The following is a 57,671-nucleotide window of genomic DNA, read 5'->3' as shown; positions in this document are numbered from 1 at the left end:
GCGCGCTGTGGATCGTCTTCGCCGTACACCAGCTCCTTACGATAGGCCGCTTCCACACGCTGATTACGGAACTCCAGCCCCGGCAGTTTTATCCCCACCATCGCCAGCAGCGCGGTACCAAACAGCGACCACAGCAGCGCGGCAATCACCAGCGCATAAGGAATGCTGCCGAGAATCGGCACCTCTTTCACATGATGCGACAGCGTCACCAGCACCGGCAAGAACGCCACCAGCGTCATAATCGCCTGAATAAAGTTAATGCCCCAATCCTGCAGCGTACCGGCGAAGCGCATGGTGTCTTCCTGCACACGTTGCGCTGCACCCTCAACCAGACGCAGACGCTGCCAGTTATGCATGTAGTAATTATTCATCGCGGTACGCCAGCGGAACACCCAGTGGCTGACGAAGAACGAGTTCATCACGCCAATCACCACCGCAATCAGCGCAATGCCGAGAAACGCCAACACTTGCACATAGAACTGATGGATGGCGACGGAACCGGCTTTGGTCAGCGCCTGTTGAATCATGTCGTAGAACGGGCCGTACCAGGCGTTGACGCCCACGCCAACCTGCACGCCAAACCAGGTGACAAAGATGATCAGTATCGAACCCCACACCGACCAGCGCTGCCACGGATGGTTATCAATCACGCGCCACGCAAGGCCAAAAATCCCGGCGACAATCCAGTAATAGGCATAAAACCACAGCTGGCTGGCATGAATAAAACGGCTGGCGTTGGTTGGCAAAGGTTGTTGCATCGCCGCCTGAAACGCAGGCCAGCGCGCGGGGAGATCATTGAAAAAGCCAAACCAGGCAAAAATTGCTATCAAACTCCAAATCGCAGCTGAGCTGAAAAACAGCGTTGGCCGCGGAAAAAAGGACTTAAACATAGGCACTCCGCTGTTGTGTGTACTCTTTTATACCGCTTTAGACATCTCTCTGTCTGTTGTCGGTTGTATCTGACGATGACAGCCTGGCCGCTGCGATGTAAAGCGGCAGCGACAATTGTTAAGTAATTAGTGCGAATTTGTTTCTAAGAACTAATTAATCCACAGCAATGGTGTTACAATATTTGTACTGTTACCGGTAACAGTGCTGCTGTATCCCTTAAGCTATCAATAAAAAAACAATACAACGCAACTACTTAACTTTCATGCCGCATTATATGTGGTACTGAGGCAATGTCATGTCAGAACAAAAAAATGGTCATTCTCGCCGGGATTTTCTGCTGAGAACCATCACCCTGGCGCCGGCAATGGCGGTGGGCAGTACGGCGATGGGCGCTTTGGTGGTGCCGATGGCCGCCGGGGCAGCCGAGCAACATTCATCACCGCAACAGGCGCGTAGCTACCAGCCAACCTGGTTCACCGCCGAAGAGTTTGCCTTCATTACTGCAGCGGTGGCGCGCCTGATCCCCAGCGATGATCGCGGTCCTGGCGCACTCGAAGCCGGCGTACCGGAGTTTATCGATCGCCAAATGAACACGCCTTATGCCACCGGTAACAACTGGTACATGCAAGGCCCATTCAATCCCGACCTGCCGAAAGAGCTGGGCTATCAGCTGCCGCTGGTGCCGCAGCAGATCTATCGTCTCGGCCTCGCCGATGCCGATGGCTGGAGCAAAAAACAGCACGGCAAAGTGTTCGCTGAGCTAACCGGTGAACAGCAAGATGCGCTGCTGACCGCGTTTGAAAGCGGCCACGCGGAATTCCCGCAGCTGCCCGCTAAAACCTTCTTCTCCTTCCTGCTGCAAAACACCCGCGAGGGTTACTTCAGCGATCCGATCCACGGCGGCAATCAAGGCATGGTGGGCTGGAAGCTGATTGGCTTCCCAGGCGCACGCGCTGACTTTATGGATTGGGTGGAACGCGGCGAACGTTATCCGTTCCCGTCAGTGGATATTCGCGGTGAGAGGACCTAAGCGTGGCAAATGAATTGAAAAAAGTGGATGCGGTCGTGGTCGGTTTCGGCTGGGCGGGCGCGATTATGGCGAAAGAGCTGACCGAAGCGGGCCTGAATGTGGTGGCGCTGGAGCGCGGTCCGCATCGCGATACCTACCCGGATGGATCCTATCCGCAGTCGATCGATGAATTGACCTACAACATCCGTAAAAAGCTGTTCCAGGATCTGTCGAAAAGCACCGTGACCATCCGTCACGATGCATCGCAGACTGCTGTGCCGTATCGTCAGCTGGCGGCATTTCTGCCGGGCACCGGTACCGGCGGCGCCGGCCTGCACTGGTCGGGCGTGCATTTCCGCGTCGATCCGGTCGAGCTCAACCTGCGCAGCCACTATGAGCAGCGCTATGGTAAAAAATTCATCCCGGAAGGCATGACGATTCAGGATTTCGGCGTCAATTATGACGAACTGGAACCCTTCTTCGATCAGGCTGAGAAAGTGTTCGGCACCTCGGGCAGCGCCTGGTCGATCAAAGGCAAGCTGCTGGGCAAAGAGAAGGGCGGCAACCCGTATGCGCCCGATCGCTCCAGCGACTTCCCGCTGCCAGCGCAGAAGCGCACCTACTCGGCGCAGCTGTTTGCGCAGGCGGCGGAATCGGTGGGATATCATCCGTATGATATGCCGTCGGCCAACACCTCTGGCCCGTACACCAACACCTACGGCGCACAGATGGGCCCGTGCAACTTCTGCGGTTTCTGCAGCGGTTACGCCTGCTATATGTATTCCAAAGCGTCGCCAAACGTTAACATCCTGCCGGCGCTGCGTCAGGAGCCGAAATTCGAGCTGCGCAACAACGCTTACGTGCTGCGCGTTAATCTGACTGACGATAAAAAGCGCGCCACCGGCGTGACTTATCTCGATGGTCAGGGCCGCGAAGTGGTGCAGCCGGCGGATCTGGTGATCCTGTCTGCATTCCAGTTCCACAACGTGCACCTGATGCTGCTCTCCGGCATCGGTCAGCCGTATAACCCGATTTCCAACGAAGGTGTGGTGGGCCGTAACTTTGCCTACCAGAACATCTCGACGCTGAAAGCGCTGTTCGACAAAAACACCACCACCAACCCGTTTATCGGTGCCGGTGGCGCGGGTGTGGCGGTGGATGATTTCAACGCCGATAACTTCGATCACGGCCCACATGGCTTCGTCGGCGGTTCGCCGTTCTGGGTTAACCAGGCCGGTACCAAGCCGATCTCCGGTTTACCGACACCAAAAGGCACGCCGAACTGGGGCAGCCAGTGGAAGTCGGCGGTGGCCGATACCTACAACCATCACATCTCGATGGATGCGCACGGCGCGCACCAGTCGTATCGCGCCAACTATCTCGATCTCGATCCGAACTACAAAGATGCCTACGGCCAGCCGCTGCTGCGTATGACCTTTGACTGGCAGGACAACGACATCAAGATGGCGCAGTTCATGATTGAGAAGATGCGCAAAATCACCGAAGCGATGAACCCGAAAATGATCATCGGCGGCGCAAAAGGTCCAGGCACCCACTTCGATACCACCGTATATCAAACCACGCACATGAGCGGCGGGGCGATTATGGGTGAAGATCCGAAAACCAGCGCGGTTAACCGCTATCTGCAGAGCTGGGATGTGCCAAACGTGTTTGTGCCAGGCGCCTCAGCGTTCCCGCAAGGACTTGGCTACAACCCAACCGGCATGGTGGCGGCGTTGACTTACTGGTCAGCCAAAGCCATTCGTGAACAGTATCTGAAAAACCCCGGCCCGCTGGTACAGGCATAAGGAACACGGCGATGATTAAAAGCATTTTAGCCCTGTTTCTGGGCACGATGACGTTCGCCGCTGTGGCGGACGATAGCGCTGCGGACGCATTGGTGAAACGCGGCGAGTATCTGGCGCGCGCCGGCGACTGCGTAGCGTGTCACAGCGCGCAGGGCGGTCAGGCGTTTGCCGGTGGACTGCCTATGGCGACGCCGATCGGCACCATTTATTCCACCAACATCACGCCGGATAAAGCCACCGGCATTGGCGACTACAGCTACGACGATTTCCAGAAAGCGGTGCGTCACGGCGTAGCGAAAAACGGCGATACGCTGTATCCGGCGATGCCGTATCCGTCGTATGCGGTGGTCAGCGATGACGACATGAAGGCGCTGTATGCCTACTTCATGCACGGTGTGCAGCCGGTGGCGCAGGCCAACAAAGAGAGCGACATTCCATGGCCGCTGTCGATGCGTTGGCCGCTCTCGATCTGGCGCGGCATCTTTGCGCCGGACGTGAAAGCGTTCCAACCAGCGGCTCAGGAAGATCCGCAGTTGGCTCGCGGTCGCTATCTGGTGGAAGGTCTTGGCCACTGTGGTGCCTGCCACACGCCACGCAGTATCACCATGCAGGAAAAAGCGCTTAACAACGACGAAGGCAATAACTATCTTGCCGGCAGCAGCGCGCCGATTGACGGCTGGACCGCCAGCAACCTGCGTGGCGACAACCGCGATGGTTTAGGTCGCTGGAGCGAAGACGATCTCAAGCAGTTCCTGCGTTTTGGCCGCAACGATCACACCGCCGTGTTTGGTGGCATGACCGACGTGGTGCAGCACAGCCTGCAATATTTGAGCGACGAGGATATCAGCGCGATTGCAAAATATCTGAAATCACTCGGCGCAAAAGATCCGAATCAGGCGGTGTTTAAGCAGGATGACGCGGTCGCCAGGGCGTTGTGGAAAGGTGACGATAGCCAGCCAGGCGCATCGACCTATGTCGATAGCTGTGCGGCGTGCCACAAAACCGACGGCAGCGGTTATCAACGCTTCTATCCGGCGCTGCGCGGTAATCCGGTGGTGATGGCTGACGATCCAACCTCGCTGATCCACATTGTGCTGGTGGGCGGTACTTTGCCTGGCGTGCAAGGTGCACCAACGGCAATCACCATGCCGGCATTCGGCTGGCGCATGAACGACCAGCAGGTGGCGGATGTGGTGAACTTTATCCGTGGCAGCTGGGGCAATGGCGTGAAGTCGAGCGTATCGGCGAAGGATGTGGCGGCGCTACGTAAAGACAAAACCGTGCAGTCAAAACAGGGCAGTGCGGATATTAAGGTGCTGGAAGGGCAGTAGCTTTCCCTCACCCTAACCCTCTCCCGGAGGCGGGAGAGGGAACCGATCGAGCATATTTCTCCCCTAATTATTCCCTCTCCCACTTGTGGGAGAGGGCTAGGGTGAGGGCATCAACTCAAATATTCTCCAAATCCATGCCACGGGTTTTCGGCCCGTAAATTCCTACCGATAGCATCACTATCAACATGCTCAGCACGATAAAGGCGATCACGCCCTGGCTGCCGGCATACTGCAAAATAATGCCAATCAAAATACTGCTGAACACCGTGGACAGGCGGCTAAACGAATAGCAGAAACCTACCGCGCGGGCGCGAATGTGCGTCGGAAAAATCTCCGTCTGATAAGCGTGATAGCTAAACGTCAGCCATGCGTTGCTGTAGGTAATCAGGAAACCGCAGATGATCATCAGCACCGGATTGGTCATAAAAGCGAACAGCGTGCCGAACACCACCGTCATCAGCGACGAAAAAACAATCTGCCATTTGTTCTCGAGCTTGTCGGCGTAGCGGCTGCAAATCAGCGAGCCGAGCGGGTAAGCCAGGGTAATGAAAAAGGCATACAGCAGGCTGTGCGTGACGGTCGCGCCTTTGCCCGACAGCAGCGCCGGCAGCCAGTTGCCGAAGCCAAAGAAGCCAATCGCCTGGAAGAAATTCATCACCACCAGCATCAGCGTGCGCTTGCGATAGGCCGGTGCCCAAATCTCACTAAAACGCCCGTGTTTCGGTTGATTCGTTGCCTGCTGTCCCCCATCCCGGCCTTCCCCCACAAGTGGGGGAAGGGGAGAAGAGATGCCACAGCGTTGCTCCATCGCACTCAGCACCTGATGCGCCTCCTGATGGCGCCCTTGTTGCGCCAGCCAGCGCGCAGATTCCGGCAGGTTTTTACGGATCAGCCAGATCACCAGCGAGCAAACGGCACCGGCGATCACCACCCAACGCCAGCCTTCGAGGTTGAGGATGGTTTGCGGCACCAGCCACCACGACATCAGTGCCACCGCCGGTACCGACAGAAACTGAATAAAGAACGAGAAGGCGAACGCGCGGCTGCGCAGATGGGCTGGCACCCATTCGGAGAGATAGGTGTCGATGGTCACCAGTTCCACACCGAGACCAATGCCAACCAGGAAGCGGAACAGGATAATCATCTCCGCGCTCTGCTGGAACGCCATCAGTAAAGAAAACACGCCGTACCACGCCAGTGCGCACATAAAGGTGAGGCGACGGCCAAAGCGATCGGCATAGGGCGCGAGCAGGCTGGCACCGACGAAAAGACCAAGGAAAGTGGCGGAAGCAAACGCCGCCTGATCGGCGATGCCGAACACGCCCGCAGAACCGGTATGAAACACGCCCGCGGCGACCAGTCCGGAGCTAATGTAGCCGGTTTCAAACAGATCGTAGAGTTCGAAGAAGCCGCCGAGCGCCAGCAGCGTGATAAAGCGCCATAAGCCTGCGGAAGAGGGCAGCGCATCAATGCGCCCGGCTAAGGTGCGGCGATCCGCGCTCATGTGATCGTTCGCCATCCCTGTCGACGTGATTGTTGTCATTGTTGTGTAAACCTCGGTGTTTGCAGAACCCGCTGACGGCTGAGATGAGTTTTTAAAAATAATTAACCGTTAGCAAGCGAAGGAATAGCAGGATAATAAATTCGTAACGGGTTGCCGAGAGGCGCCACGGTGACATTTTGGCAACATGCGTTGCAGTTCACAGAAGTGTGATCGCCATCCATGGCGCAGGGTTAGTGCAGGCTGGGATAAACGCCCGGACCAATCGGTAAACCCAATGCGTACCACGCCAGCAGTAGCACAATCCAGGCGCTGAAGAACACCAGCGGATAGGGGAAGATCAGCACGTAATAGGTGCCGAGCTGCGCATCTTTTTGGTAGCGCTGCAGGAAGCCGAGGAACAGCGGCAGGAAGGGCGACATCGGTGCCAGCGGCAACACCGCGGAATCGGCGATGCGGAAAATCATCTGCGCGAAGGCCGGATGGAAGCCCAGCAGCATAAACATCGGCACGAATACCGGTGCCAGGATCGACCAGATGGCCGATCCGCTGGCGATGAACATGCACAGGAATGCCGACAGGAACATCAGGCCAAGAAAGGCCGGGGCACCGCTAATCCCGGCGCTCTCCAGCACATCGGTTAAGCCGATGGCCATGAACTTGCCCATGTTGCTCCAGTTAAAGAAGGCAACAAACTGCGACAGCGGAAACACCATCACAATAAAGCCTGCCATGCTCTTCATCGGCTCCACCAGCAGCTGCGGAATATCATCCGGGCGGCGGATCTGCTTCGTCACCGCACCGTAGGCAATGGCTACCACGAAGAAGAACAGGATGATGATCGGCACAATGCCCTGAATAAATGGCGAGGGAATGATGCCGCCACTTTTTGGATCGCGCAGCGGCGCGTGTTCCGGCACCACCAGCAGCGCCATTAGCGCGATAAACGCCAGCGCAGCGATACCTGCGGCCTTCAGGCCGCGATTCTCCAGCGCGGTGAGCGGCGGCAGGCGATCGTTATTGCCGCCGTTCCATGCTGGCAGACGCGGTTCGACGAATTTATCTGTCAACAGCGCGCCAGCGATGGTCAGCACAATCACCGAACTGGCCATAAAGAACCAGTTGTCGATAACGCTGACGTGCACGGTATCGCTCACCGCTTTGGCGGCTTCGGTACTGATGCCAGACAGCAGCACATCGGTGGTCACAATCAGCAGGTTGGCGGTAAAGCCGGACGCTACGCCGGCAATCGCCGCCAGCAGACCCGCCACCGGATGCCGTCCTACGGCGAGGAAAATCAGCGCGCCGAGCGGCGGCATCACCACCAGCGCCGCATCGGATGAGATGTGGCTGAAGAAGGCGATAAACAGCACCATGTAGCTGGCGTAACGACGGCTGACGCGCGAGGCCATTTTCACCATGAGCGACTGCAGCAGGCCGACTTTTTCCGCTAATCCCGCGCCAATCACCAGCGCCAGAATCGATCCCAGCGGCGTAAATCCGCTGAAGTTTTTGATGATGTTGGGCAGGATCCACTGAATCCCGGCGACGCTCAGCAGGTTGTTCACCCGCACCAGTTCGCCGTTAGTGGGATTCTTCACCGCCACGTCGAGGCTGCTGATAATCGCCGTGGCGACCATCAGCACCACAATCAAATAGACGAACAGTAAGAAGGGGTTCGGCACTTTATTGCCGACGCGCTCAATCCAGCTAAACAGCTTTCCGGGGCTGCGGTTCTCCGTGGTGGCTTCCATGGCAGGTCCTCATATGTCGTCTTATTGGGTTTGCATGCCCACTTGGGGGCTATATTTTTTGTAATTTTGGGGTGGTGCTCAGGTCGCCATGAATGGCGATATATCTTGTGCGTTCATCCTGACGGTCGCCATGAATGGCGACCCTACGGTTTTCGTAGGGTGCGCATTTATGCGCACCGGGATATCGCATTGTTACTTCAACTTCGACGGCGTTACATCTGCTGGAATTGGGCAGACGTAAGGTTGTTCGCGGCGCACGCATTGGAACTCCTCGCGGCAGCGCGCCAGCGCCTCGTCATCCTGCAGCAAGGTCAGCGCGGTTGCGGCCATCACTTTTGCCGCCAGACACATGCCTTTATGGGCGATTGACGTGCGGCCCTGCGCCACCAGTTGCCAGGTGTGCAGCGGCGTACCAAAGGCGAAGCAGGGCGCGAAACACTGCGCGGTGGGCGTTACCCAGCTGACATCGCCGACGTCGGTTGAGCCGTAAAGCAGCTCGCGAGTCACTGCATAAGGCGCTACCTCATCCATCAGAATCTTATCGCCCAGCGCCTCGGCCCAGGCGACGCCCGCTTCACCGCCGGTGCGTGCCGCATTGAGGCGCGCGTTGCGCAGATCGTCTTTGCTCAGCGTGGCACGAATCTCGGCGGCGTACGCCTGCTCCGCTTCGCTGTAGTCAGGCAAACCAAACTGATGCAAATAGCGCTCCATCACGCCTTCCAGCGCGCGATTCGGCACGTAATTGGAGCAGGCTTTATCGAAGCGTACCGTCATCTGCGTGTCGGTCATCAGCGCCGCGCCTTTAGCGATGTTAATCACGCGCTGATAAATATCCTGCGCCTGATCGAGCTGCGGCGCGCGAATCAGGTACAGCACTTCGGCGTCGGCTTGCACCACATTGGGCGAAACGCCGCCCGCGTTGGTCACCGCATAGTGCAGCCGCGCTTCCTGCACGATGTGCTCGCGCAGGAAGTTGGCGCCGGTGTTCATCAGCGTCACCGCATCCAACGCGCTGCGTCCCAGATGAGGAGAGTTTGCCGCATGCGCCGCGACACCTTTAAAGCGGAAAGCCGCCTGAATATTGGCCAGCGTGCTGAGGTTGAACATGCCGCTAAAGCCTTCAGGATGCCAGGTGACCGCCGCATCAACGTCATCGAACAGGCCTTCGCGCACCATAAAGGTTTTGCCGGAGCCGCCCTCTTCACCCGGACAGCCGTAAAAGCGCAGCGTGCCGCGCTGGCCGTGCTCTGCCCACCAGGCTTTGATGGCGAAGGCGGCGGCCAAACCGGCGGTGCCGAGCAGATTGTGGCCGCAGCCGTGACCGTTGCCGTTCTCCACCAGCGGCTGCGGCGTGGCGCAGCCCGATTGCTGGCTTAAACCCGCCAGCGCATCGAACTCGCCCAGAATGGCGATCACCGGTTTGCCGCTGCCGATGCTGGCAATAAACGCGGTGTCGATATTGCCGACGCCGCGCTCCACGACAAAGCCTTCCTGCTCCAGCGCATCGGCCAGCAGCGCGGTCGATTGTGTCTCCTCAAACCGGGTTTCCGGCACGTCCCAGATGGCGTCGCTAAGAGCGCTAAAACGCGGCTGGTTTTGGTTGATGTAGTGATTAATAAATGCGCTGTGGCTCATCGTTGGCCTCCAAACTGGGCTTGATTGAGTGCCAGCGTCGCCAGCGTCTGTACCGCGGTGGCCATGATCGCCTCGTCGAAATCGAACTTCGCGTTATGGTGGCCTGCCGCCAGCTCGCAGCCGAAAATCACGTAGGAGGATTGGCCGCCGCGTTGCTGCACGCGCTCCAGCATGTAGGTGGCGTCTTCAGAGCCTGCCGCCTGCTGTTTGGTATCGACCACTGAAGTGAAAATGCCCAGCGCCTCGGCCTGCTGGTGGATGAATGCCACCCACGGCTGGCTTGGCGTGCAGCTACGGGCGCCGCCCATCAGCTTCACATCGTATTCAACGCCGTACATCGCCGCCGCACCGGCGATCACACGCAGCGCCTGCTGATAGATATCGTCATTGACGTCATTGCTCGCGCCGCGCGTCTCCACCTTCATGAGCGCGTAGTCGGGTACCACGTTGCGTCCGGAGCCAGCCTGTAATACGCCGACGTTAACGCGCGCTACGCCGCCGCTGTGCTGCGGCAAATTATGCAGTGCCAGCGTGGCCTGCGCCGCCGCCAGCAAGGCGTTGCGCCCCTCTTCCGGTTTGCCGCCGGCGTGCGCGCCGACTCCGGTGAAATTCACATCCAGCTTGGTGGTGGCGAGGAAGCTGTCGCTGCCGCAGACGATTTCACCGGCAGGCACGCCGGTGCCGAGGTGAATGGCGGTGAACAGATCGACATCATCCACCACGCCCGCTGCGACCATCGCTTTGGCGCCGCGGACGCCTTCTTCCGCCGGTTGGAAGATGATTTTAAGCGTGCCGCTCAGCTGATCTTTCATCTCCATCAACACGCCCGCCAGCGCCAGGCCGATGGTGGTGTGGCCGTCGTGACCGCAGGCGTGCATCATGCCGGCATTACAGGAGGCAAAACCTTCGCGCGTCGGCAGATGATCGCTCGCGCGGCTTTCGTTTTGATCGAGTGCATCCATATCAACGCGAAAACCCATTACCGGGCCCGGACGACTGGTTTCAAGCGTCGCCACCACGCCACAAAATCCGCCGGAGAAGTGCTTGATCCACTGCGGCAGCGCACCTTGCTCCAGTGCGCGCGCTTCCTGTTGCGCCAGCACCTCATCGGAGGGCAATCCCATGCGCGAGTCAGCATCGATCACCTCGCGGCCCAGCTTGAGTTGATAACCAAGACGATGCAGCTCTTCCGCCACCAGCGTGGCGGTACGGAACTCGAGCCAGCCCGATTCGGCAAAATGGTGCAGATCGCGACGCCAGGCTTGCATCTGTGGCACGCGGGCGTGAACGAGGTCAGAGAGGGTTTTCATCGGCATTTCCTTTGTGTTGATTTTTTATGCATTCACTCGAATCTACACAATGGTTTTGGTGCGCATAAGATGCGAATATCTTGCTACTGATAAACAACGGTTATCATCAAAACTATGTCGGCTAATCTTAAACTTCATCAGCTGCGCGCCTTTGTTGACGTGGCGCGGCAGGGCAGTATTCGCGCCGCCAGCCGCTTGTCCGGGCTCTCGCAGCCTGCGCTCACCAAGGCGATTCAGGAACTGGAGCTGGCGCTGGGCGCACGACTCTTTGAACGGCGCCAGCAGGGCGTCACGTTAACCGACATCGGTGATAACTTTTTTCAGCATGCCAGCCTGGTGCTGGAAGAGTTGCGGGTGGCGCAGGAGGATATTCAGCAGCGGCTAGGCTTGGCCGGCGGGCGCGTGAATATCGGCGTGGGTGGCAGCATTGCGCGCACCATCATGCCGCAGGTGATCACGCAGTTTCACCGTGAGTATCCGCTGGTGAAGGTGCGGATTGTCGAAGGCCAGCTGGTGTCGATGGTGCATGAACTGCGGCAGGGCGAGCTGGATTTCACCATCAACACTTACGATCAAAACCATCTTGATCAGGAACTGGTGTTTGAACGGCTGATGGAGCGGGATTATCAGGTGGTGATGCGCAAAGGGCATCCGATGGCGCACGCGCGCACGCTGGCAGAGCTGCAGCACTGCGACTGGACGATGCCGACGCCGCAGGGCAGCTACTATCGGTTGCTACACGATATGTTTGGCGAACGCGGCATGGCGCCCAAAATTGTGGTGACCTGCGAGACCTTTATGGCCTGCACCAGCCTGGTGGCGCAGAGCGACTTCGTCAGCATTATCTCGCGCGATGTGATTGAAGACCCGACACACGGCGGTCAGCTGATTGCACTTAATCTCGACGAACCGCTGCCGAAGGCCACTTTCTATCTTATCCAGCGCAAAGATACCGCGCTGACGCCGATGAGCGCCTATATGGCTCAACTGTTCCGCCGCCAATGTCAGCAAAGGTAAGAGTGCGGCCTGGCTCGCAGTTGTATAAATAATGCGCACTACACTTGCAGGGGACGTTCCCTTTTTGGAGTACAGACCATGCAAGTTACCCCGTATGTGTTCTACAACGGTCGCTGTGAAGAGGCGATTGCGTTCTACCTGGCGGCCACCGACGGCGAGCTGCTGTTTAAGATGACCTATGGCGATATGCCGGATGAAACGCCGGTGGAAGATGAGGGCTGCACCTCAGGCGTGAGCTTTTCACCGGAGCAGATTATGCATGCGCATGTGCGCATCGGGCAGGGTGAAATTATGCTGAGTGATGGCGCGCCGCAGGCGGAGTATGGCGGTTTTGCCGTGAGTTTATCCACGCCGGATGAAGCGCAAGGCAAGCGTTGGTTTGATGCGTTGTCGGCGGGCGGTAACATCACCAAAAGCTGGGCTCCAACGTTCTGGGCCAACGGTTTTGGCATGTTGATCGATAAGTTCGGCGTGCCGTGGATGGTGAATGCGTATAAGCCGCAGATTTAAGGTGGAGGGTGCGCGCTGGCCCTCACCCCAGCCCTCTCCCGCAGGCGGGCGAGGGAGTGGTTAGGCTCGATCTTCCAGCTCCTAAAGTGGGAGAGGCCAGGCTCGATCGGTTCCCTCTCCTATTTGTGGGAGAGGGTTAGGGTGAGGGAAACCCAACACCTTAGAAGTTGTAACCCACCACCAGGTAGTAACCCCAGCCGGTTGATTTCACTTCAAACGGACCGTTACCGAAGTTCAGCTCCTGGCCGTCAGCCCACTGGCCGCCGTTGTGGAAATAACGCGCCACGGTAGAAACGTGCCAGTGATCGTAGTTCAGCGACAGAATGTGGCTGGAGGCGATGGAGTTGCTGGTGCGTGAACGATCGGACTCATCACGCAGATCTGAACCCCAGTCGAAGTTGGTGAAGCCGATGTAGCTCAGCTTGCCGCCCCACAGATCGGTAATCGGTACAAAGTATTTCACCTTGAAGCGATAACCATCCCAGCTGTTCTCATTCGCCGCACCGTAGTTTTCCCACTGATACTTGGCGTACACGTTGAGCGACAGGCCGATATCGCTGTGCGTATCGATGTCGGTGCCGAGACCCATATACCAGGTGTTCTGACGGTTATCGCTGTTGCGACCCATGTCATAGATGTAGTTGTTGGCGAAGTACCACTCTTTGAACGGGCCAAAGGAGAGATCGGTGCCGGTCAGTTTATCAATCGAGAAACGTGGCTCAATTTCCATGAACATCGGCGAACCGTGGTCGAACACGCCGTTAGCGTTGCTGTTGCCGACGCCAAAGAAGTTGGTCAGATCGAGGTAACCGTAAAAATCGAACCAATCCTTTTTGGCAAAGGCTTCGTATTCGAGATACACGTCGTTATTAAACTGCGGTCCAAAACGAGTGTGGTAGCTGCCCACCACGTTAACGCTCTGATGCCACCAATCCGAAACGTACTGCGGATCGCTGTCTGCTGCTTGTGCCGCACCAGTCCAGCTACTGGCCAATAAGGCCCCTGCTATCAACGCTTTATATTTCATTATGTTAACCACATGCTTGTGATCGCCGGGCTGATGCCGCGATCGGGTGAAATTGATCCCAGGGGATGGGCGGTGTGTTGTCATATCCGGTCTGAAGCGCCAGATTTTCAAGTTTGCGTAATGTGCCTGTAACAGACGCATAGAAAATAGATTTTGGTCACGTTTGTCAAAAAGTGTTGCAGTTTGATTCACTGAAAATGTGATCTTCATCACATAAAAGCCTGGTGGCGAACGGAACCCCGCAACCGTTTACGTGTCGCGTACAGCAGGAAACGTGTTTGATGAAGGGAAAGGATGTAGCGGCGCGATTTATCGCGCGTGTTTTGTAGCGGGCACCGTGCTCGCAGCGATAATGCGCAATAAATTGCGCCGCTACGGCACGGTGTGCGTTATGGCAAGGTAATGCGCACCTGCAGGCCAGCAATCTGGCCCTGCGCATCATGACGATTCGACAGCGCCACCTGCATTTGATGCTTCTGCGCCACGCTGCGCACGATTGAAAGGCCTAAGCCGCTGCCCTGGGCTTGTACATCGGGCGAACGGGTAAAGCGGTCAAAAGCGCGATCGATGAAAGATTCCGCCATGCCGGGCCCGTTATCCACAATATCCACCACGGTGTGATTGCCAACACGATGCAGCAGCACGTCCACCAGGCTGCCCTCCGGCGTGTGCAGCATGGCGTTGCCGATCAGGTTATCGAACAGGCTGCGTAAATCGGAGCGGCTGGCCTGCAGACGATAGTGCGCGCTGCCGTTGAAACCGATATCAATGCCGCGCTTATCCGCTACCACCATCAGCTGTTCAATGCTCTCTTTCAGCAGGTCGTCCAGCTCGATGGTTTCCACCGTGGCGACCACCGATTGATCTTCCTGGCGCGAGATATTCAGCAGCTGTGTGACCAGATGGCGCGTACGGGTGACGCCGGCTTCCAGCTGATCGAACTGACGACTGGCTTCGCCTGGCTGAATGTGTTGCCTTAGGTTTTCCAGCTGCAACGTCACCGCAGTAACTGGCGTACGCAGCTCATGTGCCGCATCTTCGAGGAACTGGCGCTGTGACGACCAGGCGGCGCGCAGCTTATCGAGCAACGAGTTGTAGGCCGCCACCAGCGGCAGCACTTCATCCGGCAAGCCATCGGGAGAAAGCGTATGCGGATGCAGGGTTTCCTGGGCGGCAATCTGGCGCGACGCGACGCGTAAATCGCGCGTAATAGCACGCACCACCAGCCAGATGACCAGCAGCGAGAGCGGCATCATTAATACCAGCGGGATGATGGCCGATAGCGCCCGTTTTAACATCAGACTCTTCATATAGCCGATATTGTGCAGCACCTGAATATTGCCGATTTCACTGCCGAGCTCGCCGGGGCGCGTATAGACGCGCCATTCACAGTCATCGCCGCAGTCACCCACTTTGAGATCGTGCCAGCCTTTTTTGCTTTGCAGCGGCGCATGTAAATCGGGCCACGAACTGGCGCGCAGCCGATTACGGGTGTCCCACAGCTGGACGATATAGGTGCTTTTCAGCTTCTCGGCATGCATCACCATCGGCATTAACGCAGGCATACGCTGGCTGGTGGCCCACGCATCGGCGATCTTGGCGAGCTGATCGTCCTTCATGGTGCCCATCATGTCGCCGTAGCAGTGATAGAAATACCAGGTGACGCCGCCAATCATCGCCAGATGCAAAATCACCAGCGTGGCGAGCAGTTTGTTGCGCAGCGAGCGCATAAAAGTGAAAGGTTTCATATTGCCGGTACCCGCCAGCCGAGTCCGCGCACGTTGCGGATCACTTCGTTATCGAGCTTGCGGCGCATGCCGTGAATCAGGACATCAACGGCGTTGCTGCTGACCTCTTCGCCCCAACCGTAAATGCGGTTTTCTAACTGTTCGCGCGACAGAATGGCGCCCGGCCGTTCCAGTAAGGCGTAGAGCAGGGCATATTCACGTGCGGTGAGCTGTTCGCGCTGGCCTTTGTACAACACTTCGCGCGTCATGATGTCAATCTGCACATCGCCGCTGCCCAGCAGCGAATCTGCCGCACCGTGGCGACGTCGGGTAATGGCACGCATGCGCGCCAGCACCTCTTGCAGGTCAAAGGGTTTCAGCAGGTAGTCATCCGCGCCGCTGTCCAATCCCTGAATGCGTTGCTGCACGGTATCGCGCGCGGTGAGCACCAGCACTGGCGTCATATCGCCGCGCGTGCGGGCCCGACGCAGCACCTGCAGGCCATCTTCACGCGGCAAGCCGAGATCCAGTAACACGCAGGTATAGCCGCCTTCGGCCCAGGCATTGCTGGCAAATACGCCATCACGTACCCAATCCACCGACCAACCCGCCGCTTCCAGCGCTTGCTGCAGATTAGCACCAATCATTTCATCATCTTCTACCAGCAGCACACGCATGATGCCCTCCAACATAACTGAGCGCAGTTTATCTCTCTATTCTTAGCGCAGAATTACCCTCCGTCACACTTGCCGCCTTTCTGCAGCTGGAAGTATTTAGGAGGGCCGATTTTCCCGCTTGCTAATTCTGCGCTAATTTTCCGCTAATTAAGGGATAAATTTAACGCGCTACAGTAGCTGCACTGGACATATCGTCAAAGCAGGAGAATCCCATGAATCAGCGCGAATTTATCCGTAGTTTGCTGGACTGGATAGAGAATAATTTAGGACACGATCTGCATCTGGATGAAGTTGCACGCCGCTCGGGATACTCCCGCTGGCATCTGCAACGTCTGTTTCGTCAGCACACCGGTTTCTCTCTGGCCGAATACATTCGCCAGCGCCGCTTAACCGAATCCGCGCTGACGCTGATTAACAGTGACGAAGCGATTTTGCAGGTGGCGATGAGCTACGGTTTCGATACTCAGCAGGCTTACACCCGCACCTTCAAAAACTATTTCCTCGTGACGCCGGGCCAGCTGCGTCGCCAACGTCGCGTTGAGCCGGATCGGCTGCTGTTCCCGCTGGCGATGGCGAGTTGAGATATGGGCACCGATATTCCCTTGGGTGCGTTTCGTAGCGGCGCAATTTATTGCGCAATATCTGGATGGGCAAGCTGCCGCCATTGTTACGCGCGATAAATCGCGCCGCTACGGAATGTGCGATGATGGACTTATTGCAGGCTTAGCTTTTAATCTACGGTTCTCACTCATCTAGCCCGTCAGAGAACATGGACAACAGCGACAATCTCAGCGCCATGATGCTGTTTGCACGCGTAGTGGAACGGCAAAGCTTTAGCGAAGCTGCACGCACGTTAGGCGTCTCCAAATCTCACGTCAGCCGCGAAGTGGCCCGGCTGGAAGTGCGGCTCGGTATCAAGCTGCTGCAGCGCACCACGCGCAAAGTGGTGCTAACGGAGCTCGGCCAGGCTTACTATCCGTTTTGTGTGCGCATGCTGGAAGAGATGCATCGCGCCGATGCCTTTGTGCAACAGGTGCATCAACTGCCCGCGGGCAATGTGCGGCTGCAGGCGCCGATCACCTACGGCTGCCAATGCGTGGTGCCGACGCTCAATGCCTTTATCCGCCGTCATATTCATATCAATGTCGATCTTGATCTCACCACCAGCGATGACCCGCAGCCCAGCGCTGATGTCGCGATTGTCATCCGCGCGCGTGCGCCAGATGGCGCCAACTACCGCGAGCTGAGCAGCATTGATTGGGGTTTGTACGCCACGCCGGATTATCTGGCGGCGCATGCACCGATCGATCATCCCGAACGTCTCACGCGTCATGACCTGCTGCTGTTTCACGGCCCGGCGCACACGGCTGCGCTACCGTTCCGCCGTGATAAACAGCGTCTGGCGCTCGATGTGCATAGCCGTTTCCGTGCCAATAACAGCATGGCGTTGCTGAATGCCGCGCTGGCAGGCACTGGCATCGCTTATCTGCCGGCGTATATGACGCAGGAAGCCTTAACGCGCGGCGAAATCCAGCAGGTGTTGCCGGAATGGCAAATGGATCGCCTGCACAGCTACTTATTGCTAAAAGAGCAGCCGCAGGCTTCCTCGCCGGTAACCTTGCTGTGCGATGCGCTAATCAACGCGCTCAGCACGGCGTGATTGTTGTTATCTGGCAACAATAATGCGCCGCCTGGTAATTATCACTCCAAGGCTGTCTTCTCTTATAGGTCACTGTTAGCCTGCTAAAAAAGCAAAAACAGGGATATCACCATGCAGCAACCTCCAATCGCGTTAGCGCCCGAACAGCAACACTGGAAGCGAAATTTATTTGTCTGCGTGCTGGGCTCGTTCAGCACCATCGTGGCGATGACGCTGCTCTTGCCGTTTCTGCCGCTCTATGTGCAACAGCTTGGCGTGCAGGAACCGGCGGCGATTGCACGCTGGTCGGGCGCGGCTTATGGCGCCACCTTCCTCAGCGCCGCATTGACCGCGCCGCTGTGGGGCAAACTGGCCGATCGTTACGGCCGTAAATTGATGTTGATCCGCGCCAGCCTGGGCATGGCGATTGCCATGTCGCTGATTGGCATGGCCACTGCGCCGTGGCAATTGGTGGCGCTGCGTCTGCTGGCGGGTTTACTCGGCGGCTATGCGTCGGGATCGACCATTCTGGTGGCGGCGCAAACGCCAAAAGAGCAAACCGGCTGGGCGCTTGGCGTGTTGTCGTCCGGCATCATGGCCGGTAACGTGGTTGGGCCGCTGCTGGGCGGAGTATTACCGCCGCTGATAGGTATTCGCCACACCTTCTGGCTGACTGGCGCAGTGATCTTTCTTGCGTTCCTGGCGACCACATTCTTACTGAAAGAGGTGCCGCGTTCTGCCGGCAAAAAAACGCAGCAGAGCGCAGCCGACGATGAAAAGTCGCTGAATCTGCCGGTGGTGCGTCTGATGTGGTTGTCGGGGATGTTGCTGATTTTCGCCAATATGTCGATTGAGCCGATTATCACGCTGTACATTGGCCAGTTTGTCAGCGGCGATCACGCGGTAACGGTCACTGCAGGATTGGTGATGGCGGCAGCGGCGCTCGGCAGCATTATCTCCGCGCCGCGTCTGGGACGTTTAGCCGACCGCGTGGGACATGGCCGCGTGCTGGTGTATGGATTAATAGCGTGCGCGCTGCTGCTGATCCCGCAGGCATTTATCAATGAAGCCTGGCAACTGGTGGTGTTGCGTTTTCTGATGGGCATGGCGCTGGGTGGCTTAATGCCGTGCGTCACGGCGCTGATTCGTCACAGCGTGCCGCAGTCGCAGGTGGGGAAGATGCTGGGGTATTCCACTTCGGCGCAGTACGTCGGCCAGGTTTCTGGTCCGCTGTTTGGCGGTTTTATCGGCGGTGCGTTTGGCATGCGCCCGGTGTTTCTGGCGACCTGCGTGATTATGGCGCTGTGTGCACTGCTAAACGCACGCGTACTGCGTAAACGCTAATCGTTGGTTCGCCATTCATGGCGACCCTGGCATTAACCGCACAATACCTTCCTGTGCGTCTTTCATGACGGTCACCATAAATGGCGACCCTACAAAAAAAGCGGGCATAAGCCCGCTTTTTAACCTCAACGCGAAAACTTACTTCGCATCAGGCAGTGCATAGGCAATCACATAATCACCCAGCTTGGTACCAAACGAACCGTGACCACCTGCCGCGATAACAACGTACTGCTTGCCATCCACTTCATAGGTCATCGGCGTTGCCTGGCCGCCCGCTGGCAGACGTGCCTGCCACAGCATTTCACCGGTGTTGGTGTCGAATGCACGCAGGTAGTTATCTGCGGTAGCACCAATGAAGAACACGTTACCCGCGGTGGTAATTGGGCCGCCCAGCATTGGCATACCCATTTTGAACGGAACGGGTACTGGCGCGCTATCGCGAACTGTACCAATGCGTTTTTTCCACACGGTTTCGTTAGTCTTCAGGTCAACTGCAGAGACATAGCCCCACGCCGGTTGCTTACACGGCAGGCCAAACGGTGACAGGAACGGATTCAGCTCCACGCCGTACGGTACGCCGTACTGTGGCTGGATGCCGGTTTCAGTACCTGAACCGCCTTTGTCGTCAGCCGGTGGCTCGATCGGGTTGCCCGGACCGCGCGGAATCAGCTTCGACACAAACGGCAGCGCCATTGGGTTAGCAATCGCAATCTGACGATGTGGGTCAACCGCGATACCGCCCCATTCGAACATCCCCAGGTTGCCTGGGAACACCAGCGTACCTTGCTCAGACGGCGGGGTGAATGGACCTTCGTAGCGCAGACGCTTGAAGATCACGCGGCACACCAGCTGGTCATACAGGGTTGCGCCCCACATGTCCTTGTCCGTCAGATTATTTTTCGGACGGAAGGTCAGTTCGGAGTACGGCTGAGTCGGTGCAACGTGGTCGCCTTTAGCGGCGCCCTGTGGAACCGGGGTTTCCGGTGCAGGGACAACCGGCTCACCGGTGCGACGATCCAGTACAAAGATGTTACCGGTTTTCGCCGGTGCATAAATCACCGGTACGGTTTTGCCATCTTTATCGGTGATATCGGCCAGCGTCGGCTGAGACGGCAAGTCCATATCCCACAGATCGTGATGCACGGTCTGATACGACCACACCAGCTTACCGGTGGTGGCGTTCAGTGCCAGTACGCTGCTCGCATAACGCTCCTGCTCTGGTGTGCGGTTACCGCCCCAGATATCTGGCGTTGATACACCCATTGGCAGGTAAACGATATCCAGTTTCGGATCGTATACCGCCGGCGCCCACGAGTTCGGTGAGTTCATGGTAAAGGTGTGTTCATCGGCAGGAATCGCGTTAGGATCTTTCGCGCCCGGATCGAATACCCATAGCAGTTTACCGGTGTTGACGTCAAAGCCACGGATAGCGCCAGACGGCTCACGGGTGGAGTAGTTATCGGTGACGGCACCGGCTACCACGATGGTGGTATCGGTGATGACCGGCGGCGACGTCGGCTCGTACTGACCTGGGGTCAATACTGGCTGCTTGTGCTGCAGATCCAGTTCACCGTTGTTGCCAAAGGCCGCGCAACGTTCACCGGTTTCGGCATCCAGCGCGAACATACGACCATCATTTACCGGCAGGTAAATACGGCGTGAGCACAGCGCAGGTTGGGTGTTGGCAGCATCTGCGGCAGCAGGCACTTCGTGGTAGGAAACGCCACGGCAGGTAACGTGCTGGAAGGTTGGATTCGGCTTCAGGCCCGGATCAAATTTCCACTTCTGCTTACCGGTTTTCGCATCCAGCGCAAACAGAATCTGGTGCGGTGAGCAGAGATAAAGCGTGTCGCGGATTTTAATCGGCGTTACTTCATCGGTGATTTCACCTGGATCGTTTGGCGTCTTCATGTCGCCAGTCTGGAACTGCCAGGCAACCTGCAGCTCTTTAACGTTACCGTTATTGATCTGTTTCAGCGGGGAGAAGCGGGTACCTTGCTGGTCACGCGCATACGCGGGCCAGTCAGCATCGTCGATGTTGCTTAACGGCTGCGCCTGTGGAGCATTTGACGCCGCAGCAGGAATTTCACCGTTCAGCTCTTGTGGATCGTGGAACACTGCCCATGCCAGCACCAGCGCACTGGCGACCAGTGCGACCGCCAGCAGGCCAAGCGCGCCTTTGCCGGCATTATTCAGACCGCGATACACAAACGGCAGAATCAGCCAGACGCCGAAGATCACCAGCACATCGGTACGCGGTGCCAGCGCCCAGAAGTCGAAGCCGACTTCCCATACGCCCCACACCAGCGTTGCCAACAGCAGCAATGCGTACAGCAGTAACGCTGAGCCGCTACGGCGCCACAGCAGAATAGCGGTGATCAACATGACCACACCGCCAATAACGTAGTACCAGGAACCACCAATGGCGGCTAACCAAACGCCACCAACCAGCATAAACGCGCCCGTCAGCAGTGCAAAAAGCACTGTGAGAAAACGGATTACGCCAAAAGATGAGGAAGCTTTCCCCATAATATTGACCTCTTTCTTTGCCATTAAAAACTAAAAAGGAAACAACGCGTTGGGTTGCTTCCCGACATAGAGTACGAAATAACGAAAACTGTTCGATCGGCGCTTCCGTGCGACGAGTTGATCCCTTTGCGTTAAATTTTATCTTAAAAACGTTAAAGGGTTTGATATTTTTAGTGCTTTGCACTCGAAGAGAGGAAGTAGTACGACATTTTATGAGGGAATTAAGGTGTTATGTCCGGTTACATCGGGCCATAACACCCAGGAGCAACATATTGTGTAAACGTTTACCCTTCAAACAATGTGCTGCTGGTACGTTGTTCTTGCCAGCCGCTCAAATTAAGTTGCGCATACTGTGCCGCGGGCAGCGTTAACTGTGGCGTACGTAATATTACCTCTGCTTCTCTTTCTCTGCACGATTCCAGCAGAAAGGGAAAGCTGAACTTGAGATAATTATCATTAAAAAATTCCTCGGTCAGCACTATTCCTTTAAAAGGGAATGACGCGATATTCTGCCAGCAGGTTCCGGGCGCGGCCAAATCATAAAGCCAGAAAGAGAAACGTTCAGCTGCCTGGCGTAGCGCACTATCTGCCTGAACTAAATCGGCATAATTGATTGCCAGATGCACATTCTCATTTTGCAGGCCGAAATAATTTTCCGGTGCCTGTAAAAAATGTAGCAGGTTATTTCCCGAGAGCGGGATAATTATTAATTCAGGTGATTCCAGTAACTGATTATGCAGCGAAATTATGTTGCGTCCATTAAGTAATACCGTGCCTTCCTGCTCACAATGCATAAAGGGTGCTGAATAACACACACCGGTTAGCGTGCCGTCGAAGCGACGGATGCGCTCAGTAACATAAGGATTATAAGAACTGTTTTCCATTTATCTCTGTGAATAAATTAATTGGCTGGAACGTCTTAATTATTATAAGGACGGGCGATTAATGAAGTCTTAACACGGCCAATATAAACCGATTAGTTTATAAAGTTCAGCTTTTTTAACTGTTTCTGATAAAGAGATAGGCTGCACTGCGCAGTTGATAATTTAATAGCGAAGAAACTATCTAGAAAGATTGGGATATTTTCAGCTGAAAATCATCAGCCTGCTAATATTGTGAGCTCAATGCTTAGCAAAAATTTAGATAAGCTTCTGTTTTTAAACAGCACGGCTAGCCATTGTCTGGCTCAGTAAGATGCCGCACTCTGTGGCGTGAAAAATAAAGCGGAAGCCATTAAATGGCTTTTCACCAGGTTGGTGCAACGACGCTAACTGACATAATCATTTAGGATGGGATAACAACTATGGGTTCACCGGTATCCGCAGTAGAGGATTCGTTGCTGCGGCACAGGTCGTTTGTCGCCTTTTGGCTGGCACGCACCTGTTCATCGTTTGGCTTTCAAATGTACTCGGTCGCGGTTAGCTGGCAGATCTATGCGCTAACCCACAGCGCGATGGCGCTGGGTATGATCGGCCTGATGCAATTTCTTCCTTCAGTGCTGTTGGCGTTGCCTGCCGGGCACCTGGCGGATCAACACGATCGCCGTCGCATCGTGCTGCTTGGACAGCTTATTGAGTGGCTGGCACTGCTGGGGTTGGTGGCGCTAACGCTCATCAACTGGGCGGGCAAGTTTGAAATTTGGGGGCTGGTGTTCCTGATCTCGGTAGCCAAGGCGCTGGAGTGGCCAGCGATTACCTCAATGCTGCCGGCGCTGGTGCCGCCGCCGATTCTGGCGCGCGCCATGGCGGCCAGCTCGGTGGGCGGACAGGCAGCGGTGATTATCGGCCCGACGCTGGGCGGCTTTCTGTATGTGGCGGGGCCGGACGTGGTATATGGCGTCTCGGCGCTGTTCTATCTGTTCTCCATCGTGCTGGTGAGCCGACTGCGCTACGAGCGACCACCGCAGGCGCGTCTGCCGATGAACCTGCCGAATCTGTTTGCCGGCGTGCGCTTTATCCGCGATCGCAAAGATGTGCTCGGGGTGATTTCACTCGATCTGTTTGCGGTACTGCTGGGCGGCGCCACCGCGCTGCTGCCGATCTTCGCACAGGACATTCTGCACACCGGACCGTGGGGCTTGGGTATCCTGCGCGGTGCACCGTCGGTCGGTGCGCTGATAGTCGGCGTGTGGCTCAGCCGTCATAAGCTGGAGAAGAATGTCGGCATGATTATGTTCGGTTCGGTGGCCGGATTTGGCGTGGCCACGCTGGTGTTCGCGCTCTCCACCCAGTTATGGCTATCGGTGGTGGCGCTGGCGGCGCTGGGCGGCTTCGATATGGTGAGCATGGTGATCCGTGGCGCGCTGGTGCAGCTGGATACGCCAGATGATATGCGCGGCCGCGTTAACGCGGTCAACGCCATCTTCATTAATACCTCGAATCAGCTCGGCGAATTTGAGTCCGGTCTGCTGGCGGCCTTTATGGGTGCAGTGCCAGCCGCGGCGATTGGCGGTATCGGCACGCTGGTAGTGGTGGGCGTATGGATGACGATTTTCCCGCACCTGCGTAAACGGCAGAAGCTGGAAAACGAAACGGTGGTTTGAGGTGGTTTCGTGCAGTCTGTAAAACGGTGCGCATAAATGCGCACCCTGCGCCGTAGGGTCGTCATTCATGGCGACCGTCAAGATGGACGCACCAAACCTAACGCCACACTTTGTCCATCAGCAAAAGGTTTAGTCGCGCGGCGCGTGCTGCAATAGCGCATCGCCGCTATTCAGGAGAACCACATGCACCTCTCACTGGCTGATTTCTATCCCGTCGCCGATGGCGAAACTCTTGATACTTCCTGCTTCCAGCGCGCATTAGATCATCTTGCGGCGCGCGGCGGTGGCACGCTGTCGGTGCCGCCGGGGCGCTATCACCTCGGTACGTTGTCGCTAGGCTCCAACATCCATCTGCATCTCGAGGCGGGCGCCACGCTGCTCGCCAGCGCGCGCGTTGAGGATTATCAGCAGCAGCTGGCGCAGAGCCAGGCTGAGCTGTCGCAGCATGTGCTGCTGTACGCCGTCGGTCAACGCAATATCACCGTCAGTGGCAAAGGGACGATCGATGGCAATGGCGAAGCCTGGTTTGCCACAGAAAAGGATCAGCAAGGCTATCGCCTGCCGCGTGCGCAGCGCCCGCGCATGCTGGTGTTTGAAGATTGCGAGCAGGTGACGCTGGAAGATTTCAGTATTCTTCAGGCGCCGATGTGGACAGTGCATCTGGTGAGTTGTCGCCATGTGCATATCGATCATCTCACCATCGATAACAGCATGAGCATGCCGAATACCGATGCGCTGGATATCGACAGCTGCGAAGCGGTGTTCGTCAGCAATAGCTATCTCAGCGCTGCGGATGACGCCATTTGCATCAAAACTTCGCAAAAACCAGCGCATCTGCGGCGTGCCGCACGACAAATTATGATCAGCAACTGCCTGCTGCGTTCTTACAGCTGCGCGTTCAAAATCGGCACCGAAACTTTCGACGACGTGGAAGATGTCACGGTGTCCGGCTGTACTATTTTCGATTCCAACCGCGCCATCGGCGTGCTATCGCGCGATGGCGGCCACTTCCGCCGTTTGCTGTTCAGCAATATCACGCTGGCCTGCCGCCACGCGCCGCCGTGCCATTGGGGCAAAGCTGATGCGCTGTTTGTTTCCGTACGCGCGCGCGATCCGGCGATTGCGCCAGGCAGCATCGAACAGCTGCAGTTCAGCAACGTCAGCGGCGTGATGGAAGGCGCAATCAATCTGCATGCCGAACGGCCAGGGCAGATTCGTGATGTGATGCTGGCGAATCTGCAGCTGCGACAAGTGGTGACGCAAGGCGTGGAGCAGGGGCATTACGATGTGCGTCCGCCGTGCAATCCCGCTTCGCCGACCGGCATGGGATTGGACAATGCGTACAAGCTGGATAGCGCATCCGGCTTAGCGTATGGCGTGGCGGCCTATCCGGACGGCCTGCCGGGCGTGTTTGCCCGCGGTGTGGAGAATCTCCAGCTGCACAACGTGCTGATTACCCGCCCGCAACCGCTGCCGCACGGCTGGCATGCGGAAACGGTGCAGATTTTGTAAGCTGCGCGAGAAAATCCAGGTCGCCATGAATGGCGACCCTACGCCGAATGGTAGAGTTATTTGTAGGGTGCGCATTCATGCGCACCTGGAAATATCGGTCGTTATAAATGGCGACGCTACAATGCCGAGGCGATAGCCGCGCCCAACTCTTCGGTGCTCGCGCTGCCGCCGAGGTCGCGCGTCAGGCTGTTACCTGCCGCCAGCGTACGCTCGATGGCATCCAGCACTGCTGCGCCTGCTTCGGCGTAACCAAGGTGCTCCAGCATCATCGCGCCACACCAAATTTGCCCAATCGGATTGGCAACGCCTTTGCCGGCAATATCCGGCGCGGAGCCGTGCACCGGCTCAAACAGACTCGGGAATTTGCCTTCCGGATTAATGTTGGCGGACGGCGCGATGCCGATGGTGCCGGTACAGGCCGGGCCGAGATCTGACAGGATGTCGCCAAACAGGTTACTGGCGACCACCACATCGAACCAATCCGGATGCAGGACGAAGTTGGCAGTCAGAATATCAATATGATATTTATCGACTTTTACCTCGGGATAGCTCGGCGCCATCGCTTCCACGCGGCTGTCCCAGTACGGCATAGTAATGGCGATACCGTTGGATTTGGTGGCGGACGTCAGGTGTTTTTTCGGGCGCTTTTGCGCCAGATCGTAGGCGAATTTCAGAATGCGATCGACGCCAACGCGCGTCATCACCGTTTCCTGAATCACCACTTCGCGCTCGGTACCGGGGAACATGGTGCCGCCTACCGCCGAATATTCGCCCTCGGTATTTTCACGCACCACATAGAAATCGATATCGCCCGGCTGACGATTCGCCAGCGGGGCTTTCACTCCCGGCATTAAGCGCACGGGGCGCAGGTTGACGTACTGATCAAATTCACGACGGAACTGCAGCAGCGAGCCCCACAGCGATACGTGATCCGGCACCACGTCTGGCCAGCCAACCGCGCCGAAGTAGATGGCATCAAACTGACTCAGCGTGGCGAACCAATCATCCGGCAGCATTTTGCCGTGCTGCTGCCAATATTCGGCGCTGGCGAAATCAAACCATTGCCACTCAAGCGCGATATCAAATTTCTTCGCCGCTGCATCCAGCACGCGGATGCCTTCCGGCATCACTTCTTTGCCAATGCCATCGCCAGGGATGACGGCGATCTTATAGGTTTTGCCGCTCATAGGGTTTCTCGCAGGTTGCTGTTGATGTTCTGTACGCAGTATAACCATGCATCTGAAGGAAATAATTAGCCTGAGCGATAAGCCAATGTTGAATAAAAGTAGAGAATCGCGCACCTCCACCGACGATCTGGCCTTCTTTGTGCGCGTGGCTGCGCTGGAGAGCTTAACCGCCGCCGCGCGCGAGCTTGGTTTATCGTTACCGGCGGTGAGTAAGCGCCTGAGCCAGCTTGAGCTGCGGTTGGGCGTGCAGTTACTCAAGCGCACCACGCGGCGGCTGGAGCTGACGGCGGAGGGCAGGCGTTATCTCGATGGCGCACGTCCGCTGCTCGACCAGCTGGCGGAGCTGGAAGAGTCGGTTAGCAGCCAAACCTCGGTGCTGCGGGGTTCGCTTAACCTCAATGCATCCTTTGGCTTTGGGCGTCGTCACGTTGCACCTTGCGTGTCGCGCTTTGCCGCGCTGCATCCCGAGCTGGCCATCAGCCTGCAGCTCAGCAGCCAGCCCCTGAATTTTCTTGATGCGCGCGTGGATATTGATATTCGCGTCGGTGAACCGCCAGATGCGCGGCTGATGGCGCGTAAGCTACGAACCAATCCGCGCGTGCTGTGCTGCTCGCCGGATTACGCTGCGCGCCATGGCATGCCTGAGAGCATCGCCGCGCTGGCACAACATAATTGTATTTTGCTGCGTCAGTTCGACAGTGACTTTGCGCTGTGGCGCTTAAGTGATGGCACACAGCAGCTGACGCAGAAGGTGCGCGGTCGCTTAATTACCAACGATGGTGAAGTGGCGATGCAAATGGCGCTGGATGGTCACGGCATTCTGCTGCGTTCGTGGTGGGATGCGCAGCACAGCATTGAGTGCGGCGATCTGCTGCCGGTGTTGCCGCAGTGGACGGCGCCAGACGGTGACATTTATGCCGTCTGGCAGCCGCAGCGTCAGCTTCCCATCCGCATTACGGCCTTTGTGGATTTTTTACAGTCCGCCTTATAACTGTTAAGTTAAATTTGATTATTTGTAATCATCATTGACTGTTTGTGAGCAACTTCAAACAAATTAAGCCGCTTTTATCCTATAAATTGCCCTGCTTATGCGTGAGTTCATTCTTATTTGAGTGAAATAAATCATCAAGGCATAAGTGGTGTGGTCATCAGTGCTCAGACACGTCAATAACAATATTGACCACCTCATCAACGGTGCGCGTGAAGCCCAGCGCGTGCCACGACCCTACGTTATCGATGAGGCTGAAATGAAACAATTCTCTACAGAAGGGATGGTGATTATCATCGGGATTGTCATTACGTACATCCTGTTCACCACCTGGCTGACCTGGCGGCTGCGCAGTAAAAACAGCGGCGACTTTATGGCTGGCTCCAATGTGATGCCCGCTTTTGTGGTGGGCGTGATGCTGATGTCGGAATACATCGGCGCCAAATCCACCATCGGCACTGCCCAGGCGGCTTTTGAAGATGGCTTCGCCGCATCCTGGTCGGTGATTGGGGCTGCCATCGGCTTCCCACTGTTTGGCTTCTTGCTGGTGAAGCGCATCTATAACACCGGCAAAATCACCATCTCTGCAGCGATCGCGGAACGCTACGGCAACTCAACCAAAAACATTATCTCGTTAATCATGATCTACGCGCTGCTGCTGGTGAACGTCGGAAACTACGTCAGCGGCGCAGCGGCGATCTCGACGGTGCTCAATCTCGATCTTACTACCGCAGCGGTGATCACGGCGATCGTCAGCACTTTCTACTTTATGTTTGGCGGCATGAAAGGCATTGCCTGGGTCACGCTGCTGCATAGCGGGCTGAAATATATTGGTATTTTGATCATCCTCGGCGTGGCGCTACACATGACCGGCGGCGTCAGCCCGATGATCAAAGAGATGCCGCATTTCTACTGGACGTGGGACGGCAATGTCGGCGGCAGCACCATCTTTGCCTGGATGATTGGCACCATCGGCTCGATCTTCTGCACTCAGTTCGTGATTCAGGCGATTGCTTCGACCAAAAGCGCGGCCTCTGCCAAGCGTGCGACCTGGGTCGCGTTCTTCTTCTGCATGCCGATTGCCATCGCCATCGCGCTGATTGGCGTGGCGGCGAAATACCTGCATCCCGATATCAAAAGTTTGTACGCGCTGCCGGTATTCCTGCAGGACATGAGTCCGTGGCTGGCCGGCATCGTTACCACCTCGTTGGTGGCGTCGATCTTTGTCAGCGTCAGCACCGTGGCGCTGGCGATTGCCTCGCTGGTGGTAAAGGATTTCTACGTGCCGTATCGCAATCCGACGCCAGAACGCGAGTTCCAGATGACGCGTTGGCTGTCGCTGCTGATTGGCTTCCTGCCGCTGATCTTCGTGCTGTTCGTGCCAGAAGTATTGAAGCTGTCGTTCTTCACCCGCGCCATTCGTCTGTCAATTTCGGTGGTGGCGATCATCGCCTTCTACCTGCCGTTCTACAAAAGCACGCGCGGTGCCAACGCCGGGCTGATTGGCGCCTGCGTGGTGACCTCAGTGTGGTATCTGCTGGGCGATCCTTTTGGTATCAATAACATGTATGTCGCGCTGTTTACGCCAGCGGTGATCATGGTGATTGATCGCCTGATCCCGACGCGTCAGACGCAGACCAAAAAAGCCCCCAAATCCTCAATGCAAAACAGTGGAGCCTGACATGAGCGACTTAACCCTTAGCGTGGAACGCAACGGTAACCTTCACCCGCACGCGCAGGATGCGCAGCAGCTCACGGCGATGCTGCCTTCGGTCTGTCCGCAGAACCATGCGGCGAATCTGCTGCCGCTGCCGAACGGCGACGTGTTGTGCGTGTGGTTTGGCGGTACCCAGGAAGGGATCGCCGATATTTCCGTGTGGTGCTCGCGCCTGGAAAGCGGCAGCACGCAGTGGAGCGAGGCGCAAAAACTCTCCGACGATCCAACACGATCCGAGCAAAATCCGCTGCTGTTCCTCGATCCTGACCAGGTCTTGTGGCTGCTGTGGACGGCGCAGAAATCGGGTAATCAGGACACCGCGATTGTGCGTTATCGCCAGTCGCACGATTTGGGTCACAGCTGGGGTGCCATCGACACGCTGCTCGACCAGCCCGGCACCTTTATTCGCCAGCCGATGGTGGTGCTGCCAAACGATAACTGGCTGCTACCGGTGTTTTACTGCCGCACGCAGCCGGGGGTGAAATGGGTCGGTAACGACGATATCAGCGCAGTAAAAATCTCCAGCGATCGCGGAAAAAGCTGGCGTGATGTGGTTGTGCCGGACAGCCTCGGCTGCGTGCATATGAACATCACGCTGCTGCAGGATGGCAGTTTGCTGGCGCTGTATCGCAGCCGCTGGGCAGATTTCATCTACCAAAGCCGCTCGACCGACGGCGGTGAAAGCTGGAGTGCGCCGCGGGCGACTGAGCTGCCGAATAACAATTCGTCGATTCAGGTCACCACGCTGCACAACGGCCATCTGGCGCTGGTGTTCAACGCCATGAGCGCCAAAGATGCCCGCGAGCGCCGCGTGTCGCTGTATGACGAAATTGAAGACGAAGAGGATGACGGCGATGCTGCGGTGGCGGCTGAACCGCAGGTGCACAGCGGACGCAGCGCCTTTTGGGGCGCTCCGCGCGCGCCAATGACGCTGGCGATCTCGGCCGACGGCGGCAAAAGCTGGCCGTGGCAGCGCAATCTTGATGAGGGCGATGGCTACTGCATGACCAACAATTCGCAGCAAAAACTCAACCGCGAGTTCTCCTATCCGAGCATTAAACAGAGCGAGGATGGCGCGCTGCATGTCGCCTACACCTATTTCCGCCAGGCGATTAAATACGTGCGCGTCGATGAAACCTGGGTGACCGGATGAGCAGGCCACGGCACGCGCTGGTGACCGGCGTGAGCTCCGGCATTGGTGCGGCGATTGCCGAACAGCTGCTGCAGCAAGGCTGGCAGGTGACCGGTTTTAGCCGCACGCAGGTGAGGAAAGATCATCCGGCTTTTACCTCGGTAAGCATCGACCTGTTCGATGCCCGCTCGCTGAAACAGGCGCTGGCAGCGCTACCGAAGGTGGATGCGCTGGTACACGCGGCGGGCATGATGGCGGCGGCACCGCTGGGGGATTTGGATGAGGAGCAGGGCACGCGTCTGTGGTACTTGCACGTGCAGGTGGCGCAGATTATGGCCAATGCCCTACAGCCGCAGATGGAGCAGGGCGATCGCATTTTGCTGATTGGCAGCCGCACCTCACGCGGCGCGGCGCATCGCAGCCAATATGTCAGCACCAAAGCGGCGATAGTGGGTATGGCGCGCAGCTGGGCGGCGGAATTGGCAGCCAGGGGCATTACCGTGAATGTGATTGCGCCAGGCGCCACGGAAACGCCGATGCTGCTGCAGCCCGGCCGCGCCAGCTCACCGCCGCAGCTGCCGCCGATCGGGCGCTATATCAAGCCGGAGGAAGTGGCGGCGCTGGCAGGATTTGTGCTGTCGCCGGCAGCCGCTGCGATTACCGGGCAGGAGCTGGTGATCTGTGGTGGGGGATCGTTGTAGTTGTCCCCTCACCCCAGCCCTCTCCCGCAAGCGGGAGAGGGCGCCATCCGAGCGCTCCCCACCTAATCATTCCCTCTCCCACTTGTGGGAGAGGGTTAGGGTGAGGGGAAACAGCGCACCTACCCCCGCCGCAACCCCGCCACATCCACCTGCCACTGATTCAGCTTGTTATACAGTGCAGTGCGTGAAATCCCCAGCAGCTGGGCCGACTGGCGCAGGTTGCCTTTCTGCTCACGTACCACTTGCAACACATGCTGGCGCTCATTCGCCTGCAGCGAGGTCAATTCACTCAGCTGCGGAACTGCGCGCTGCACCATCTCCTCCGGCAGATCGTGACGATCAATCTGCAACCCTTCACACAAGTTCACCGTGCGCTCCACCAGATTCTCCAGCTCGCGCACGTTGCCTGGCCAGTGCCACGCCTGTAAACAGGCCATCGCATCGGCGGAGAGCTGTGGCGCAATGCGCTTTAGCCGGGTACAGAGCGCCTGAATAAAGGTGTTCACCAGGCCAGGAATATCCTCCTGACGCTCGCGCAGCGGCGGGATCTCCAGCGAAATCACATTCAGGCGATAGTAGAGATCGCGGCGGAATGCGCCTTTTTCCACTGCATCCAGCAGATTGCAGTGGGTGGCGGCGATGATGCGTACGTTAACCTTGAGCGGATGTGCCGCCCCGATGCGCACCACTTCACTCTCCTGCAACACACGCAGCAGGCTGGTTTGCGCTTCCAGCGGCATCTCGCCAATCTCATCCAGAAACAGGGTGCCGCCATCCGCCAGCTCAAATTTGCCCGCCGAACCACCGCGACGCGATCCGGTAAATGCGCCATCGACATAGCCGAACAGCTCGCTCTGGACTAAATCGCGCGGCAACGCACCGCAGTTCAGCGCGATAAAGGCTTCCTGCTGTCGCGGACTGGCGTTATGAATCGCCTGAGCAAACAGCTCTTTGCCGGTACCACTCTCGCCGGTCAGCAACACGGTGCTGTCGGTGCGGCTGCTGGCGCGCGCTTTGTGAATCGCCTGCTGCACGCGCGGCGCATGGCCGCGAATCATCTCGAAGGTATAGCTGGCGCTCACGCCCATCACGCGACGCGTAATAGCGCGAATACGTTGATTCTCACGCAGCGACAACACGCGGCCGCCGTCCGGCGCGGGCATCAGCGAGATCAGGCAGGAGATCGGTTGGATGCCGTCCGGCATAAATTGCAGCTCGCGGTCATTGCAGAACGGCATGATTAACAGCGATCCCCCTTGCGGTTGCAGCAGCTCATCAATGGTACCTGCTTGCGGATCGAGGCTGCTGAAGATCTGTCGCGCATAGCGATTGAGGGTTTTAATACGACCGTGACGATCGCAGACGATCACCCCTTCATTCAGGGTTTCGAGGATCGACTGCTGCTCGGCCAGTAAACGGCGCAGCGTCAGCTGCTGGCCAACCGCTTCCGCCGCCGCCTGCACCGTGCCGAGCGTGTGGGCATTAAAGTTATCGGGCGTGGCGGTCAACGTTAAAACGCCCAGCAGCTGGCCGCTGGCATCGCGCACCGGCGCGGCGGCACATTGGCGATGGCGTTTACGCAGGTCAAGTTTCCAGTTCTCGCCGCTCAGCACATACACCAGCCGCTGCTCGATCAGGCAGCGCGCGGTGCAGTTGGTGCCGAGCACCTCTTCGCGCAGGATGCTGCCGACCGGCGTGAGATCCGCGCCGCAGAAATGCAGCGTCACACCCTGCGCATCGGTCAGATTGATGTGGCCATCCGGGTTGTACGCCAGCAGGTTCTCCATGATGCTGCGCGCCGCGCGGATCAGTTCCGCATTGTGTTCGAGGATCGCCGCCAGCTCGGCGGCAGGCGGTGAGATATAAGCAAAGGTCGCGGGATCGATCGCACGCTGACGCGATCGCTGCCATGACTGCAAAATACTGTGCCGCATCCAGCCTGGCTGCTCACCGCGTTCAAAGCTGTGCCAGCCCTGCCACAACAAGGTATCCCATTCGCCCACCTCCGCGCTGTCCGGCAAGCTGAAGATAGGATCGCTTTCATCTTTGAACGGCAAACGCTCTATAACACGCATGCGACACTCCTGATTACGTTGGAATGTCCATTTTATTGACATGTGAAGTTGACATGTAAATTTTGTTGCCAGTTTGTGAGCCATATCTGTGTTACGCCTCACATAAAGCGGGTGGCTGCAGTTGGCATCACCTTTGCACTACAGATGGCACATCCCTGTACTCGAACGAGCACATCCAAAACAATAAGGAATAGGTCATGACATTTCACCTTAAGCCAGTACGCGTCGGCCTGATTGGCGCAGGACGCATGGGCAGCTTCCACGCAGAAAACCTTGCCTGGCGCGTGCCCGGGGCGACGCTTGCCGCGGTGGCCGATCCGCAACCCGGCGCCGCAGACGCGCTGACCAATAAACTTGGCGTGGCGAAAGCTTACAGCGATCTGCATGCGCTGCTGCAGGATCCAGAGATTGAGGCGGTGGCGATTGCCGCCCCGGCGCGTACCCACGCTGAATGGGTGATCGCCGCAGCCCAAGCCGGTAAACACGTGTTCTGCGAGAAGCCGATGGCGGTGACGCTGGATGAGGCCGATCGCGCGATTGCTGCGGCAAAAAGTGCCGGCGTGGTATTGCAGGTCGGCTTTAACCGCCGCTTTGACTCGGGCTTTGCCGCGGCGATCGCGGCGGTGAAGGCCGGCGAAAATGGCACTACGCAGCTGAGTCGATCGCTGACGCGCGATCCGGGCCTGCACGATCCTGCCCGCATCCCGCAGTGGACGATCTTCCTGGAAACCCTGATCCACGACTTCGACACGCTGCTGCACTTCAATCCCGGCGCGAAGCCGGTGGAAGTGTATGCGCTGGCGGATGCGCTGGTGCGTCCGGATTTCAAAGATAAAGGCTTGCTGGACACCTCGGTGGTCACCATTCGCTTCGATAATGGCGCGATTGCCACCGCTGAAGCCAACTTCCAGGCGGTGTACGGCTACGACGTTCGCGGTGAAGTGTTTGGCAGTAAAGGTATGCTGCAGGCGGGACATATCAACGCCAATCACTGCGTGCGCTATCACCAGGATGGCATCGCGATTGAAACTTCGCGCATGGACTCGGATCTGCTGCGCGAAGCCTATGTCGCAGAGATGGCCGAGTTTGCCCGCTGCATCCGTAGGGGTGAAACGCCGCGCGCCACCGGCGAAGATGCGCGTAATGCGCTGGCGATCGCGCTGGCCTGTATCGACTCGGTGCAGCAGCAGCAACCTATCAAGCTGGGAGGTCGCTAATGGCCAGTTATCAGCTGTCGGTATGTGCCGAAATGGTGTTTCTCGATCTGCCGTTCGTCGAGCGCGTAAAACGCATTCACGAACTGGGTTTTGGCGTTGAGATTTGGGGCTGGGCGAACAAAGACATTGATGCGCTAGCGGCAACCGGTGCGCGCTTCACCTCTATGACCGGCTATCTCAGCGGCAACCTGACTGACGATGACGAAATCCAGCAGCTGCTGCAAAGTGCTGAAGCATCGCTGGCGGTGGCAGCCCGCCTGAACTGTCCGGCGTTGAATCTGCACGGCACCGGACTGGATGACAAAGGTTTGCCCGTCAAACCGGTTGAGGTGGTCACCGGCGCGATGTGGCTGAAAGCCGCTGACACGCTGCGCAAAGTGGCGCAATTAGGCGAGCGTGCCGCACGCGTGTTCACGCTGGAGAATCTCAACTTGTTGGTTGATCATCCCGGCACGCCGTTCGCGCTGGCCGCCGATACGCTGGCGCTGGTGGAGGCAGTCAACAGCCCGGCGCTCAAGATGAATCTCGACCTGTATCACGCGCAGATTGGCGAAGGCAATTTGATCGAACTGATCCGCCGTTGTGGTTCTGCGATTGGTGAGATTCAGGTGGCGGATGTGCCGGGACGTCAGCAGCCGGGAACCGGTGAGATCAACTATCGCGCCATCGCCCGTGTGCTGCACGATGTGGGTTATCGCGGCACCGTGGCGCTGGAGGGCTGGGCCAGCGGTGACAGCACCACCGCGCTGCAGCAGTTCCGCGATCATTTCACCCTTTAAGCGTTCCATCGCCGGGTATTTGCCTGTTGCCCGGCATTAACTCACTGAAATTAAAATAATATCTCAACCCTACAGGACTTACTCATGAAGATAAGAAATGTGATGTTGTGCCTCTGCTCGCTGCTGCTCAGCCTGAGCGTGAGTGCCAAAACCTTCACCGTCGGCGTGGCGCTGGCAAACTTCGATCTCAACTTCGTCTCGATTCTGCGCACCCAGATGCAGGCGGAGCTGAAGGCCAGTCAGCTCAATAGTCAGTTTGTAGATGCCAAGGGCGATGTCGCGCTGCAAGTGCAGCAAGTGGATGATTTTATTAACCAGGGCGTAGATGCCATCATCCTTAATCCGGTGGATACCCAAGGCGTGTTGCCGATGATTACCGCCGCGAAAAACGCCGGCATCCCGCTAATTTTCGTCAACCGTAAGCCGGAGGTGAAGCTGCCAGCCGACATGGCATATGTCGGTTCAGACTCGGCGCTGGGCGGCGAAATGCAGATGGAAGCGTTAGCGAAGAAGATGAACTATAAAGGCAACGTGGCGATTCTGATGGGCGCGCTGTCGAATGAGGAAGCACGCGAGCGCACTCGCGCCGTGGAAGCGGTGATCGCCAAATATAAAGATATGAAGGTGATTGAGAAGCAGAGCGCCAAATGGCAGCGCAATGAGGCGGTGGATGTGGTTTCCAGCTGGCTGCTGAATCAGCGTCCGATTGATGCCATTGCGGCCAATAATGATGAGATGGCGATTGGCGCTATCATGGCGCTGAATCAGGCGAAGAATGAGAAGATTCTGGTCGCCGGTATTGATGGCACGCCGGATGGGCAGCAGTTTGTGAAGAACGGCAAAATGACGCTGACCATTTTCCAGGACGCCAAAGGCCAGGCCACGGGCGCGGTGCAGGTTGCTAAAGCGCTGCTGGAGAAGCAGAAAGTGCAGGAGTTTAACTGGATTCCGTATCAGACCATCACGCCAGAGAATTATGCGCAGTTTGCGGCGAAGTAGGTTTTTCCCCTCACTCTAACCCTCTCCCGCAAGCGAGAGAGGGAACAAATAGAGGGAGGTAAGGTGAGGGCCCGATCACATCTCCACATCCTAATTAATTACCGCAACTAAACTTTCCTCTCTCCACGCCGATAATTTTTCCACTGAGTCCGTGCGCTTTGCCCCACAATTTTGGGGCTCTACGATCACCTTCTGGTATGGAAAACTGTCATGATCGCAACGCCCTTGTCAGGCCCGGACGCCGTGCCGGTGGAGATGGTCTCTCTCAAACGTATTGCCCAGCGGGCCGATAGCCTTGCGGTGATCCTCAGTTGGGCACTGTGGCCGATTGCACTTGGCGTTGGCTGGCTCAATGACAGCACAAGGGTGGCGCTGATTGCCGGCTTAGTGCTGGCGCTGCTGGCGACCTTTTTCGGCACCGTCCTGCGCGGTACGCTGACCTCACGCCTGGTGTTATCCGCGCTGCTCATTGGCTGGGCAGGTTTGTTGATTCAGCTGGGTGGCGGCGAAACCGAATACCACTTCTCTGTGTTTGTGCTGATGTCGGCGCTGCTGGCGTGGCGCGATATGCGGCCGTTATTAATGGGCGCGGCGGCGGCGGCCAATCATCACGTGCTGTTCAATTATCTGCAGGAGAATGATCTGTTCGGCGTGATTGTTTTCCACCATCCAGGCTGGGATATGGTGCTGTTCCACGCACTGTTTGTGGTGGCGCAAACCGCCATACTGCTGGTGATTGCGCGCCAGATGGCTGCCGATGCGCGTTCGGCCAGCGAAGTGGCAGAGTTGGCGGCTCAGATCAATCAGCAGGCGGGTTATCTGACGCTGAACGCCGATATGCAGCAGAGTGCAACGCCGTTCGCCCGCACCTTTAGTACCACGCTTGGCACCATGCACGGCACTTTGCATCAGGTCAGCGAGGGCGTGGGACTGCTATTGGCGGAGTCTGACAGTATTCTTGAACGTAACGCCGCGCTCTCAACGCGCACCGATGAGCAGGCGCAGGCGCTGGAAGTGGCGGCAAGTGCCATGACTGAAATCAGCATCGCCGCCAGCCTGACCCGCGATAAAGCGCTGAGCGCGCGCCAGTTGGCGAGTGAAACCCGCACGGTGGCGACGCGCGGCGAAGAGAATATTCAGTCGGCGATTCACTCGATGGAGAAAATCAGTGAGGAGTCGAGAAGGGTAAAAATCATTCTGGAGCTGATTGACGGCATTGCTTTTCAGACCAACATTTTGTCGCTGAACGCTTCGGTGGAGGCCGCGCGTGCCGGTAATCAGGGACGCGGTTTTGCCGTGGTCGCCAGTGAAGTGCGTAACCTGGCGATGCGCAGTGAGAGCGCTGCGCGTGAGATTCGTCAGCTGATGGATGCCAGCTCGACCAGCACCGAGCACGGCACCGTGCAGGTGGAACATGCGGCGCAAACCATGCGCGAGATTCACAGCAGCATCAGTGGCTTATCGCAGCTGGTAACAGAGTTGTCGGAGATGAGTGAGCAGCAGAAACTGAGCATTGAACAGATTCAGCAGAGCATCAACAGTATTGATCACAGCGTACATCACAACGTGCAGCACGTGGCCGAAACGCTGCAGGTGGCGCAACAGCAGCAGCAGCAGGCGAATGCGCTTAAGCAGGCGATTTCGTTGTTCAGGTTGGGGTAAATACCCATATTTTCTGCGTATCGTAGCGGCGCAATTCATTGCGCATTCTGGCGCGCCAAAACCATGCGCAATGAATTGCGCCGCTACGGTATTTGCGTTTTATTCCACGCCTTTAACCAGCAGCACGCGGTACTTTGCACCTTTTAGACGATGCGCTTTAGCTTCCTGATACGCTGGGCTGAAATACCAGCCTTTTGCCGCTTCAACATCCGGGAACTCCAGCACCACTACGCCTTCAGCGGGCGGACCTTCCAGCGTTTCCAGCTCGCCGTAAAACGCCAGCGGGGTGATCGGATGGTCGCCGCGCGCCTGGCCCGCTTTTTCGGCGTAGGTTGCCAGTTCGTCCTTGTCTAAGGTTTCGTCCTTAATAAACACCACATATGCCGCCATTATTTCTCGCCTCGCGCCTGACGTTTGTCTTCAGTGTTGTTATCAAAATCTGACGCATCATGACGTTCCAGCAGCTGATCCTGCGGTTCGGCACCAAATGCACGGTTCACCTTACGGCCACGGATTACCGCCGGACGCTCAGCAATCTCTTTCGCCCAGCGCACCACGTTTTTGTACGACTGCACATCGAGGAACTCGCTGCCGCCATATTGGTTATTCAGCACCAGGTTGCCGTACCACGGCCAGGTGGCGATATCGGCGATGGTGTATTCATCACCGGCGAGGAAGCGATGGTTGGCCAACTGACGATCCAGCACGTCGAACTGACGTTTAGCTTCCAGCGTAAAGCGGTTGATGGCGTATTCGATCTTCTCTGGCGCGTAATGATAGAAGTGACCAAAGCCGCCGCCGAGGTAGGGCGCAGAACCTTGCAGCCAGAACAGCCAGTTCAGGGTTTCGGTGCGGCCTGCCAGTGAGGTCGGCAGGAAGTGGCCGAACTTCTCTGCCAGATACAGCAGGATGTTGCCGGATTCAAATACGCGCTGCGGTGGGGTAACCGAGTGATCGCTTAGCGCCGGAATTTTTGAGTTTGGGTTCACATCAACAAAACCGCTGGAGAATTGATCGCCATCGCCGATACGAATCAGCCAGGCATCGTACTCGGCGTCTTTGGCCCCGACGGCAAGCAACTCTTCCAGCAGGATGGTAATTTTCTGGCCGTTTGGCGTGCCGAGCGAATAGAGCTGCAGCGGATGTTTGCCGACCGGCAGCGTTTTCTCATGCGTCGGTCCGGCGGTTGGACGGTTAGTTTTTGCGCCGTTACCTTTGGCTTCCGGGTCCCAGGTCCAGACTTTCGCGGGCTGATACTGATGTTCCGACATAGTGGTTCGCCTTGTTGTGTTTGGTTTTTTGCTGCTACTGAGTGTAGCAGCGCGTGATACAGGCGATTTAACCGCGCTGGCGGTGGGATACAAAGTCTGATTATGTAAAGTTCTCTTGCGTAAAGAGCATAAAGTCGACTTTGCCGGGCTGGTAGATGTCGGGGATGTCGCCCTCTTCCAGATGGCGCAACAGCAGCGTCAAGGCCAGCTGAGCATGGCGTAGGGTATTTTGATCGATCGTTAAGGTGAGCACGCGATCCTGTAATAGTTGGCGCGTAGTGCTATACAACTCGTGCGTGACGTACACCACTTTACCGTCGAGCCGATGGCGCGCCAGGGCTTCATAAATCTGGGTGTTGCCGATGCCGGTATTATAGAGCCCCATAATCGGTGGCGAGGCGGCCAGCGTTTTTTCCAGCAGGCGACTGATACGCGCGCGCTCGTCCTGACCGGCGAGAATCTCGCGCAGACGCAGCTGCGGAAAGCGTTCGGCCAGCACCGCCTGGAAACCTTCAATGCGCAGGCGGTGCGCAGCATAATCGGCGCGCCCGCTCATCAGCACCACTTCACCCGGCTGCGACAGCATGCTGCCCAACATTAAACCGGCGGTGCGTCCGGCTTTATATTGATCAATGCCTACGTGGCAGAGCCGCGCGGCATCCGGGAGATCGGCAACCAGCGTGATGACCGGTACGCCGCGCGCTTTACAGTCGGCCAGCGCAGCGTAAATCAGCGGATTTTCGTGGGCGAAAACGATCAGCGCATCACGCTTTTTACTGCTGGCAGTGATATGTGCCGCCAACTTCTCTGGCGCATTTTCCGGGATTAGCGTGCGGTGCAGGCGCAAGCGGCGATAGCCGAGTTCGTCTGCAAGTGTGGCGAAGTCTTGTGCTAATTGCTGAAAGAAGAAGGAGGCGTTGCCGCTGAGCAGTACTTCAATCTGCCACGGATGGCGATGCTCTTCCGGCAGAATGCGTTTTAAACCGGCATCACGCGCTGCCTGCAGAATTTTTTTGCTCATGGCGGGCGACACGCCGCCGCGATCGTTTAATACCCGGTCAACGGTGGCGACACCGACGCCCACTTGTTTTGCCAGCTCGGCCAGCGTCACTGCTTTCATGGTGTAGGTTCCATTAGGGCGGGCCCTCATCCTAACCTTCTCCCGCCAGCGGGAGAAGGGACCGATCGAGCTCGCTTTGAGCTCTCCCCCTGTGTGAGAGAGCAATCACGCCGCACTTTCCAGTTCCCTCTCCCTATGGGAGAGGGTTAGGGTGAGGGCATCAGCGCGTGTTTACCCTAACAGCTCGCGCTCAATCAGCTCGCGCGTTTCAACCGCTTGATACTTCATCTTCTCCGGGTAGCCGAACAGCGCCGCCGAGATAATTGACTCGCCGCCGACTTTAAACGTGCGGTTCGCAAAATTCATCTCGCGCAGCGCTTCAAACAGCGCATCGAAATTGACTTCGCCTTCACCGACCGCCACGTGCTGGTGGATAGTGGCATCCACGCCCGGCGGGTTAACGATGTAACGACAGTGCTTAGTGTGGTTCATGGTATCGGCGATCAGCATATGTGACAGATCGTCACCGGCGTAATGCAGCATGTTCTTCACATCGCCGACGCCTTTGTCGTAATAGAAGGTGTGCGGTGCGCTGTAGATATACTTCACGTTTTCGCTGCGGAATGACTTCACAATGTCTGCGGTTTCGTTACTTTGCTCGCAGAAATCCCACGGGTGGGCCTGAATCTCGACGCGAATGCCTTCACGTTCGATGATCGGCAGCAGCTCTTCCATCGAGCGATAGAACATCTCTTCACAAATTTCCGGTTCGTTGGGATTGCCCGACAGCTCGGTGTTGATCACCTGCACGCCCATTTCGACGGCTATCTCGATCATGCGTTTCCAGTTTTTCACCGCCGCCTGACGACGCAGCTCATCCGGGCCTGACCAGCGATACACCGTAATGAAAGAGGAGATCTCCAGCCCGGTAGCGTTCAGCGCGTTTTTGTATTCGCGCATGATTTCACGGCTGGCTTTCGGGTGTTTATAGAACGGGTTGATTTGCGGATGCGGCGACTGCTCGATGTACTTGTAGCCCCATTCAGCCACCTGATGCACCATGCGCGTGATGCCGAGATCGCGGATTACATCCACATCAAAAGCGATTTTCATTGTTTTCTCCTGAGCGTTAAGCGGTGCGCTCTGCGTTAAAGACCACGCCGATCTATTGCCTGACGTCATCCATCAGCTCAAATCGCCGCTATTGGGTAAATAAATATCAAACATTTATTCTGGGTGAAATGAAAATGAAACAAATGATTTCATTTTTGCGATGGCGATCAAAATAGTGAGAGATTATCTATCACTTAATCTAATTTGATGATGATTTGAGCGCAGAGCTATTGGCGATTTAAGTCAGGTTAAGGCATTATTTTTGATAATTTATTATCATTTAAGTGTGGAAAATAACCCATGAGCAAAATCACCATGAACGCCATTGCCGCCGCCGCAGGCGTGGGCGTGGCCACCGTCGATCGTGTGATCAATCGTCGTGCGCCGGTGCGTGCTGCCACCGAGCAGAAGGTGCTGGAAGCGGCGAATCGTCTGGGATATCGCATTGGCCATGCGCCGCTGCTGAATAGCACCTTGCCGGCAGCCAGCGTCACGGTGCGCATGGGCTTTATCCTGCTATCAAAATCCTACTCGTTCTATTACTCCCTCACCGATGCGCTACGCCAGCACACGCAACCCTTCCATCCGCTGGGCAGCGAACCGCTGTTCACCTGGCACGATATTGATGATGTTGAGGCGGTGGTAGCCTCGCTGTATGCGCTCGCTGAGCAGGTGGATGCCATCGGTTTGGTGGCGCTGGATCACCCGCTCATTCGCCACGCGATTGCAAGCGTGTCGCGCAGGGGCGTGCGGGTGTATGCGCTATTTTCCAACTTCTCACCCTGCGGTCACGCCGGTTATTTCGGTCTGGATAACCAGAAAGCCGGGCGCACTGCCGCCTGGATCGCCACGCATCTGCTGCATCAGCCGGGTTCAGTGGGGGTGCTGGTGGGCGACCATCGCTTTATCTGCCAGGAGAGTAATGAGATCAGCTTCCGTTCGTATCTGCGCGAACAGGACAGCGCACGGCGGGTGCTGGAGCCGTTAAAGACCAATGAGTCGATTGATGGCGGCTACCGTGCGACGCGTCAACTGCTGGATGAACATGCTGATTTGGCGCTGATCTTCGCGCCGTGCGGCGGTATTGAGGGGGTGATTCACGCGCTGCGCCAGCAGCCACAGCGCAAGGTGGCGTTGATTTGCCATGGTCCGGTGAAGGAGGGCGAGCTGGCGCTGATTGACGGCACCATTACGGTGATGATCCGCAATCGCATTGATGAGATGGCGATGCGTTTGGCGCAAACGGTGTTGCAGCATCATGCTGAACCCGGCGAGCATTTTACGCAGGTCATCCTGCCGTTCGATATCGTCACGCGTGAAAACCTGTAAACCGCGCCGTTGCTGAATTTGATATATTTTCTATCATTTTAATGATGCGAAATAGTATGATCGCTATCAAAAAATGAATGTTTCATGGTTGTTGATGATGAAATATTTATTTGATACTTGCGCCATCCATTACCGCAAGGAACGATCATGACTATCCATATTGCTAACGCGCCCTGTAGCTGGGGCGTGGATGACCCGAAAAATCCTTTCCTGCCGCCATGGCAGAAGGTGCTGAGTGAGGCGTCGCAGGCCGGTTATAAAAGCATTGAGCTCGGCCCGTGGAGCTATCTGCCGGTGGATGCTGCCGAGCTGCGCCAGCAGTTGGAAGCGCACGATCTGTCGCTGGTGGCAGGCACGATTTTTGATGATTTGGTGAGTGAAGCCAACTTCCCGGCGATGGTTGAACTGACGCATAACATTTGCCGCAATCTGTCGCGAGTCCCCACCGCAACCAAAACCCACGCCGATAACAAACCTGCACCCTACCTGGTGATTATCGACTTCGGCAATCCAGAGCGCGCCAAATACGCGGGTCAATCTGACAAGGCGCCGCGCCTGTCAGACGCCGACTGGCAGCGCATGATGCAGCACATCACCACCCTAAGCCAGATTGCCTGGAATGAGTATGGCGTACGCGCGGTGATCCATCCGCATGCCGGGGGTTGCATAGAGTTCGCCGACGAGCTGCAGCAGCTGGTGGAGGACATTCCGCACGAGGTGGCGGGTTTGTGCCTCGACACCGGTCATTTGTACTACTCCGGCATGGACCCGATTCCCTACCTCAGCCGCTATTGGCAGCGCATCGATTACCTGCACTTCAAAGACGTCAACGAGGCGGTATGGCGCGACGTGATTGCCCGCGGTGTGGATTTCTTTGCCGCCTGCGCGGAAGGCGTCATGTGCCCGATTGGTAAAGGGGCGATTGATTATCCGGCGGTGCGCGCCTTCCTCGCGGAGCGCAATTATCAGGGCTGGATCACCGTTGAACAGGAGCGCGATCCGCGAGATGCGGAGACCAGCCTGCGTGACGTCACCGCCAGCCTGCACTATTTGCAATCCGTCGGATTCTAAGGAGATCACCATGATTAACGGCATTAAAGCGCTGAATCGCTCCCTGCGTTGGGGCATGGTCGGCGGCGGTGGTACCAGCCAGATTGGCTACATTCACCGTTCGGCGGCGACGCGTGATAACAACTTTACGCTGCTGGCGGGCGCCTTCGATATCAACGCTGAACGCGGCCGCGCGTTTGGCACTTCGCTGGGTATCGATGCCCAGCGCTGCTATGCAGATTACGAAACGATGTTTGCTGCGGAAGCGGCACGTGCGGACGGCATCGAAGCGGTGTCGATTGCTACGCCTAACAACACCCACTTCACCATCTGCCGTGCGGCGCTGAATGCGGGGTTGCACGTGGTGTGCGAGAAGCCGCTGTGCTTCACCGCCGCTGAAGCCGATGAGCTGGAACAGCTGTGCAGCGAGAAGAAAAAAATTATCGGGGTGACCTACGGCTATGCCGGGCATCAGCTGATTCATCAGGCGCGCGAGATGATCGCCGCAGGCTTGCTGGGCGAGATTCGCATCATCAATATGCAGTTCGCCCACGGTTTCCATAATGAAGCGGTTGAGCTGCAGAACGAAAGCACCAAATGGCGCGTCGATCCGCGTTTTGTCGGCCCCAGCTACGTGCTGGGCGATTTAGCGACGCATCCGCTGTTTATTGCCGAAACCATGGTGCCGCATCTGCAGGTAAAACGCCTGCTGTGCAGCCGCCAGAGCTTTGTTAAAACCCGCGCGCCGCTGGAAGATAACGCCTTCGTGATGATGGAGTACGACAACGGCGCGGTCGGTACCATGTGGGCTTCTGCGGTGAACTGCGGTTCGATGCACGGTCAGAAAGTGCGGGTGATTGGTGAGAAAGCCAGTCTTGAGTGGTGGGACGAGCAGCCGAATCAGCTGCGCTATGAAGTGCAGGGCGAGCCGGTGCAGATTCTCGAGCGCGGCATGGGTTATCTGCATCAGAGCGCGCTGGCTGACGACCGTATTGGCGGCGGCCATCCGGAAGGGCTGTTTGAAGCCTGGTCGAATCTCTATCGCCGCTTCGCGCTGGCGATGGACGCCACCGATCGCGGCGATGCCGCCTTCCTGCAGGCGTTCTGGTATCCCGGTGCGCATGCTGGCTTGATGGGCGTACGTTGGGTGGAGCAGTGCGTGAAATCCGCTGATGCGGGCGCGGTATGGGTGGATTGTTGAATTAGAACCGTATGTTATTTCAAGGGAGCTTTCGTGCTCCCTTACGCATCTTATCTGCCGATATTGGGCAAAAATCCCCCTCTCCTTGCATAAGTTAGTCCCGATATTTATTGAGCTTAGGCCTCTTATTTAACGTGATTTATGACGCTTATTAGAAAGTATGCATCTGCGTACATAATTTGCACAGCAACATCATGTAAACACTGTTTGTAACAATAACGTTAGGGTAAATAACAGTTTTATTACTGTAGCAGTTAAAGCTTGCTTATAGAAAGAGATCAAATTTCAAGCGCCGCTATTTTAACGTGGACATTTTCTGACGGTATTTTTGTTGGTTTTTGCCAATAACAAGACGATTCTTAAAGATAGTGAAAATGGTCTTATTCGAATAAAAAACTGTCTTATCGATAATTTTAGATCTTTAGATCGTTAAAGGTAATGTTGATAGTTTTTAGTTCTGTAAAATGGCACGAGGCCAGATCAAAGATCTGTTAAGAATAATCTGTTTCATTTTTTTTAGGTTTATATTCCGAATTAAGCACAAATAGTCAAAAAAACTTTCATTAAATAAAAAATTACCTTTTACTACGTCTCAGTCGAGGGGGGGTAACATTACTTCGATTAATGTTTTTGTCGCGTATGTTGCAGTCATGAAAAGTGCGGCAAAGGCAGTTTTTCTTTGCGATTTTGAGGCGTCATCATGAAAAGTAAGTTGGCTTTACTGGTAGCAATTACGGCTTCTCTTGGAATTGTTGGTACATCAACTGCCGCTGACGGCACGATTAACTTTACAGGAACCATCACCGATAACGCCTGTACAGTGGATACCGGATCGGCTAATCAAACGGTTAATCTGGGAACGGTCTCAACTAAAACCTTCACCGGCGCAGGCGTGACCGCTTCGCCAACGCGCTTCACCATTAATCTGACAAGTTGTCCCGCTACGGTGACGTCGGCAAGTGTGCGTTTCGATGGCGCGACCTCGTCGGCGAATAACCAAATCCTCGCTCTCAATTCAGGACAAACCGCCACCAACGTAGGTGTCGCGCTCTATGAGCAAGACAGCTCTACGCTCATCCCCATCGCCAGCAAATCGGTTGATCGCCCCATCACGGCCACCGGTCCCAATGTTCTGACGTTCATAGCCAAGTATTACGCTACGGCCACGCCAGTCGCTGCGGGTTCAGCAAATTCCACGGCGAATTTTACGATTGCCTACAACTAGTTAATTCAAGAGCCGCGCTATGCGGCTCTTTTCTTCAGCAACGGAGTGATGGATGACAAAGACATATCTTTGGTCGCTGGCAGTGGCGCTGATGTGCCTTTCACCTACGGTATTTGCTGGCGTGCAGATTGGCGGAACGCGATTGGTTTACGACGGCAATAGCAAGATGGGCACTATCAGCGTGACCAACCCGGACGATCGTCCCTATTTGATTCAATCCTGGGTCAGTAGCCAGGAAGATGAAGATGACAGCGATGACACTTTTATCACCACGCCACCGCTATTTCGCCTTGAGCCAAACAGCCAGAATTCAGTGCGCGTGATTTACAGCAGTAACACTCTGCCAGACGATCAGGAATCAGTTTACTGGTTGAATATCAAGATCATTCCTACCTCAAACCGGCAGGCCAGTAACGATTTACTGATCACGGTAAAAAATAAAATGAAGCTATTTTACCGGCCTGCTGTATTAAACGGCGATCCGTTACTGGCGTTTAAAAAACTCAAGTTTCGCCAGCGAGACGGCAAACTTGCCGTGTTCAATCCTACCCCTTACAGCGTTTCACTTTACGACCTGACAGTGAATGGCGCCACCATGACCAAGCCGCCGATGGTGCTTCCCTCGCAAGAGATTGTGCTGGGTCAAAAAGTACAGATTGGCAGTCCGGTGAGTTGGCGCGCCATTAATGATTTTGGCGGTATTACCCCTGAGCAAAAAATGAAAGTGGTAACGGATTAAGGGAGTGGCCCATGTCACATGGACGAGTTTTACTTTTAAAGCCAAGGCCTGTTTCTCGTCGTACTTTTCTCAGCGTGGCAATGATGGCTGCGGTGCCAATCGGTGATGTGTCGGCTGAGGATTATTTTGATCCCAGCACCGTTGAACAGCATGGCGCACAGCGCTCGAACCTGGATCTCTCCAGTTTCAGCCAAAGCGGCGGTCAGTTACCGGGGATCTATCATGCCGACATTTATCTGAATGGCAATTTTGTCGCTGCGAGAAGCATACGATTTGAAACACGGTCAGGCGGCCTGCAGCCGATATTGATGAAGGCGGATTTTTTAGCATGGGGCGTTACTGATAATGCCACGCCAGGCTTTATGCGCATTCAGGCAACTCAGCCAATTACCGATATAGCGGAGGCGATTCCGCAGGCACGGACGAGCTTTGACCTTAATCAGCAACGGCTCAATGTCTCTATTCCGCAAGAGTATGTGCGGCATAACGCGCAAGGTTATGTCGCACCGGAAGAGTGGAACGACGGCATAAATACCTTGTTTACCAATTATGGTTACTCAGGCGCTAATAGCTGGAGCGATTATCAGAGCGGCAGTGATAACAGTTCATATCTGAATTTACGCACTGGTATCAACCTTGGCCCATGGCGCGCGCGCAATTACTCCACTTATACCCACGGTCAGGAAGGTGATCGCTGGAACAGTATTAATACCTATCTGCAACGTGACATCAAACCGTGGAAAAGCCAGTTAGTGGTGGGGGAAAGTTACACGCTCTCAGAGGTTTTCGACAGTTACGCCTTTCGTGGAGTTCAGCTCTATTCAGATGACAATATGCAGCCCGAAAGTCTGCGAGGATTCGCCCCGATGGTGCGCGGCATTGCGCAAAGTAATGCGCAGGTTACCATTCGTCAGGATGGCAATATCATCTGGCAAGCCTATGTGCCGCCCGGTCCCTTTTCAATAGGCGATCTCTATCCCACCTCCGCCAGTGGTGACCTGGAGATTGTGATCAAGGAGGCGAACGGCAACGTAAGGCAATTTGTTCAGGCGTTTTCTGCGGTGCCAATTATGCAGCGTGAAGGGCGCGTCAAATACTCCGTTACGGCTGGGCAATATCGTTCCACGGGCGGGGCGGTGAAGAAGCCGGGCTTTATGCAGGGCACCGGTATTTATGGTTTGCCGCACAGCTTAACGCTTTACGGAGGGACTATTCTGTCTGGCGATTATACGTCAGCGTCGGTCGGGTTAGGTAAAGGACTGGGGATGTTGGGATCGATCTCGCTGGATGGGACGTTCGCCAATACGCGTTTGATGGATGATACCCAGCGTGGTGGATCGGTTCGTTTTCAATATGCCAAAGATGTCGCAATAAGCGGCACGACTTTTACTCTGGCGGGATATCGTTATTCCACGTCTGGCTATTATGACTTTAATGAAGCGAATGGCTATTACGCCAATACATTACCGCCAGGTTTTCGTGGCGATCCCAATAATCGGCGTGAAGTAGAGCGCGCCCGACGCGATTGGCAAAATTGGCGTTACAGCCATAACAAACGCAGTAAAGCTCAGCTGAATATTAATCAATCGCTTGGTGATTATGGCAGTCTGTTTCTCTCCGCCTATCAGCAACAATACTGGAGTGTGACCGAGAGAGAACGCAACCTGACGCTGGGTTATAACACCAGCATTAACGCCATCAATTACTCCTTCAATTACAGTTATTCGCAGACGCCATTTTATGCCAGTATCGACCAGATTTTCTCACTGGCGGTACAGGTTCCGTTTGACCGCTTTGTGCCAAAGAGCTGGCTTAACTTCTCGGCCAATACCAACAATCACGACAAAACGACCTCTGCGCTGGGCTTATCAGGCACCGCATTGGCGGATAACAGTCTGAGTTATAACGTGCAACAGGGCTATACCAATCAAGGCGTTGGCGCAAATGGTAATGCTTCGCTGGATTACAAAGCACGTTATGGCGAGTACCAGGCGGGCTACAATTACACGCAGCAAACTCGCCAGCTTAACTACGGCGCGATGGGCGGTATTGTAGTACATCCGTATGGCGTGACATTCAGCCAACCTTTGGGTGACACCATGGCCCTGGTACGCGCCGAAAATGCGGATGAGGTGCGACTACTCAATCAGACCGGCGTTTATACCGACGGCAAAGGTTATGCGGTGGTGCCGAACGTAATGCCTTATCGTCGTACCCAGCTTTCGCTCGATCCCAACTCGCTAAGCAATAACATTGATCTGATCAGCGACACTCAAACCGTGGTGCCGACTCAGGGCGCGCTGGCGCTCGCCAGCTATCCAACCGTATCAGGTGAGAAAATCTATGTGTCATTACGCGGACGAAACGTGCCCTTTGGTGCACGCGCCACGGTAATCAATGGCGATGCCGTTTCTCAGGGCATTGTGGATGAGCATCAGCGGGTATACCTCAGTGGCGTCCCCGTAACGGGCAAGATTGCGGTGAACTGGGGCGACACTGGCTGCCAGGCGCCTTATTCACTTGCACAAGCTCAATCCGGTGTGAACTCTGTAACGGCTGAGTGCCGCTAAAGGACTAACTATGCGTTTTTTTCTGTTATTACCCAGCGTATTTTTTATGGGTCTGTACGTTAATGCCGTGCACGCCTTTAGCTGTTCGACAGTCACGCTTTCAACTATTTTGTCTCCGCCAGCAATTGTCATTCAGCGTGATTTACCTGTTGGCTCACTGATTGGCGGCCCGGTGGCTTCCAGCGTGGTGAACTCGTTTCTTTGCAGCAATACGCCGGCACCAGCAATGACTTACCAACAAGTTGGGGTCAAAGGAACCGGATCCTATGTGATGTCTATCGCGGGCAGACGAATCTACAGCACCAATATTGCCGGTATTGGTTTCGCGATTGGCAGTACATCGGTGAATAACTGCAATAATCAGGAGTGGGTCGATGGAAATGCTACCGGGGACGGAAATCTTAATAACCGGTTACTGTGCTGGGCGGCAGGGATGTTAGCTTCTCAGCCTATTCAGCAGCAGGCATGGCTACAGTTTTATAAAACCGGGCCGACGGGATCGGGCGTGGTTACGGCACAACAGGTGGGTTCATTTATTCTTTATAACAACCAAAATGCCTGGCAGAATCCTGAAGCAGTTATTGCGATAGGTGCCTTTAATGTGACTACGTTAGCCTGCTCTGTGAGCAATACGGCCATTGCCGTAAATATGGGAAGTGTAGATAAACGCGCATTCAGTGGTACCGGCAGTTCTCCAGCAGACAGCTTCACCCGCAACTTTAATATTTCCCTTAACTGTAACGCCGGTACGCGTATCAATGTGAGAATTGACGGTAATGCGCAAAATGCGTCACAAGGTGTGTTAAATCTCACTGCGGGATCCAATACGGCAACGGGCATCGGCGTACAGCTGCTGTATAACAATGCGCCAGCCCAGCTTGGTGCGACCATTGTGGCCGGAACCTCTGCCAGCACGGGGAGTTATAACATTCCAATGAAGGCGCGTTACTATCAGACCGCCGCCACAACCACTGCCGGCATCGCTAATAGCACAGCGACTTTTACACTGACCTACCAGTAAAAAATCTTCCCCTGACGGGGAAGATTGCTTGCTGGAAATCAGCGGTAAACCACCTGAATACTTTTGATATTACCTGATGATTTGACGCTCACATCACCTAGTTGAAACGGCAACGTTTGTGGTTGGGCGTTTAGCTTAATTTCACGCGCTTTTTCGCGGCCATTCTGGCTGCATTGCATTACGGTCTGATGGCTATAAGTCCGGGTCGTACAGGCTGGCTCAGTAATTGCACCGATGAAATTAATCGTGCCGCCATCTGCCACTGAGGCTTGAGCGAAAAGCAGGCCGGACATTAAGACGAGTACTTTTTTCATTGGTTTTCTCCTGACGTTGGCATTAAAAAGAACGACAGGTTAGCGACAAACTTTAATACTTAGTTGTTATTGGCTAAATAATGAACACTGTTACGCGATGAAGCGTGAAGCTCCTCCGGTGAAAAGTACAAAAATCGTCTCCCTTAATGCGACCGCAAATCACTCAAAAACCGCTGCGCGCGCGGGTGCTGCGGCTGGGTGAAGAATTGTTCCGGCTTGGATTTCTCCAGAATCTGTCCCTGATCCATAAACCAGATGGTATCCGCCACTTCACGCGCAAAGTTCATCTCGTGGGTGACGCACATCATCGTCATCCCTTCCTGCGCCAGACTGCGCATTACCGACAGCACTTCGCCCACCATTTCCGGATCGAGCGCCGAGGTGGGTTCATCAAACAGCATCACCGGCGGTTTCATCGCCAGCGCACGGGCAATGGCTACGCGCTGCTGCTGACCGCCGGAAAGCTGGGCTGGGTAGGCATCGGCTTTATGCGATAACCCTACACGCTCCAGCAATTCACCCGCCTGGCGACGTGCCTCCGAACGCTTCACGCCCAGCACTTTCATCGGCGACATCATAATGTTCTCGGCCACCGAGACATGCGGGAACAGGTTAAAGCTCTGAAACACAAAGCCAATGCGCGTGCGCAGTTGGTTAAGGCGGGTGCTGCTGCCGTGAATATCAATGCCATCAAACACGATCTGGCCATCATCAATCGGCTCCAGGCGGTTAACGGTACGGATTAGCGTCGATTTGCCCGAGCCGGAAGGGCCGCATACCACCACCACTTCGCCGCTATTAATCTCGGCGCTCAGGTTGGTCAGCGCCTGGTACGCGCCGTACCATTTGTTGACCTGATTAAACATGATCATCGGTCCCATGGTGCTTCCTTATTGCGAAGAGGTTTTAGTCAGCATTACCGCCGGCGCCACGCTGGTGGCAAGCTGCGGCGGTTGGCGACGTTTCTGCGCTATGTGCGCTTCGAGTTTATTGGCAAGCCAGGTGAGGCTAAAGCAGATGAGGTAGTAGCTCAGCGCCACAATGGCGAACACCTGGAACGGTTTGGTCAGCAGCTGATTGCTCACCTGATTGGCGGCAAACGTCAGCTCCGGCACGTTAATCACATAGCCCAGCGTGCTGTCTTTGATGATTGACACCAGCTGGCTGACCAGGCTGGGCAGCGTGTTGAACAGCGCCTGCGGCAGAATCACCAGACGCAGAGTTTTCAGATGGCTCATGCCCAGCGCGCGTGACGCTTCATATTGCCCGTGCGGCAGCGACTGAATGCCGCCGCGCACGATCTCGGCGATATAGGCGCTCTCGTAGATCACCAACGTACACAGCATGGTGGCGAATCCGCTGATGTTGTGGCCAATCAGTAGCGGTACGCAGAAGTAGGTCCAGAACACCACCATCATCAGCGGAATACCGCGCAGCAGGTAAACCCAGCCGGTGGCGGGCCAGCTCAGCCAGCGCCATGGCGATAGACGCGCCAGGCCCAGCAGCACACCGATCGGAAACGCCAGCAGCACGGCCAGCACTGAGATCAGCAGCGTACAGAGCACGCCGCCAATCGGCCCATTCGGGTATTGGCCCATTAACAGCAGCATGCCGTTGTCATGCAAAATGGTGAAAATTTCAAACATCGCCATTACCTCGCATAGACGCGCTGGAAGCGGCGGGCCAGCAGCGCGCCCAGGCCCATCAGCAGCAGGGAGAAGAACAGATAGCCCAGGGTCGCCACGATGTAAGATTCGAAAGTGCGGAACGTCTGGTTCTCAATATCGCGCGTGACGTAAGTGAGATCCGCCACGCCAATCACCATCGCCAGGCTGGTGTTTTTAAACAGCAGCACCGTGTGGTTGATCATCGCTGGCAGTGCATTGCGGATACCCTGCGGCAGAATCACCGCATGCATGGCGCGCACATAGCTCATCCCCAGCGCACGCGCCGCCTCATTTTGCCCGTCAGGAATGGCGCGCAGGCCGCTGCGGATATCTTCCGAGAAGTACGCCGCCTGACACAGGCCCAGCGCGGTAAGGGAGAACAGGAATTCGGCGTTGTAGTTGTTGATCCACATCTGCAGCGCTTCCGGCAGCAGGGTAGGAATAGCGAAATACCACATCATCAACTGGATCAGCGTCGGCACGTTGCGGTGATAGGAGACATAGGCTTTAACCAGCCCGACGGCCAGTCGATTTTCTGTCAGGCGGATCACCACCAGCAGCAATGCCAGCACCATCGCCAGCAGCCAGGCACCCAACGCCAGTTCAAGGGTGATCACCGTTCCGTCAACGATCATCTGGCCGTAATGGCCGGTTATCACACTGCTGAAATCGAGAGCCATACTGTTACCTCATGATCGCATGCTACGCGCTGTGGTCGCCCGGTCGCAGGGTGGAAAGGCCGCCCGGCACCTGCAGCGTTGGCGTGATTTCGATGTTGCCGATATTCACCGCCAGCGGTGCGGCGAGCGCGAAGGCAACGCAGTCAGCGATATCTTTCGCCTGCGGCAGCTCGAAGCCATCAATGAAGCGGCGACGCGCCTCTTCATGATCGCCCGAGACGTTGCCGAAAATATCGGTGGCAACGCGGCCCGGACAGATTTCGGTGATGCGCACGCGTGCGCCATAGCAATCCACGCGCAGCTGGCGCGAAAGGGCGTGCACCCCGGCTTTGGTGGCGTGATAAACCGAGTTACCGTTGAAGTTGTATATGGCGGCAATCGAGGTGATGTTGAAGACGTGGCCGCGATCGCGCGCCACCATGCCCGGCACCAGCAGACGGCACAGATGCAGCACCGCGCGCAAATTGACGTCGACCTGGGTTTCAATCACGTTCTCGTCGGCTTCAAGGATTGAACCGGGATGCGACACGCCGGCGTTGTTGACCAGAATGTCGATTTCGAGGTCTTTGCACAGCGCGGTCAGCGCGTTGACGTCGCTGACATCCACCGCGTGTGGAATGCAGCCGGTACGATCGGCGAGTGCCGCCAGCTGCTCTTTACGCCGCGCGACCGCATGCACGGTGATACCTTCCTGGCACAAGCGCTCCACAATCGCTTCGCCCATTCCCGCCGATGCACCGGTCACCAGTGCGGTTTTGTAATCTGAAAATGGCATGTGCCTCTCCTCGTTGTTGCGTCTTTTGACTGTATGCAGTTATGCCGCAAGGGCATAAGACATAAAAATTTTGAGGCGATAAGCGCCCCTTATAACGCTTGTCTGCGGCACTTCGCCCGTTCCAACATTGCGCAATAAATTGCGCCGCTACGCTATGAGCGGTGATTGATCGACCTACAAAATGCACGTATTGGTAGCGGCGCGATTTATCGCGCGGTGTTGACCTTATCCGCCAACGGCGTAAATGTCAGAATCTCCTCGTCGTACTCCACTGGCGAAAGATGCTGCGGCGTGAGCGCCTGTACCGTGCCGCTGGCGGAACTGCGCACCGGCACATACAGCGGGCCCACCTGCACCAGCGCCACCACGTCGCCAGCCTGCACGTGTTGGCCGGGCGCAACAAAATCCTGCTGACTATGCGGATGGCGGCGCAGCAGCGTGCCGGGCATCGGTGCGCCGATACGTTGTGTTATGGGGGGGATTTCCGGGGCGGGAGCCCTCGCGGATACGGGCGGTGGCGTGGATGGCGTGACGGCAAAAGTTAACCGTACCGACCAGTGCTTGCCATCCAGCGCCAGGCTGCTCAGCCCCGCGCTTTGCATCTTGCGCGCCAGGGCACGCAGCGTTGGCAGCGGTATTGCGGTTTTTTCCATAACATTCCCGTCAAAGCGAAGCACGCCCGCCGAAGCGGGCAAAATCGTAATCTAGCGCGTTCGTAAGACGGGCAGTAAGAGGGTTTCGCTTTGCGGTAATAAGCGGGTCTTATCCCACCAGCGTTAGCGGATGGTTCTCGACATTGCGGCGTGACATCAGCGACAGCAGAATCGATTTCACCGCTTCAGCCGGTTGGGACAGCGGCAGGTGATCGGACATGCAGAACGACAGCGACACCTGCACATCCGGATCGACGATCTTCGCCATCCACGCATCGCCGCTTTTCAGCATCGCGCGCGCCGCAGACTCCGGCATGATGGTGGTGCCGAGACCGGCGCTCAGTGCGGAATTCAGCGTGGTTTGTGATTCGATTTCGCATTTCACGCGGTACTGCAGATTGTTGTGCACGAAGGCATCGTCGAGCACTTTGCGCATGATGTTATAGACGCGCGGCAGGAACAGATCGTACTGCGCCACCTGCGCCAGCGGGATCTCTTTCACCGGCTGCGCGAGGCTGAACGGGCAGACGAAGTAGAGATCCTCTTTCATTAGCGGCATAAAACGCAGGCCGTGAATGGTGCGATGATCGTAAATCACCGCCATATCCATGCGGCCATTCATGATCAGCTCGCTCAGCGTGGTGCCAAAGTTCTCATTGAAATAGAGCACGATGCCAGGGTGCTGCTGCTGCACTTCCATCATCAGCGGCAACGCGAGGTTTTGTGCGGCGGTGCCCGGCGCTAAGCCGACCGAAACGCTGCCGCTCAGCGAGGCGCCCACCAGCTCAATGGCGCTTTGTGCCTGCTCGCACTGGCGCAAAATCGCCTGCGCGTGGGAATAAAGCGTTTTACCGGCTTCGGTCGGCGTCACGCCGCGCTTGGTACGAATGAGCAGTTGCTGATTCACTTCCCCTTCCAGCGTGGCCAGCTGCTGGCTCAGCGCAGGCTGGGCAATATGCAAAATATCGGCCGCCTGGGTCAGGCTGCCTACATCAACAATTTTAACAAAGTACTTAAGACGACGAAGATTCATGGACACTTCCTCCAACAGAACGCATGTCTGTTACTAAGCAAAGTTGATGCCAAATTAAGCTTTCACTATTGAACTCAGACAGGAGGGTAGAGCCACAGTGCCTCCTAAGGCTGGTGCTGAGTTGGTGAGTTGCCGTGACGGCACGTGCTAGATCGCCACCTTTGCACTGGTATGGTGCGTGTCACTCATTAGATTTGGCGATGATGGGAGTGAGTAGAGTGCCGGTGCGCGGTGTCATCCGGCACTAAAAGTAACACTCTATTAACATCGCGTCAGGCGGTGGCGCGTGACCTGCCGCGCATTTCCACATCACCCTCGCCACCTTTATGACGAAAGTGTGCGGTCGGTTCAGTCATCGCTTTGTGTTATATCACCACAACAAAGCACTATTAACCGCCGCTTCGGGCAAAAACCTATTCTCTGGTAAACGTGGTGTTTGCAGCTTGCTGCGAGCCGTTCATGCTGACACAGAGCCAGGATTAACCCATGCCCGAGATAGCCGATCGATTAAATAATGTCACCGTTTCAGCCTCCGTTGCCATGACCCAAAAGGCGCGCGATCTCGCGGCGCAGGGGATTGATGTGGTGGCGCTCTCCACTGGCGAGCCCGATTTCCCCACGCCGCCGCATGCGATTGAAGCCGCCTACGCTGCCGCGCGCGGCGGTGATACGCGCTATCCGCCCACCGACGGCACGCCTGCGCTGCGCAAGGCGATCCAGCTGAAATTCAAACGCGACAATCAGCTGGATTATGACGTCAGCCAGATCCTTACCGCAGGTGGCGCCAAGCAGATCATCTTTAACGCCATCATGGCGACCATCAATCCGGGCGACGAAGTGGTGATCCCCACGCCGTCGTGGATCAGCTATGCCGATATCGTCAAATTCGCCGGTGGGATTCCGGTGGCGCTGCCGTGTGCACAGGAGAACGGCTTTAAACCGCTGCCTGCCGATCTCGATGCCGCCATCACCGACAAGACCAAATGGCTGCTGCTCAACTATCCGAGCAACCCAACCGGTTCGGTGGCGACCAAAGCGGAGCTGCTGGCACTGGGCGAGGTGCTGTTACGCCATCCGCAGGTGTGGATCATGACCGACGATATCTATGAGCACCTGATTTATGACGAGGTACGCTTCTACACGCTGGCGCAGGTTGAGCCGCGCCTGTTTGATCGCGTACTGACGGTGAACGGCGTGTCGAAAGCCTATTCGATGACCGGCTGGCGCCTGGGCTTCTGCGGCGGCCCGGCGCCGTTGATTAAGGCGATGAGCAACGTGAATACCCAGAACAGCGGCGGCGTCTGCACCTTAACGCAGGCGGCCGCGGTGGCGGTGCTGGAAGGTCCACAGGATCTATTGCAGGAGCGGGCGCGCATCTACCGCGAACGCCGCGATTACGTGCTGGAGCGTCTGACCTCGATTGATGGCCTGCGCTGCCACAAACCCCAGGGCGCGTTTTATCTGTTTGTGAATATCGCCGGCTATATTGGCAAAACCAGCGCGGGTGGTCGGTTGATCGCCAATGATGCTGATTTTGTGCTGGCGTTGATTGAGGAGCAGCACGTGGTGACGGTGCAGGGCGCGGCGTACGGGATGAGTCCGTTTATTCGGTTGTCGTATGCGACGAGCATGGAGCGGTTAAAGACTGGATGCGATCGCATTGCGGCGTTTTGCGACGGCTGTCGCTGAGATCTCGTTCGCACGGAGCGACTTTGGTTTGCACGGAGCGACTTTCGTTCGCCATCGGCTG

At 56.4% G+C, this 57,671-nt stretch carries 49 protein-coding genes (1 of these 49 running past the window's edge); 26 read left to right on the top strand and 23 right to left on the bottom strand.

Going from position 1 to position 57,671, the window contains the following annotated elements:
- Positions 1–890 carry the 5' portion of a peptide antibiotic transporter SbmA gene (gene sbmA, locus PMI17_RS09170; protein ID WP_007888542.1) on the bottom strand. The gene continues 346 nt to the left of window position 1, outside the view, so 890 of the gene's 1,236 nt are visible here — the first part of the coding sequence; it begins with the start codon at positions 888–890; its stop codon lies off the left edge, out of view.
- 296 nt (positions 891–1,186) lie between these two features.
- Between sbmA and PMI17_RS09165 the strand changes: the two genes are divergently transcribed.
- From PMI17_RS09165 to PMI17_RS09155, 3 genes are read left to right on the top strand one after another with little or no spacing between them, the layout of a single operon-like run.
- Positions 1,187–1,921, top strand: coding sequence for a gluconate 2-dehydrogenase subunit 3 family protein (locus PMI17_RS09165; protein ID WP_007888538.1), 735 nt, complete (start codon positions 1,187–1,189; stop codon positions 1,919–1,921).
- A gap of 2 nt (positions 1,922–1,923) precedes the next feature.
- Complete coding sequence (locus PMI17_RS09160; protein WP_007888535.1) at positions 1,924–3,708, top strand: GMC family oxidoreductase; 1,785 nt, start codon at positions 1,924–1,926, stop codon at positions 3,706–3,708.
- A gap of 11 nt (positions 3,709–3,719) precedes the next feature.
- Entirely contained in the window at positions 3,720–5,039 is a 1,320-nt protein-coding gene (locus tag PMI17_RS09155) for a cytochrome c (protein ID WP_007888532.1), read from the top strand.
- Positions 5,040–5,154: 115 nt separating this feature from the next.
- Here the strand turns inward: PMI17_RS09155 and PMI17_RS09150 are convergent, their stop codons facing one another.
- The 4 genes from PMI17_RS09150 to PMI17_RS09135 all read right to left on the bottom strand — a co-directional run bounded on the left by PMI17_RS09150 (position 5,155) and on the right by PMI17_RS09135 (position 11,239).
- Positions 5,155–6,582 (bottom strand): MFS transporter, encoded by a 1,428-nt coding sequence (locus PMI17_RS09150; protein ID WP_007888524.1) that lies wholly within the window; start codon positions 6,580–6,582, stop codon positions 5,155–5,157.
- Between the two features lie 191 nt (positions 6,583–6,773).
- Positions 6,774–8,294 (bottom strand): p-aminobenzoyl-glutamate transporter, encoded by a 1,521-nt coding sequence (abgT, locus tag PMI17_RS09145; protein ID WP_007888521.1) that lies wholly within the window; start codon positions 8,292–8,294, stop codon positions 6,774–6,776.
- A 192-nt stretch (positions 8,295–8,486) separates the two neighbouring features.
- A complete protein-coding gene (locus PMI17_RS09140; protein WP_007888519.1) occupies positions 8,487–9,929 on the bottom strand; it encodes a M20 family metallopeptidase in 1,443 nt (480 codons plus the stop codon).
- On the bottom strand, positions 9,926–11,239 hold the full coding sequence (locus PMI17_RS09135) for an amidohydrolase (protein ID WP_007888517.1): 1,314 nt from the start codon (positions 11,237–11,239) through the stop codon (positions 9,926–9,928). Before PMI17_RS09135 ends, PMI17_RS09140 begins: the two co-directional genes overlap by 4 nt.
- A gap of 114 nt (positions 11,240–11,353) precedes the next feature.
- Here PMI17_RS09135 and PMI17_RS09130 point away from each other — a divergent pair, with 114 nt between their 5' ends.
- Positions 11,354–12,256, top strand: coding sequence for a LysR family transcriptional regulator (locus tag PMI17_RS09130; RefSeq protein WP_007888516.1), 903 nt, complete (start codon positions 11,354–11,356; stop codon positions 12,254–12,256).
- 78 nt (positions 12,257–12,334) lie between these two features.
- Positions 12,335–12,766 carry a VOC family metalloprotein YjdN gene (gene yjdN, locus PMI17_RS09125; RefSeq protein ID WP_007888515.1) on the top strand — a complete coding sequence of 144 codons (432 nt, stop codon included), beginning with the start codon at positions 12,335–12,337 and terminating at the stop codon, positions 12,764–12,766.
- 160 nt (positions 12,767–12,926) lie between these two features.
- On the opposite strand, the gene PMI17_RS09120 is transcribed toward yjdN, so the two are convergent.
- From PMI17_RS09120 to PMI17_RS09110, 3 genes are all read right to left on the bottom strand, one after another.
- Positions 12,927–13,793 carry a nucleoside-specific channel-forming protein Tsx gene (locus tag PMI17_RS09120; protein WP_036620733.1) on the bottom strand — a complete coding sequence of 289 codons (867 nt, stop codon included), beginning with the start codon at positions 13,791–13,793 and terminating at the stop codon, positions 12,927–12,929.
- A 389-nt stretch (positions 13,794–14,182) separates the two neighbouring features.
- Positions 14,183–15,541 (bottom strand): HAMP domain-containing sensor histidine kinase, encoded by a 1,359-nt coding sequence (locus PMI17_RS09115; protein ID WP_007888513.1) that lies wholly within the window; start codon positions 15,539–15,541, stop codon positions 14,183–14,185.
- Complete coding sequence (locus PMI17_RS09110) at positions 15,538–16,197, bottom strand: response regulator transcription factor (protein WP_007888511.1); 660 nt, start codon at positions 16,195–16,197, stop codon at positions 15,538–15,540. The genes PMI17_RS09115 and PMI17_RS09110 overlap by 4 nt, the downstream gene beginning before the upstream one ends.
- A 212-nt stretch (positions 16,198–16,409) precedes the next feature.
- Here PMI17_RS09110 and PMI17_RS09105 point away from each other — a divergent pair, with 212 nt between their 5' ends.
- From PMI17_RS09105 to PMI17_RS09095, 3 genes are all read left to right on the top strand, one after another.
- The gene (locus PMI17_RS09105; RefSeq protein ID WP_007888509.1) at positions 16,410–16,778 is read left to right on the top strand and encodes a helix-turn-helix domain-containing protein; all 369 of its coding nucleotides are present in this window, start codon (positions 16,410–16,412) and stop codon (positions 16,776–16,778) included.
- 188 nt (positions 16,779–16,966) lie between these two features.
- Complete coding sequence (locus PMI17_RS09100) at positions 16,967–17,857, top strand: LysR family transcriptional regulator (RefSeq protein WP_007888507.1); 891 nt, start codon at positions 16,967–16,969, stop codon at positions 17,855–17,857.
- Between the two features lie 111 nt (positions 17,858–17,968).
- A complete protein-coding gene (locus tag PMI17_RS09095) occupies positions 17,969–19,180 on the top strand; it encodes an MFS transporter (protein ID WP_007888505.1) in 1,212 nt (403 codons plus the stop codon).
- A 138-nt stretch (positions 19,181–19,318) separates the two neighbouring features.
- Here PMI17_RS09095 and PMI17_RS09090 read toward each other — a convergent pair whose 3' ends face one another.
- Positions 19,319–21,709, bottom strand: coding sequence for a glucose/quinate/shikimate family membrane-bound PQQ-dependent dehydrogenase (locus PMI17_RS09090; protein WP_007888498.1), 2,391 nt, complete (start codon positions 21,707–21,709; stop codon positions 19,319–19,321).
- Positions 21,710–21,993: 284 nt separating this feature from the next.
- A complete protein-coding gene (locus tag PMI17_RS09085) occupies positions 21,994–22,593 on the bottom strand; it encodes a hypothetical protein (protein WP_007888496.1) in 600 nt (199 codons plus the stop codon).
- A 419-nt stretch (positions 22,594–23,012) separates the two neighbouring features.
- Here PMI17_RS09085 and PMI17_RS09080 point away from each other — a divergent pair, with 419 nt between their 5' ends.
- Together PMI17_RS09080 and PMI17_RS09075 are read left to right on the top strand one after the other, a co-directional pair.
- A complete protein-coding gene (locus tag PMI17_RS09080; protein ID WP_007888494.1) occupies positions 23,013–24,251 on the top strand; it encodes an MFS transporter in 1,239 nt (412 codons plus the stop codon).
- 183 nt (positions 24,252–24,434) lie between these two features.
- Positions 24,435–25,763 (top strand): glycoside hydrolase family 28 protein, encoded by a 1,329-nt coding sequence (locus PMI17_RS09075; RefSeq protein ID WP_007888492.1) that lies wholly within the window; start codon positions 24,435–24,437, stop codon positions 25,761–25,763.
- 116 nt (positions 25,764–25,879) lie between these two features.
- Here PMI17_RS09075 and PMI17_RS09070 read toward each other — a convergent pair whose 3' ends face one another.
- Entirely contained in the window at positions 25,880–26,950 is a 1,071-nt protein-coding gene (locus PMI17_RS09070; protein ID WP_007888488.1) for a tartrate dehydrogenase, read from the bottom strand.
- 85 nt (positions 26,951–27,035) lie between these two features.
- On the opposite strand from PMI17_RS09070, the gene PMI17_RS09065 reads away from it, so the two are divergent.
- The 4 genes from PMI17_RS09065 to PMI17_RS09050 all read left to right on the top strand — a co-directional run bounded on the left by PMI17_RS09065 (position 27,036) and on the right by PMI17_RS09050 (position 31,488).
- Complete coding sequence (locus PMI17_RS09065; protein WP_007888486.1) at positions 27,036–27,941, top strand: LysR family transcriptional regulator; 906 nt, start codon at positions 27,036–27,038, stop codon at positions 27,939–27,941.
- Positions 27,942–28,197: 256 nt separating this feature from the next.
- Complete coding sequence (locus tag PMI17_RS09060; RefSeq protein WP_036620746.1) at positions 28,198–29,619, top strand: sodium:solute symporter family protein; 1,422 nt, start codon at positions 28,198–28,200, stop codon at positions 29,617–29,619.
- 1 nt (position 29,620) lies between these two features.
- A complete protein-coding gene (locus PMI17_RS09055; protein WP_007888480.1) occupies positions 29,621–30,808 on the top strand; it encodes an exo-alpha-sialidase in 1,188 nt (395 codons plus the stop codon).
- Positions 30,805–31,488, top strand: a complete 684-nt coding sequence (locus PMI17_RS09050; protein ID WP_007888478.1) for an SDR family NAD(P)-dependent oxidoreductase — start codon at positions 30,805–30,807, stop codon at positions 31,486–31,488. The genes PMI17_RS09055 and PMI17_RS09050 overlap by 4 nt, the downstream gene beginning before the upstream one ends.
- 119 nt (positions 31,489–31,607) lie before the next feature.
- Here PMI17_RS09050 and PMI17_RS09045 read toward each other — a convergent pair whose 3' ends face one another.
- The gene (locus PMI17_RS09045) at positions 31,608–33,563 is read right to left on the bottom strand and encodes a sigma-54-dependent Fis family transcriptional regulator (RefSeq protein WP_007888476.1); all 1,956 of its coding nucleotides are present in this window, start codon (positions 33,561–33,563) and stop codon (positions 31,608–31,610) included.
- Positions 33,564–33,760: 197 nt separating this feature from the next.
- On the opposite strand from PMI17_RS09045, the gene PMI17_RS09040 reads away from it, so the two are divergent.
- The 4 genes from PMI17_RS09040 to PMI17_RS09025 all read left to right on the top strand — a co-directional run bounded on the left by PMI17_RS09040 (position 33,761) and on the right by PMI17_RS09025 (position 38,220).
- On the top strand, positions 33,761–34,780 hold the full coding sequence (locus PMI17_RS09040) for a Gfo/Idh/MocA family oxidoreductase (protein ID WP_007888467.1): 1,020 nt from the start codon (positions 33,761–33,763) through the stop codon (positions 34,778–34,780).
- Positions 34,780–35,559 (top strand): TIM barrel protein, encoded by a 780-nt coding sequence (locus PMI17_RS09035; RefSeq protein ID WP_007888464.1) that lies wholly within the window; start codon positions 34,780–34,782, stop codon positions 35,557–35,559. The genes PMI17_RS09040 and PMI17_RS09035 overlap by 1 nt, the downstream gene beginning before the upstream one ends.
- A gap of 84 nt (positions 35,560–35,643) precedes the next feature.
- Positions 35,644–36,558 (top strand): substrate-binding domain-containing protein, encoded by a 915-nt coding sequence (locus PMI17_RS09030; protein WP_007888463.1) that lies wholly within the window; start codon positions 35,644–35,646, stop codon positions 36,556–36,558.
- Between the two features lie 210 nt (positions 36,559–36,768).
- Positions 36,769–38,220, top strand: a complete 1,452-nt coding sequence (locus PMI17_RS09025) for a methyl-accepting chemotaxis protein (RefSeq protein WP_007888462.1) — start codon at positions 36,769–36,771, stop codon at positions 38,218–38,220.
- 99 nt (positions 38,221–38,319) lie between these two features.
- On the opposite strand, the gene PMI17_RS09020 is transcribed toward PMI17_RS09025, so the two are convergent.
- The 4 genes from PMI17_RS09020 to PMI17_RS09005 form a co-directional block, all read right to left on the bottom strand.
- Positions 38,320–38,610: a DUF1330 domain-containing protein gene (locus PMI17_RS09020; RefSeq protein WP_007888459.1), complete on the bottom strand. Its 291-nt coding sequence runs from the start codon at positions 38,608–38,610 to the stop codon at positions 38,320–38,322.
- Positions 38,610–39,491 (bottom strand): glutathione-dependent disulfide-bond oxidoreductase, encoded by an 882-nt coding sequence (gene yghU / locus PMI17_RS09015; RefSeq protein ID WP_007888457.1) that lies wholly within the window; start codon positions 39,489–39,491, stop codon positions 38,610–38,612. Before yghU ends, PMI17_RS09020 begins: the two co-directional genes overlap by 1 nt.
- 100 nt (positions 39,492–39,591) lie before the next feature.
- Positions 39,592–40,611, bottom strand: coding sequence for a LacI family DNA-binding transcriptional regulator (locus PMI17_RS09010; protein WP_036620728.1), 1,020 nt, complete (start codon positions 40,609–40,611; stop codon positions 39,592–39,594).
- 171 nt (positions 40,612–40,782) lie between these two features.
- Complete coding sequence (locus PMI17_RS09005) at positions 40,783–41,664, bottom strand: sugar phosphate isomerase/epimerase family protein (RefSeq protein ID WP_007888450.1); 882 nt, start codon at positions 41,662–41,664, stop codon at positions 40,783–40,785.
- Positions 41,665–41,964: 300 nt separating this feature from the next.
- Here PMI17_RS09005 and PMI17_RS09000 point away from each other — a divergent pair, with 300 nt between their 5' ends.
- The 7 genes from PMI17_RS09000 to PMI17_RS08970 all read left to right on the top strand — a co-directional run bounded on the left by PMI17_RS09000 (position 41,965) and on the right by PMI17_RS08970 (position 50,799).
- Positions 41,965–42,993 (top strand): LacI family DNA-binding transcriptional regulator, encoded by a 1,029-nt coding sequence (locus PMI17_RS09000; protein ID WP_007888448.1) that lies wholly within the window; start codon positions 41,965–41,967, stop codon positions 42,991–42,993.
- 147 nt (positions 42,994–43,140) lie between these two features.
- Positions 43,141–44,064, top strand: coding sequence for a TIM barrel protein (locus PMI17_RS08995; protein WP_007888441.1), 924 nt, complete (start codon positions 43,141–43,143; stop codon positions 44,062–44,064).
- A gap of 10 nt (positions 44,065–44,074) precedes the next feature.
- Positions 44,075–45,244 carry a Gfo/Idh/MocA family protein gene (locus tag PMI17_RS08990; RefSeq protein WP_007888439.1) on the top strand — a complete coding sequence of 390 codons (1,170 nt, stop codon included), beginning with the start codon at positions 44,075–44,077 and terminating at the stop codon, positions 45,242–45,244.
- A gap of 700 nt (positions 45,245–45,944) precedes the next feature.
- The gene (locus tag PMI17_RS08985; RefSeq protein WP_007888438.1) at positions 45,945–46,469 is read left to right on the top strand and encodes a fimbrial protein; all 525 of its coding nucleotides are present in this window, start codon (positions 45,945–45,947) and stop codon (positions 46,467–46,469) included.
- Between the two features lie 52 nt (positions 46,470–46,521).
- Positions 46,522–47,208: a molecular chaperone gene (locus PMI17_RS08980; protein ID WP_007888437.1), complete on the top strand. Its 687-nt coding sequence runs from the start codon at positions 46,522–46,524 to the stop codon at positions 47,206–47,208.
- 11 nt (positions 47,209–47,219) lie between these two features.
- Positions 47,220–49,778 (top strand): fimbria/pilus outer membrane usher protein, encoded by a 2,559-nt coding sequence (locus tag PMI17_RS08975; RefSeq protein ID WP_007888436.1) that lies wholly within the window; start codon positions 47,220–47,222, stop codon positions 49,776–49,778.
- Between the two features lie 10 nt (positions 49,779–49,788).
- Positions 49,789–50,799 carry a fimbrial protein gene (locus PMI17_RS08970; protein WP_007888435.1) on the top strand — a complete coding sequence of 337 codons (1,011 nt, stop codon included), beginning with the start codon at positions 49,789–49,791 and terminating at the stop codon, positions 50,797–50,799.
- Between the two features lie 38 nt (positions 50,800–50,837).
- On the opposite strand, the gene PMI17_RS08965 is transcribed toward PMI17_RS08970, so the two are convergent.
- The 7 genes from PMI17_RS08965 to nac all read right to left on the bottom strand — a co-directional run bounded on the left by PMI17_RS08965 (position 50,838) and on the right by nac (position 55,921).
- Complete coding sequence (locus PMI17_RS08965) at positions 50,838–51,113, bottom strand: hypothetical protein (RefSeq protein WP_007888434.1); 276 nt, start codon at positions 51,111–51,113, stop codon at positions 50,838–50,840.
- A gap of 143 nt (positions 51,114–51,256) precedes the next feature.
- Positions 51,257–51,994, bottom strand: a complete 738-nt coding sequence (locus tag PMI17_RS08960; protein WP_007888432.1) for an amino acid ABC transporter ATP-binding protein — start codon at positions 51,992–51,994, stop codon at positions 51,257–51,259.
- A gap of 9 nt (positions 51,995–52,003) precedes the next feature.
- A complete protein-coding gene (locus PMI17_RS08955; RefSeq protein ID WP_007888430.1) occupies positions 52,004–52,759 on the bottom strand; it encodes an amino acid ABC transporter permease in 756 nt (251 codons plus the stop codon).
- 5 nt (positions 52,760–52,764) lie between these two features.
- Positions 52,765–53,460 carry an amino acid ABC transporter permease gene (locus tag PMI17_RS08950; protein WP_007888428.1) on the bottom strand — a complete coding sequence of 232 codons (696 nt, stop codon included), beginning with the start codon at positions 53,458–53,460 and terminating at the stop codon, positions 52,765–52,767.
- A gap of 22 nt (positions 53,461–53,482) precedes the next feature.
- Positions 53,483–54,235, bottom strand: a complete 753-nt coding sequence (locus PMI17_RS08945) for an SDR family oxidoreductase (RefSeq protein ID WP_007888426.1) — start codon at positions 54,233–54,235, stop codon at positions 53,483–53,485.
- 206 nt (positions 54,236–54,441) lie between these two features.
- Positions 54,442–54,888, bottom strand: coding sequence for a biotin/lipoyl-containing protein (locus PMI17_RS08940; protein WP_007888425.1), 447 nt, complete (start codon positions 54,886–54,888; stop codon positions 54,442–54,444).
- 109 nt (positions 54,889–54,997) lie between these two features.
- Positions 54,998–55,921: a nitrogen assimilation transcriptional regulator NAC gene (gene nac / locus PMI17_RS08935; RefSeq protein WP_007888424.1), complete on the bottom strand. Its 924-nt coding sequence runs from the start codon at positions 55,919–55,921 to the stop codon at positions 54,998–55,000.
- A gap of 486 nt (positions 55,922–56,407) precedes the next feature.
- Between nac and PMI17_RS08930 the strand changes: the two genes are divergently transcribed.
- On the top strand, positions 56,408–57,610 hold the full coding sequence (locus PMI17_RS08930) for a pyridoxal phosphate-dependent aminotransferase (RefSeq protein WP_007888423.1): 1,203 nt from the start codon (positions 56,408–56,410) through the stop codon (positions 57,608–57,610).
- The last annotated feature ends 61 nt before the right edge of the window (positions 57,611–57,671 follow it).

The organism is Pantoea sp. GM01, from assembly GCF_000282675.1.
Lineage (GTDB): Bacteria > Pseudomonadota > Gammaproteobacteria > Enterobacterales > Enterobacteriaceae > Pantoea > Pantoea nemavictus.
The sequence above is the reverse complement of the archived record's forward strand: the minus strand, read 5'-3'. Positions and strand labels throughout refer to the sequence as shown.

What these genes read in the sequence shown, in the direction of transcription:
- PMI17_RS09095 (WP_007888505.1), top strand. Translation starts at nt 17,969, where the DNA reads ATGCAGCAACCTCCAATCGCGTTAGCGCCCGAACAGCAACACTGGAAG.
- PMI17_RS08950 (WP_007888428.1), bottom strand. Translation starts at nt 53,460, where the DNA reads ATGGCTCTCGATTTCAGCAGTGTGATAACCGGCCATTACGGCCAGATG.
- PMI17_RS08970 (WP_007888435.1), top strand. Translation starts at nt 49,789, where the DNA reads ATGCGTTTTTTTCTGTTATTACCCAGCGTATTTTTTATGGGTCTGTAC.
- PMI17_RS09065 (WP_007888486.1), top strand. Translation starts at nt 27,036, where the DNA reads ATGTTGAATAAAAGTAGAGAATCGCGCACCTCCACCGACGATCTGGCC.
- PMI17_RS09165 (WP_007888538.1), top strand. Translation starts at nt 1,187, where the DNA reads ATGTCAGAACAAAAAAATGGTCATTCTCGCCGGGATTTTCTGCTGAGA.
- PMI17_RS09005 (WP_007888450.1), bottom strand. Translation starts at nt 41,664, where the DNA reads ATGAAAATCGCTTTTGATGTGGATGTAATCCGCGATCTCGGCATCACG.
- PMI17_RS09025 (WP_007888462.1), top strand. Translation starts at nt 36,769, where the DNA reads ATGATCGCAACGCCCTTGTCAGGCCCGGACGCCGTGCCGGTGGAGATG.
- PMI17_RS09020 (WP_007888459.1), bottom strand. Translation starts at nt 38,610, where the DNA reads ATGGCGGCATATGTGGTGTTTATTAAGGACGAAACCTTAGACAAGGAC.
- PMI17_RS08945 (WP_007888426.1), bottom strand. Translation starts at nt 54,235, where the DNA reads ATGCCATTTTCAGATTACAAAACCGCACTGGTGACCGGTGCATCGGCG.
- PMI17_RS09045 (WP_007888476.1), bottom strand. Translation starts at nt 33,563, where the DNA reads ATGCGTGTTATAGAGCGTTTGCCGTTCAAAGATGAAAGCGATCCTATC.
- PMI17_RS09135 (WP_007888517.1), bottom strand. Translation starts at nt 11,239, where the DNA reads ATGAAAACCCTCTCTGACCTCGTTCACGCCCGCGTGCCACAGATGCAA.
- PMI17_RS09105 (WP_007888509.1), top strand. Translation starts at nt 16,410, where the DNA reads ATGAATCAGCGCGAATTTATCCGTAGTTTGCTGGACTGGATAGAGAAT.
- PMI17_RS09070 (WP_007888488.1), bottom strand. Translation starts at nt 26,950, where the DNA reads ATGAGCGGCAAAACCTATAAGATCGCCGTCATCCCTGGCGATGGCATT.
- PMI17_RS09040 (WP_007888467.1), top strand. Translation starts at nt 33,761, where the DNA reads ATGACATTTCACCTTAAGCCAGTACGCGTCGGCCTGATTGGCGCAGGA.
- PMI17_RS08960 (WP_007888432.1), bottom strand. Translation starts at nt 51,994, where the DNA reads ATGGGACCGATGATCATGTTTAATCAGGTCAACAAATGGTACGGCGCG.
- PMI17_RS08930 (WP_007888423.1), top strand. Translation starts at nt 56,408, where the DNA reads ATGCCCGAGATAGCCGATCGATTAAATAATGTCACCGTTTCAGCCTCC.
- PMI17_RS09110 (WP_007888511.1), bottom strand. Translation starts at nt 16,197, where the DNA reads ATGCGTGTGCTGCTGGTAGAAGATGATGAAATGATTGGTGCTAATCTG.
- PMI17_RS09010 (WP_036620728.1), bottom strand. Translation starts at nt 40,611, where the DNA reads ATGAAAGCAGTGACGCTGGCCGAGCTGGCAAAACAAGTGGGCGTCGGT.
- PMI17_RS09085 (WP_007888496.1), bottom strand. Translation starts at nt 22,593, where the DNA reads ATGGAAAACAGTTCTTATAATCCTTATGTTACTGAGCGCATCCGTCGC.
- PMI17_RS09155 (WP_007888532.1), top strand. Translation starts at nt 3,720, where the DNA reads ATGATTAAAAGCATTTTAGCCCTGTTTCTGGGCACGATGACGTTCGCC.
- PMI17_RS09050 (WP_007888478.1), top strand. Translation starts at nt 30,805, where the DNA reads ATGAGCAGGCCACGGCACGCGCTGGTGACCGGCGTGAGCTCCGGCATT.
- PMI17_RS09080 (WP_007888494.1), top strand. Translation starts at nt 23,013, where the DNA reads ATGGGTTCACCGGTATCCGCAGTAGAGGATTCGTTGCTGCGGCACAGG.
- PMI17_RS08940 (WP_007888425.1), bottom strand. Translation starts at nt 54,888, where the DNA reads ATGGAAAAAACCGCAATACCGCTGCCAACGCTGCGTGCCCTGGCGCGC.
- PMI17_RS08975 (WP_007888436.1), top strand. Translation starts at nt 47,220, where the DNA reads ATGTCACATGGACGAGTTTTACTTTTAAAGCCAAGGCCTGTTTCTCGT.
- PMI17_RS09100 (WP_007888507.1), top strand. Translation starts at nt 16,967, where the DNA reads ATGGACAACAGCGACAATCTCAGCGCCATGATGCTGTTTGCACGCGTA.
- PMI17_RS08995 (WP_007888441.1), top strand. Translation starts at nt 43,141, where the DNA reads ATGACTATCCATATTGCTAACGCGCCCTGTAGCTGGGGCGTGGATGAC.
- PMI17_RS09150 (WP_007888524.1), bottom strand. Translation starts at nt 6,582, where the DNA reads ATGACAACAATCACGTCGACAGGGATGGCGAACGATCACATGAGCGCG.
- PMI17_RS09120 (WP_036620733.1), bottom strand. Translation starts at nt 13,793, where the DNA reads ATGAAATATAAAGCGTTGATAGCAGGGGCCTTATTGGCCAGTAGCTGG.
- PMI17_RS09030 (WP_007888463.1), top strand. Translation starts at nt 35,644, where the DNA reads ATGAAGATAAGAAATGTGATGTTGTGCCTCTGCTCGCTGCTGCTCAGC.
- PMI17_RS09055 (WP_007888480.1), top strand. Translation starts at nt 29,621, where the DNA reads ATGAGCGACTTAACCCTTAGCGTGGAACGCAACGGTAACCTTCACCCG.
- abgT (WP_007888521.1), bottom strand. Translation starts at nt 8,294, where the DNA reads ATGGAAGCCACCACGGAGAACCGCAGCCCCGGAAAGCTGTTTAGCTGG.
- yjdN (WP_007888515.1), top strand. Translation starts at nt 12,335, where the DNA reads ATGCAAGTTACCCCGTATGTGTTCTACAACGGTCGCTGTGAAGAGGCG.
- PMI17_RS09060 (WP_036620746.1), top strand. Translation starts at nt 28,198, where the DNA reads ATGAAACAATTCTCTACAGAAGGGATGGTGATTATCATCGGGATTGTC.
- PMI17_RS08980 (WP_007888437.1), top strand. Translation starts at nt 46,522, where the DNA reads ATGACAAAGACATATCTTTGGTCGCTGGCAGTGGCGCTGATGTGCCTT.
- PMI17_RS09035 (WP_007888464.1), top strand. Translation starts at nt 34,780, where the DNA reads ATGGCCAGTTATCAGCTGTCGGTATGTGCCGAAATGGTGTTTCTCGAT.
- nac (WP_007888424.1), bottom strand. Translation starts at nt 55,921, where the DNA reads ATGAATCTTCGTCGTCTTAAGTACTTTGTTAAAATTGTTGATGTAGGC.
- yghU (WP_007888457.1), bottom strand. Translation starts at nt 39,491, where the DNA reads ATGTCGGAACATCAGTATCAGCCCGCGAAAGTCTGGACCTGGGACCCG.
- PMI17_RS09090 (WP_007888498.1), bottom strand. Translation starts at nt 21,709, where the DNA reads ATGGGGAAAGCTTCCTCATCTTTTGGCGTAATCCGTTTTCTCACAGTG.
- PMI17_RS09115 (WP_007888513.1), bottom strand. Translation starts at nt 15,541, where the DNA reads ATGAAACCTTTCACTTTTATGCGCTCGCTGCGCAACAAACTGCTCGCC.
- PMI17_RS09140 (WP_007888519.1), bottom strand. Translation starts at nt 9,929, where the DNA reads ATGAGCCACAGCGCATTTATTAATCACTACATCAACCAAAACCAGCCG.
- PMI17_RS08990 (WP_007888439.1), top strand. Translation starts at nt 44,075, where the DNA reads ATGATTAACGGCATTAAAGCGCTGAATCGCTCCCTGCGTTGGGGCATG.
- PMI17_RS08985 (WP_007888438.1), top strand. Translation starts at nt 45,945, where the DNA reads ATGAAAAGTAAGTTGGCTTTACTGGTAGCAATTACGGCTTCTCTTGGA.
- PMI17_RS08955 (WP_007888430.1), bottom strand. Translation starts at nt 52,759, where the DNA reads ATGTTTGAAATTTTCACCATTTTGCATGACAACGGCATGCTGCTGTTA.
- PMI17_RS09000 (WP_007888448.1), top strand. Translation starts at nt 41,965, where the DNA reads ATGAGCAAAATCACCATGAACGCCATTGCCGCCGCCGCAGGCGTGGGC.
- PMI17_RS08965 (WP_007888434.1), bottom strand. Translation starts at nt 51,113, where the DNA reads ATGAAAAAAGTACTCGTCTTAATGTCCGGCCTGCTTTTCGCTCAAGCC.
- PMI17_RS09130 (WP_007888516.1), top strand. Translation starts at nt 11,354, where the DNA reads ATGTCGGCTAATCTTAAACTTCATCAGCTGCGCGCCTTTGTTGACGTG.
- PMI17_RS09075 (WP_007888492.1), top strand. Translation starts at nt 24,435, where the DNA reads ATGCACCTCTCACTGGCTGATTTCTATCCCGTCGCCGATGGCGAAACT.